This window comes from Enterobacter cloacae complex sp. S2, assembly GCF_015159675.1.
Taxonomy (GTDB): domain Bacteria; phylum Pseudomonadota; class Gammaproteobacteria; order Enterobacterales; family Enterobacteriaceae; genus Enterobacter; species Enterobacter intestinihominis.
This window is the reverse complement of the sequence record NZ_JADDTS010000004.1, coordinates 112322-169029: the sequence shown is the minus strand read 5'-3', so window position 1 is coordinate 169029 and position 56708 is coordinate 112322. Positions and strand designations below refer to the sequence as shown.

General features: G+C 54.5%; 54 protein-coding genes (2 of these 54 running past the window's edge). 36 read left to right on the top strand and 18 right to left on the bottom strand.

Annotated elements, in window-relative coordinates:
- The 12 genes from amiB to rlmB form a co-directional block, all read left to right on the top strand.
- Window positions 1-889, top strand: partial view of an N-acetylmuramoyl-L-alanine amidase AmiB gene (amiB, locus tag IPZ49_RS03745; RefSeq protein WP_022646817.1) — the 3' portion only. The gene continues 452 nt to the left of window position 1, outside the view; only the last 889 of its 1341 coding nucleotides appear in the window; its start codon lies beyond the left edge, outside the window; it ends in the stop codon at window positions 887-889.
- Between the two features lie 9 nt (window positions 890-898).
- Entirely contained in the window at window positions 899-2743 is a 1845-nt protein-coding gene (mutL, locus tag IPZ49_RS03740; protein ID WP_063146655.1) for a DNA mismatch repair endonuclease MutL, read from the top strand.
- Window positions 2736-3686, top strand: a complete 951-nt coding sequence (gene miaA / locus IPZ49_RS03735) for a tRNA (adenosine(37)-N6)-dimethylallyltransferase MiaA (RefSeq protein ID WP_063146654.1) — start codon at window positions 2736-2738, stop codon at window positions 3684-3686. The genes mutL and miaA overlap by 8 nt, the downstream gene beginning before the upstream one ends.
- 85 nt (window positions 3687-3771) lie before the next feature.
- A complete protein-coding gene (gene hfq / locus IPZ49_RS03730; RefSeq protein WP_006810391.1) occupies window positions 3772-4083 on the top strand; it encodes an RNA chaperone Hfq in 312 nt (103 codons plus the stop codon).
- Window positions 4084-4157: 74 nt separating this feature from the next.
- Complete coding sequence (hflX, locus tag IPZ49_RS03725) at window positions 4158-5438, top strand: ribosome rescue GTPase HflX (RefSeq protein ID WP_003855991.1); 1281 nt, start codon at window positions 4158-4160, stop codon at window positions 5436-5438.
- A 56-nt stretch (window positions 5439-5494) separates the two neighbouring features.
- Window positions 5495-6754 (top strand): FtsH protease activity modulator HflK, encoded by a 1260-nt coding sequence (gene hflK / locus IPZ49_RS03720; RefSeq protein ID WP_022646820.1) that lies wholly within the window; start codon window positions 5495-5497, stop codon window positions 6752-6754.
- A 2-nt stretch (window positions 6755-6756) separates the two neighbouring features.
- Window positions 6757-7761 (top strand): protease modulator HflC, encoded by a 1005-nt coding sequence (hflC, locus tag IPZ49_RS03715; protein ID WP_022646821.1) that lies wholly within the window; start codon window positions 6757-6759, stop codon window positions 7759-7761.
- A 71-nt stretch (window positions 7762-7832) separates the two neighbouring features.
- Entirely contained in the window at window positions 7833-8030 is a 198-nt protein-coding gene (locus tag IPZ49_RS03710; RefSeq protein WP_003855996.1) for a DUF2065 domain-containing protein, read from the top strand.
- A 104-nt stretch (window positions 8031-8134) separates the two neighbouring features.
- Window positions 8135-9433 carry an adenylosuccinate synthase gene (locus IPZ49_RS03705; RefSeq protein WP_032621775.1) on the top strand — a complete coding sequence of 433 codons (1299 nt, stop codon included), beginning with the start codon at window positions 8135-8137 and terminating at the stop codon, window positions 9431-9433.
- 192 nt (window positions 9434-9625) lie between these two features.
- Complete coding sequence (gene nsrR / locus IPZ49_RS03700) at window positions 9626-10051, top strand: nitric oxide-sensing transcriptional repressor NsrR (RefSeq protein WP_003855998.1); 426 nt, start codon at window positions 9626-9628, stop codon at window positions 10049-10051.
- Window positions 10052-10089: 38 nt separating this feature from the next.
- Entirely contained in the window at window positions 10090-12531 is a 2442-nt protein-coding gene (gene rnr, locus IPZ49_RS03695) for a ribonuclease R (RefSeq protein WP_063146653.1), read from the top strand.
- 64 nt (window positions 12532-12595) lie between these two features.
- Window positions 12596-13327, top strand: a complete 732-nt coding sequence (gene rlmB / locus IPZ49_RS03690; RefSeq protein WP_003856001.1) for a 23S rRNA (guanosine(2251)-2'-O)-methyltransferase RlmB — start codon at window positions 12596-12598, stop codon at window positions 13325-13327.
- A gap of 91 nt (window positions 13328-13418) precedes the next feature.
- Here the strand turns inward: rlmB and IPZ49_RS03685 are convergent, their stop codons facing one another.
- On the bottom strand, window positions 13419-14693 hold the full coding sequence (locus IPZ49_RS03685; protein ID WP_063146652.1) for an MFS transporter: 1275 nt from the start codon (window positions 14691-14693) through the stop codon (window positions 13419-13421).
- 195 nt (window positions 14694-14888) lie between these two features.
- On the opposite strand from IPZ49_RS03685, the gene IPZ49_RS03680 reads away from it, so the two are divergent.
- Complete coding sequence (locus IPZ49_RS03680; RefSeq protein ID WP_063146651.1) at window positions 14889-16511, top strand: isovaleryl-CoA dehydrogenase; 1623 nt, start codon at window positions 14889-14891, stop codon at window positions 16509-16511.
- On the opposite strand, the gene IPZ49_RS03675 is transcribed toward IPZ49_RS03680, so the two are convergent.
- The 3 genes from IPZ49_RS03675 to bsmA all read right to left on the bottom strand — a co-directional run bounded on the left by IPZ49_RS03675 (window position 16508) and on the right by bsmA (window position 19363).
- Complete coding sequence (locus IPZ49_RS03675; protein ID WP_023299139.1) at window positions 16508-18439, bottom strand: methyl-accepting chemotaxis protein; 1932 nt, start codon at window positions 18437-18439, stop codon at window positions 16508-16510. The genes IPZ49_RS03680 and IPZ49_RS03675 overlap by 4 nt on opposite strands.
- A 170-nt stretch (window positions 18440-18609) precedes the next feature.
- A complete protein-coding gene (gene yjfN, locus IPZ49_RS03670) occupies window positions 18610-18885 on the bottom strand; it encodes a DUF1471 family protease activator YjfN (RefSeq protein ID WP_003856009.1) in 276 nt (91 codons plus the stop codon).
- A 148-nt stretch (window positions 18886-19033) separates the two neighbouring features.
- Window positions 19034-19363, bottom strand: coding sequence for a biofilm peroxide resistance protein BsmA (gene bsmA / locus IPZ49_RS03665; protein WP_003856011.1), 330 nt, complete (start codon window positions 19361-19363; stop codon window positions 19034-19036).
- Window positions 19364-19500: 137 nt separating this feature from the next.
- Between bsmA and yjfP the strand changes: the two genes are divergently transcribed.
- Complete coding sequence (gene yjfP / locus IPZ49_RS03660; protein WP_063146650.1) at window positions 19501-20223, top strand: esterase; 723 nt, start codon at window positions 19501-19503, stop codon at window positions 20221-20223.
- Here the strand turns inward: yjfP and ulaR are convergent.
- Together ulaR and ulaG are read right to left on the bottom strand one after the other, a co-directional pair.
- The gene (gene ulaR / locus IPZ49_RS03655) at window positions 20220-20975 is read right to left on the bottom strand and encodes an HTH-type transcriptional regulator UlaR (protein WP_003856014.1); all 756 of its coding nucleotides are present in this window, start codon (window positions 20973-20975) and stop codon (window positions 20220-20222) included. The genes yjfP and ulaR overlap by 4 nt on opposite strands.
- Window positions 20976-21085: 110 nt before the next feature.
- Window positions 21086-22150 carry an L-ascorbate 6-phosphate lactonase gene (gene ulaG / locus IPZ49_RS03650; protein WP_023299142.1) on the bottom strand — a complete coding sequence of 355 codons (1065 nt, stop codon included), beginning with the start codon at window positions 22148-22150 and terminating at the stop codon, window positions 21086-21088.
- Window positions 22151-22509: 359 nt separating this feature from the next.
- Between ulaG and ulaA the strand changes: the two genes are divergently transcribed.
- Genes ulaA through IPZ49_RS03620 form a run of 6 tightly spaced genes read left to right on the top strand, consistent with a single transcriptional unit; the run spans window position 22510 to window position 26917 of the window.
- A complete protein-coding gene (gene ulaA / locus IPZ49_RS03645) occupies window positions 22510-23910 on the top strand; it encodes a PTS ascorbate transporter subunit IIC (protein ID WP_022646831.1) in 1401 nt (466 codons plus the stop codon).
- Window positions 23911-23922: 12 nt separating this feature from the next.
- Window positions 23923-24228, top strand: coding sequence for a PTS ascorbate transporter subunit IIB (gene ulaB, locus IPZ49_RS03640; RefSeq protein WP_063146649.1), 306 nt, complete (start codon window positions 23923-23925; stop codon window positions 24226-24228).
- 9 nt (window positions 24229-24237) lie between these two features.
- Entirely contained in the window at window positions 24238-24705 is a 468-nt protein-coding gene (ulaC, locus tag IPZ49_RS03635) for a PTS ascorbate transporter subunit IIA (RefSeq protein WP_003856024.1), read from the top strand.
- A gap of 12 nt (window positions 24706-24717) precedes the next feature.
- Window positions 24718-25368 (top strand): 3-keto-L-gulonate-6-phosphate decarboxylase UlaD, encoded by a 651-nt coding sequence (ulaD, locus tag IPZ49_RS03630; RefSeq protein ID WP_022646832.1) that lies wholly within the window; start codon window positions 24718-24720, stop codon window positions 25366-25368.
- Between the two features lie 9 nt (window positions 25369-25377).
- The gene (locus tag IPZ49_RS03625) at window positions 25378-26238 is read left to right on the top strand and encodes an L-ribulose-5-phosphate 3-epimerase (protein ID WP_063146648.1); all 861 of its coding nucleotides are present in this window, start codon (window positions 25378-25380) and stop codon (window positions 26236-26238) included.
- Window positions 26231-26917, top strand: coding sequence for an L-ribulose-5-phosphate 4-epimerase (locus tag IPZ49_RS03620; protein ID WP_045307814.1), 687 nt, complete (start codon window positions 26231-26233; stop codon window positions 26915-26917). Before IPZ49_RS03625 ends, IPZ49_RS03620 begins: the two co-directional genes overlap by 8 nt.
- A gap of 132 nt (window positions 26918-27049) precedes the next feature.
- Here IPZ49_RS03620 and yjfY read toward each other — a convergent pair whose 3' ends face one another.
- On the bottom strand, window positions 27050-27325 hold the full coding sequence (gene yjfY, locus IPZ49_RS03615; RefSeq protein WP_023299144.1) for a DUF1471 family protein YjfY: 276 nt from the start codon (window positions 27323-27325) through the stop codon (window positions 27050-27052).
- Between the two features lie 340 nt (window positions 27326-27665).
- Between yjfY and rpsF the strand changes: the two genes are divergently transcribed.
- From rpsF to IPZ49_RS03590, 5 genes are all read left to right on the top strand, one after another.
- Complete coding sequence (rpsF, locus tag IPZ49_RS03610; protein WP_003856034.1) at window positions 27666-28061, top strand: 30S ribosomal protein S6; 396 nt, start codon at window positions 27666-27668, stop codon at window positions 28059-28061.
- Between the two features lie 6 nt (window positions 28062-28067).
- The gene (gene priB, locus IPZ49_RS03605; protein WP_022646836.1) at window positions 28068-28382 is read left to right on the top strand and encodes a primosomal replication protein N; all 315 of its coding nucleotides are present in this window, start codon (window positions 28068-28070) and stop codon (window positions 28380-28382) included.
- Between the two features lie 4 nt (window positions 28383-28386).
- Window positions 28387-28614 carry a 30S ribosomal protein S18 gene (gene rpsR, locus IPZ49_RS03600; RefSeq protein WP_000135199.1) on the top strand — a complete coding sequence of 76 codons (228 nt, stop codon included), beginning with the start codon at window positions 28387-28389 and terminating at the stop codon, window positions 28612-28614.
- A 41-nt stretch (window positions 28615-28655) separates the two neighbouring features.
- Window positions 28656-29105 (top strand): 50S ribosomal protein L9, encoded by a 450-nt coding sequence (gene rplI / locus IPZ49_RS03595; protein ID WP_006810372.1) that lies wholly within the window; start codon window positions 28656-28658, stop codon window positions 29103-29105.
- A 151-nt stretch (window positions 29106-29256) separates the two neighbouring features.
- Complete coding sequence (locus tag IPZ49_RS03590) at window positions 29257-30186, top strand: DMT family transporter (protein WP_063146647.1); 930 nt, start codon at window positions 29257-29259, stop codon at window positions 30184-30186.
- Window positions 30187-30232: 46 nt separating this feature from the next.
- Here IPZ49_RS03590 and IPZ49_RS03585 read toward each other — a convergent pair whose 3' ends face one another.
- Window positions 30233-30871 (bottom strand): OapA family protein, encoded by a 639-nt coding sequence (locus tag IPZ49_RS03585; RefSeq protein ID WP_032625204.1) that lies wholly within the window; start codon window positions 30869-30871, stop codon window positions 30233-30235.
- 231 nt (window positions 30872-31102) lie between these two features.
- Here IPZ49_RS03585 and fklB point away from each other — a divergent pair, with 231 nt between their 5' ends.
- Window positions 31103-31723: an FKBP-type peptidyl-prolyl cis-trans isomerase gene (gene fklB, locus IPZ49_RS03580; RefSeq protein ID WP_022646839.1), complete on the top strand. Its 621-nt coding sequence runs from the start codon at window positions 31103-31105 to the stop codon at window positions 31721-31723.
- A 314-nt stretch (window positions 31724-32037) separates the two neighbouring features.
- Window positions 32038-33447, top strand: a complete 1410-nt coding sequence (gene cycA / locus IPZ49_RS03575) for a D-serine/D-alanine/glycine transporter (RefSeq protein WP_022646840.1) — start codon at window positions 32038-32040, stop codon at window positions 33445-33447.
- Window positions 33448-33533: 86 nt separating this feature from the next.
- Here cycA and ytfE read toward each other — a convergent pair whose 3' ends face one another.
- Window positions 33534-34196, bottom strand: a complete 663-nt coding sequence (ytfE, locus tag IPZ49_RS03570) for an iron-sulfur cluster repair protein YtfE (RefSeq protein WP_023299148.1) — start codon at window positions 34194-34196, stop codon at window positions 33534-33536.
- Window positions 34197-34442: 246 nt separating this feature from the next.
- On the opposite strand from ytfE, the gene IPZ49_RS03565 reads away from it, so the two are divergent.
- Window positions 34443-36089, top strand: a complete 1647-nt coding sequence (locus IPZ49_RS03565) for a methyl-accepting chemotaxis protein (protein ID WP_023299149.1) — start codon at window positions 34443-34445, stop codon at window positions 36087-36089.
- Window positions 36090-36169: 80 nt separating this feature from the next.
- Here the strand turns inward: IPZ49_RS03565 and IPZ49_RS03560 are convergent, their stop codons facing one another.
- The gene (locus IPZ49_RS03560) at window positions 36170-37135 is read right to left on the bottom strand and encodes a DMT family transporter (protein WP_063146646.1); all 966 of its coding nucleotides are present in this window, start codon (window positions 37133-37135) and stop codon (window positions 36170-36172) included.
- Between the two features lie 309 nt (window positions 37136-37444).
- Here IPZ49_RS03560 and IPZ49_RS03555 point away from each other — a divergent pair, with 309 nt between their 5' ends.
- Window positions 37445-38053 carry a hypothetical protein gene (locus IPZ49_RS03555; protein ID WP_023305305.1) on the top strand — a complete coding sequence of 203 codons (609 nt, stop codon included), beginning with the start codon at window positions 37445-37447 and terminating at the stop codon, window positions 38051-38053.
- A gap of 9 nt (window positions 38054-38062) precedes the next feature.
- On the opposite strand, the gene IPZ49_RS03550 is transcribed toward IPZ49_RS03555, so the two are convergent.
- Complete coding sequence (locus IPZ49_RS03550; RefSeq protein WP_063146645.1) at window positions 38063-41560, bottom strand: ATP-binding protein; 3498 nt, start codon at window positions 41558-41560, stop codon at window positions 38063-38065.
- Window positions 41557-42162, bottom strand: coding sequence for a response regulator transcription factor (locus IPZ49_RS03545; protein WP_023305307.1), 606 nt, complete (start codon window positions 42160-42162; stop codon window positions 41557-41559). Before IPZ49_RS03545 ends, IPZ49_RS03550 begins: the two co-directional genes overlap by 4 nt.
- A gap of 434 nt (window positions 42163-42596) precedes the next feature.
- On the opposite strand from IPZ49_RS03545, the gene IPZ49_RS03540 reads away from it, so the two are divergent.
- Together IPZ49_RS03540 and IPZ49_RS03535 are read left to right on the top strand one after the other, a co-directional pair.
- Complete coding sequence (locus IPZ49_RS03540; RefSeq protein ID WP_023305308.1) at window positions 42597-42773, top strand: hypothetical protein; 177 nt, start codon at window positions 42597-42599, stop codon at window positions 42771-42773.
- A gap of 416 nt (window positions 42774-43189) precedes the next feature.
- Window positions 43190-43549: a DUF4156 domain-containing protein gene (locus IPZ49_RS03535; RefSeq protein WP_074143126.1), complete on the top strand. Its 360-nt coding sequence runs from the start codon at window positions 43190-43192 to the stop codon at window positions 43547-43549.
- 21 nt (window positions 43550-43570) lie between these two features.
- Here the strand turns inward: IPZ49_RS03535 and IPZ49_RS03530 are convergent, their stop codons facing one another.
- Both IPZ49_RS03530 and IPZ49_RS03525 read right to left on the bottom strand, forming a co-directional pair.
- Complete coding sequence (locus tag IPZ49_RS03530) at window positions 43571-44422, bottom strand: AraC family transcriptional regulator (protein ID WP_063146644.1); 852 nt, start codon at window positions 44420-44422, stop codon at window positions 43571-43573.
- Between the two features lie 81 nt (window positions 44423-44503).
- Entirely contained in the window at window positions 44504-45352 is an 849-nt protein-coding gene (locus IPZ49_RS03525) for an SDR family oxidoreductase (protein WP_022646845.1), read from the bottom strand.
- An 84-nt stretch (window positions 45353-45436) separates the two neighbouring features.
- Here IPZ49_RS03525 and IPZ49_RS03520 point away from each other — a divergent pair, with 84 nt between their 5' ends.
- Window positions 45437-45823 carry a helix-turn-helix domain-containing protein gene (locus IPZ49_RS03520; RefSeq protein ID WP_063146643.1) on the top strand — a complete coding sequence of 129 codons (387 nt, stop codon included), beginning with the start codon at window positions 45437-45439 and terminating at the stop codon, window positions 45821-45823.
- A 93-nt stretch (window positions 45824-45916) separates the two neighbouring features.
- On the opposite strand, the gene IPZ49_RS03515 is transcribed toward IPZ49_RS03520, so the two are convergent.
- Window positions 45917-47860 (bottom strand): bifunctional 2',3'-cyclic-nucleotide 2'-phosphodiesterase/3'-nucleotidase, encoded by a 1944-nt coding sequence (locus IPZ49_RS03515; protein ID WP_063146642.1) that lies wholly within the window; start codon window positions 47858-47860, stop codon window positions 45917-45919.
- A 190-nt stretch (window positions 47861-48050) separates the two neighbouring features.
- Between IPZ49_RS03515 and cysQ the strand changes: the two genes are divergently transcribed.
- Window positions 48051-48791: a 3'(2'),5'-bisphosphate nucleotidase CysQ gene (gene cysQ, locus IPZ49_RS03510; RefSeq protein WP_022646848.1), complete on the top strand. Its 741-nt coding sequence runs from the start codon at window positions 48051-48053 to the stop codon at window positions 48789-48791.
- On the opposite strand, the gene IPZ49_RS03505 is transcribed toward cysQ, so the two are convergent.
- Complete coding sequence (locus IPZ49_RS03505; protein WP_045620972.1) at window positions 48785-49342, bottom strand: YtfJ family protein; 558 nt, start codon at window positions 49340-49342, stop codon at window positions 48785-48787. The two genes, cysQ and IPZ49_RS03505, sit on opposite strands and share 7 nt — an antisense overlap.
- 324 nt (window positions 49343-49666) lie before the next feature.
- Here IPZ49_RS03505 and IPZ49_RS03500 point away from each other — a divergent pair, with 324 nt between their 5' ends.
- Window positions 49667-49873: a DUF1107 domain-containing protein gene (locus IPZ49_RS03500; protein ID WP_003856054.1), complete on the top strand. Its 207-nt coding sequence runs from the start codon at window positions 49667-49669 to the stop codon at window positions 49871-49873.
- 76 nt (window positions 49874-49949) lie between these two features.
- On the opposite strand, the gene IPZ49_RS03495 is transcribed toward IPZ49_RS03500, so the two are convergent.
- Together IPZ49_RS03495 and msrA are read right to left on the bottom strand one after the other, a co-directional pair.
- Entirely contained in the window at window positions 49950-51287 is a 1338-nt protein-coding gene (locus tag IPZ49_RS03495; protein WP_022646849.1) for a hemolysin family protein, read from the bottom strand.
- 250 nt (window positions 51288-51537) lie between these two features.
- Window positions 51538-52179, bottom strand: a complete 642-nt coding sequence (msrA, locus tag IPZ49_RS03490) for a peptide-methionine (S)-S-oxide reductase MsrA (protein WP_003856057.1) — start codon at window positions 52177-52179, stop codon at window positions 51538-51540.
- Window positions 52180-52403: 224 nt separating this feature from the next.
- Here msrA and tamA point away from each other — a divergent pair, with 224 nt between their 5' ends.
- Window positions 52404-54137: an autotransporter assembly complex protein TamA gene (gene tamA / locus IPZ49_RS03485; RefSeq protein ID WP_022646850.1), complete on the top strand. Its 1734-nt coding sequence runs from the start codon at window positions 52404-52406 to the stop codon at window positions 54135-54137.
- A protein-coding gene (gene tamB, locus IPZ49_RS03480; RefSeq protein WP_063146641.1) for an autotransporter assembly complex protein TamB crosses the window boundary here: on the top strand, window positions 54134-56708 show its 5' portion. Its footprint extends 1202 nt past the window's final position; the window shows 2575 of its 3777 coding nt (coding positions 1-2575); the start codon lies at window positions 54134-54136; the stop codon falls past the right edge of the window. Before tamA ends, tamB begins: the two co-directional genes overlap by 4 nt.

Genomic DNA, 56708 nt, shown 5'->3' with positions numbered 1-56708 from the left:
GCCGTCTGAGCCAGCCCGTAATCCGTTTAAATCACAAAATGACCGACTTACCGCCGTGACCAGCAGCAACACGGTGACGCGTCCGGCGGTCAGCGCGCGGCGAACACCGGTCAGTGGCGACAAAGTGATTATCGCCATCGACGCCGGACACGGCGGGCAAGATCCTGGCGCGATTGGCCCGGGCGGCACGCGGGAGAAAAACGTCACTATCGCCATTGCCCGTAAGCTGCGTGCGCTTCTGAATGACGATCCGATGTTCAAAGGGGTCATGACCCGCGACGGAGATTACTTTATTTCAGTGATGGGACGCTCGGATGTGGCGCGTAAGCAAAACGCCAACTTCCTGGTGTCGATTCACGCGGATGCTGCGCCGAACCGTAACGCCACCGGCGCGTCGGTATGGGTGCTGTCGAACCGTCGTGCCAACAGTGAAATGGCGAACTGGCTTGAAGAGCACGAGAAGCAGTCTGAACTGTTAGGCGGGGCAGGCGATGTGCTGGCAAACAGCCAGGCCGATCCGTATCTCAGCCAGGCGGTACTGGATTTACAGTTCGGTCATTCTCAGCGCGTCGGGTATGATGTCGCCACTAACGTACTCAACCAGCTGCAAAGCGTCGGATCGCTGCATAAGCGTCGTCCGGAACATGCGAGCCTCGGTGTCCTGCGTTCGCCGGATATTCCGTCGATTCTGGTAGAGACGGGTTTTATCAGTAATCACGGTGAAGAGCGTTTACTGGGAAGCGACAGCTATCAGCAGCAAATTGCTGAAGCGATTTATAACGGTCTGCGTAAATACTTTGACGCGCATCCGCTTCAGTCTGCGCCGCAGGGCGGGGCAGCCCAGACGGCAAGCGCCGCGCTGCCGGGTGAGATGACCGCGACTAATTAAGGAGAGTTCATGCCGATTCAGGTTCTACCGCCGCAGCTCGCGAACCAAATCGCCGCCGGTGAGGTGGTGGAACGCCCTGCATCGGTGGTGAAAGAGCTGGTGGAAAACAGCCTCGATGCAGGGGCGACCCGCATTGATATCGATATTGAACGCGGGGGCGCAAAGCTTATCCGCATTCGTGATAACGGCTGTGGCATCAAAAAGGACGAGCTGGCGCTGGCGCTGGCGCGTCATGCCACCAGTAAAATTGCGTCACTTGACGATCTGGAAGCGATTATCAGCCTGGGTTTTCGCGGCGAAGCGCTGGCCAGTATCAGCTCCGTTTCCCGCTTAACGTTGACTTCCCGCACGGTCGACCAGCAGGAAGCCTGGCAGGCCTACGCCGAAGGGCGCGATATGGACGTCACGGTTAAACCAGCGGCGCACCCGGTAGGCACCACGCTTGAAGTGCTGGATCTTTTCTATAACACGCCCGCCCGGCGCAAGTTTATGCGAACCGAGAAGACCGAATTCGGACATATCGACGAGATCATCCGCCGCATCGCGCTGGCACGCTTTGATGTCACTCTTAACCTCAGTCATAACGGTAAGGTGATGCGTCAGTACCGGGCAGTGGCGGAAGGCGGGCAAAAGGAGCGTCGGCTGGGCGCCATCTGCGGCACGCCGTTCCTGGAAAAAGCGCTGGCCATTGAGTGGCAGCATGGCGATTTGGCCCTGCGCGGCTGGGTTGCCGATCCGAACGCCAGTAGCGCCGCGTTTGCTGAGATTCAGTACTGCTACGTCAACGGTCGCATGATGCGCGACCGCCTGATTAACCACGCCATTCGCCAGGCCTGTGAAGATAAGCTCGGCGCCGATCAACAGCCCGCCTTTGTGCTTTATCTGGAGATCGACCCGCATCAGGTTGACGTTAACGTGCACCCCGCCAAGCACGAGGTGCGTTTCCACCAGTCGCGTCTGGTGCATGATTTTATCTATCAGGGCGTCGTTAGCGTTTTGCAGAAGCAGGCTGAGCCAACGCTGCCGCTGGAAAACGACATTCCTGCACCGCGATCGCTGCCAGAAAATCGCGTGGCGGCCGGACGTAACCATTTCGCTGAACCCGCACCCGCGCGCGAACCAGTGGCTCCGCGTTTTTCGTCAGCGGGAAGCGCACCGCGCCCGACGGGCGCCAACTACCCAAATGCCCAGCCGGGGTATCAAAAGCAGCAAGGTGCGTTATACCGTAAATTGCTGGACACCCCAGCCGTGGAACGGAAAGAACATATTGAGGTATCGCCGTCTTCCCTTGACGGACATAGCCAGAGTTTTGGCCGGGTATTGACGATTGTCGCCCCGGACATGGCACTGCTTGAACGTGAGGGGAAATTGATGCTGCTGGCGTTGCCGGTAGCGGAACGCTGGCTTAAACAGGCGCAACTGACGCCAGGGGAAAACGCCGCCTGCGCTCAGCCGTTACTGATCCCGGTTCGGTTGAAAATAAACCATGAGGAAACAGGGGTTTTGCAGCGTGCCCAGGCGCTTCTTGCCGAAATGGGGATTGAAATCGTACTGGACGCGCAGCATGTGACAATTCGCGCAGTGCCTTTACCCTTACGCCAACAAAATTTACAAAACTTGATTCCTGAACTGATAGGCTACCTGGCGCAACAAACGACGTTTGATGCCGCCGATACCGCGCAGTGGATCGCCCGCCATCTGGCCAGCGAACATTCGCCGTGGAGTATGGCGCAGGCGATTTCCGTTCTGGCAGAGGTGGAACGCCTCTGTCCACAGCTGGTGAAAGCGCCGCCAGGTGGTTTGTTACAACCTGTTGATTTAAAAACGGCGATGACCGCCCTGAAACATGACTGATGTAAGTAAGGCGAGCCTGCCAAAGGCGATTTTTTTAATGGGGCCAACGGCCTCCGGTAAAACGGCGTTAGCCATTGAGTTACGTAAAGTTTTGCCAGTAGAGTTGATTAGCGTTGATTCAGCCCTCATTTACCGAGGAATGGACATCGGCACGGCGAAGCCCAACGCAGACGAACTGCGTGCGGCACCGCACCGTTTACTGGATATTCTCGACCCGGCACAGGCTTACTCCGCAGCAGATTTTCGCCGCGACGCCTTAGCCGAGATGGCCGAGATTACCGCCGCGGGACGCATACCGCTGTTAGTTGGCGGCACGATGCTCTACTTTAAGGCGCTGCTGGAGGGGTTATCGCCTCTGCCATCGGCCGATCCGGAAGTGAGAGCGAAGATTGAGCGGCAGGCGGCAGAGCAGGGGTGGGACGTTTTGCACAGGCAACTGGAAGAGATTGACCCGGTTGCCGCAGCGCGGATCCACCCAAACGATCCGCAAAGGCTTTCCCGGGCACTGGAAGTTTTTTTCATTTCGGGTAAAACTTTAACGGAACTGACGCAAACGTCAGGAGACGCTCTGCCGTATCAGGTGCATCAGTTCGCCATCGCCCCGGCGAGCCGTGAACTGCTCCATCAACGAATTGAGCAGCGTTTTCATCAGATGTTGGCTTCAGATTTTGAAGCAGAAGTGCGGGCGCTTTTTGCCCGTGGAGATTTGCATACGGACATGCCTTCCATTCGTTGTGTGGGATACCGCCAGATGTGGTCGTATCTTGAAGGCGAGATTTCGTACGATGAAATGGTTTATCGAGGTGTTTGCGCCACGAGACAGTTAGCGAAGCGCCAGATCACCTGGTTGCGCGGTTGGGAGGGGGTTCACTGGTTAGACAGTGAAAAACCACAACAGGCGTTAAACGAAGTGATTAAGGTTATTGGTGATATCGCTGACTGAATGTGTACAATTAAGCCGTATCGTGCGCAATTTTTCAGAATCGCAAGGTTCTAAGTACAAAACAAGCATATAAGGAAAAGATAGAATGGCTAAGGGGCAATCTTTACAAGATCCGTTCCTGAACGCATTGCGTCGGGAGCGTGTTCCAGTTTCTATTTATTTGGTGAATGGTATTAAGCTGCAAGGTCAGATTGAGTCTTTCGATCAGTTCGTGATCCTGTTGAAAAACACGGTCAGCCAGATGGTCTATAAGCACGCGATTTCTACTGTTGTTCCGTCCCGTCCGGTATCTCATCACAGCAATAACGCTGGCGGCGGCACTGGCAGTAACTACCATCATGGCAGCAACGCGCAGGGTTCATCTGCTCCTGCGCAGGACAGCGAAGAAACCGAATAAGGTTTTGGGCTGTTTTCCACACGGGGAGCCAGGGATCCTGCGTTCCCCGCTGATCTTTTTAGAGAGGTTTACGCTTGTTTGACCGTTATGACGCCGGTGAGCAGGCGGTGCTGGTACACATCTATTTTTCGCAAGACAAAGATATGGAAGACCTCCAGGAGTTTGAATCTCTGGTCTCTTCCGCCGGTGTCGAAGCAATGCAGGTGATTACCGGTAGCCGTAAAGCGCCGCACCCGAAGTACTTTGTTGGTGAAGGTAAAGCAGTTGAAATTGCGGATGCCGTAAAAGCAACCGGCGCATCAGTCGTGCTGTTTGATCATGCGCTGTCTCCGGCTCAGGAACGTAACCTGGAAGCTCTCTGCGAATGTCGTGTTATCGATCGCACGGGGTTGATCTTAGATATTTTTGCTCAGCGTGCGCGTACCCACGAGGGTAAGTTGCAGGTTGAGCTGGCGCAGTTGCGCCATCTGGCGACGCGTCTGGTGCGTGGCTGGACACACCTTGAAAGACAAAAAGGCGGGATTGGTTTACGTGGCCCGGGTGAAACCCAGCTCGAAACCGACCGTCGTTTGCTGCGTGGCCGTATAACCCAGATCCTTTCTCGTCTGGAGCGTGTCGAGAAACAGCGCGAACAGGGGCGTCGGGCGCGAACCAAAGCCGACATCCCAACGGTGTCGCTGGTGGGCTATACCAACGCCGGTAAATCCACCCTGTTTAACCAGATAACCGAGGCCCAGGTGTATGCCGCAGACCAGCTGTTTGCGACCCTGGACCCTACGCTGCGCCGTATTGACGTCGCAGACGTCGGTGAAACGGTACTGGCGGATACCGTAGGGTTTATCCGCCATCTGCCGCACGATCTGGTGGCGGCGTTTAAAGCGACGTTGCAGGAGACGCGTCAGGCGACCCTGCTGCTGCACGTGATTGATGCGGCTGACGTACGCGTGCAGGAGAACATCGACGCGGTGAATGTGGTGCTCGAAGAGATTGACGCCCACGAAATTCCCACTTTGTTGGTGATGAACAAGATCGATATGCTGGACGATTTCGAACCGCGTATTGACCGAGATGAAGAGAACAAACCAATTCGGGTCTGGCTATCTGCTCAGGCCGGGATTGGTGTGCCACTGCTTTTCCAGGCTTTGACAGAACGTCTTTCCGGTGAGGTAGCTCAGCACACGCTGCGACTGCCGCCACAGGAAGGCAGGCTGCGTAGCCGGTTTTATCAGCTTCAGGCGATAGAAAAAGAGTGGATGGAGGATGACGGCAGCGTGGGGATGCAGGTGCGTATGCCGATCGTTGACTGGCGTCGCCTCTGTAAACAAGAACCTGCGCTGGCGGACTATATCGTCTGATCAGAAAGGGGAAGCCTGAAAAATTCGCCCTTGCATAACAAATATGGAGCATATACATGGCGTGGAATCAGCCCGGTAATAACGGACAAGACCGCGACCCGTGGGGAAGCAGCAATAATCAAGGCGGCAACTCTGGGGGAAATGGCAACAAAGGTGGTCGCGAGCAGGGGCCGCCGGATCTGGATGATATCTTCCGCAAACTGAGCAAAAAGCTTGGTGGCCTTGGCGGAGGAAAAGGTTCTGGCTCGGGTGGCAACTCCACTCAGAGTCCGCGCCCGCCTATGGGTGGCCGCGTAGTAAGCATTGTGGCCGCGGCAGTAGTCATCATCTGGGCAGCCAGCGGGTTCTACACCATTAAAGAAGCAGAGCGCGGCGTGGTAACCCGTTTCGGTAAGTTCAGCCATCTGGTTGAGCCGGGCCTGAACTGGAAACCGACCTTCATTGATAACGTGACCGCAGTGAACGTGGAGTCCGTCCGTGAACTGGCGGCGTCTGGCGTGATGTTGACCTCTGACGAAAACGTGGTGCGCGTTGAGATGAACGTCCAGTACCGCGTGACCGATCCTGAGCGTTATCTGTTTAGCGTGACCAGCGCGGATGACAGCCTGCGTCAGGCGACCGACAGTGCCCTGCGTGGCGTGATCGGTAAATACACCATGGACCGTATCCTGACCGAAGGTCGTACCGTTATTCGTAGCGATACCCAGCGCGAGCTGGAAGAGACCATCCGTCCGTACAACATGGGTATCACCCTGCTGGATGTCAACTTCCAGGCTGCACGTCCGCCGGAAGAGGTGAAAGCGGCGTTTGACGATGCGATTGCCGCGCGTGAAAACGAACAGCAGTACATCCGTGAAGCGGAAGCGTACACCAACGAAGTTCAGCCGCGTGCAAACGGTCAGGCGCAGCGTATTCTGGAAGAAGCGCGCGCGTATAAGACCCAGACCATCCTGGAAGCACAGGGTGAAGTGGCTCGCTTCGCGAAGATCCTGCCGGAATATAAAGCCGCGCCGGAAATTACCCGTGAGCGTCTCTATATCGAGACCATGGAAAAAGTGCTGAGCCATACGCGTAAAGTGCTGGTTAACGACAACAAAGGCGGAAACCTGATGGTCCTGCCGCTGGATCAGATGCTTAAAGGCGGTTCTGCACCGGCAGCAAAAGACAACAGCGGAGCCAACAACCTGCTGCGTCTGCCGCCAGCCTCGTCTGGTAGCTCCAGCGCGAACACAACGCCTTCTTCGAACGATGGTGACATTATGGACCAACGCCGTGCTAACGCGCAGCGTAACGACTACCAGCGTCAGGGGGAATAAGGATGCGTAAGTCAGTTATTGCGATCATCATCATCGCACTGGTCGTGCTCTACACCTCCATCTTTGTGGTGAAAGAGGGCGAACGTGGGATCAAGTTCCAGTTTAGCAGCGTCGTGCGTGACGGCGACAAGCGTCCGGTGATCTACGAGCCGGGTCTGCACTTCAAGGTGCCTTTCATTCAGTCAGTCAAAACGCTCGACGCACGTATCCAGACCATGGATAACCAGGCCGACCGTTTCGTGACTAAAGAGAAGAAAGACCTGATCGTTGATTCCTACATCAAATGGCGTATCAGCGACTTCAGCCGCTACTTCCTGGCAACCGGCGGTGGTGATGTTTCTCAGGCAGAAGTGCTGCTGAAACGTAAGTTCTCTGACCGTCTGCGTTCTGAAATTGGTCGTCTGGATGTAAAAGACATCGTGACCGACTCCCGTGGTCGTCTGACCCTGGAAGTGCGTGATGCGTTGAACTCAGGTACAGCGGGTACCGAAGACGAAGTGGAAACACCGGCAGCGGATGACGCGATTGCCAAAGCGGCTGAACGCGTTCAGGCTGAAACCAACGGTAAAGTACCGGTGATCAACCCGAACAGTATGGCTGCACTGGGTATCGAAGTGGTTGACGTGCGTATCAAGCAGATCAACCTGCCAGCGGAGGTGTCCGAGGCGATCTACAACCGTATGCGCGCCGAGCGTGAAGCGGTAGCCCGTCGTCACCGTTCACAGGGTCAGGAAGAGGCCGAGAAACTGCGTGCCGCAGCGGACTACGAAGTGACCAAGACGCTGGCGGAATCTGAGCGTCAAGGCCGTATCCTGCGTGGTGAAGGCGATGCCGAAGCCGCGAAGCTGTTTGCCGATGCCTTCAGCCAGGATCCCGACTTCTACGCCTTTATCCGTAGCCTGCGTGCTTACGAGAATAGCTTCCAGAGCAACCAGGATGTGATGGTACTCAGCCCGGACAGCGATTTCTTCCGTTATATGAAGACGCCGACTAACGCAACGCGATAAACTCAGGCTCGTTTGAGTATTCAAACCACCGCTCTTCACGGAGCGGTGGTTTTCTTTTATAAGGATGAAAAATGAATTCAACGATCTGGCTCGCACTGGCTTTAGTTTTGGTGCTGGAAGGCCTCGGCCCGATGCTCTATCCACGCGCATGGCGACGGATGATCGCGACCATGAGCCAACTTCCGGACAATATTTTGCGTCGTTTTGGCGGTGGACTTGTGGTTGCCGGTATCGTTATCTACTACATGTTGAGGAAAACGATTGGCTGATCAAAAACTAACCGCAATCGGCATATTTTAGGGTCAAAAAGTGCTGTATATCTGAAAAAGCGATGGTAGAATCCATTTTTAAGCAAACGGTGATTTTGAAAAAAATGGGTAACAACGTCGTCGTACTGGGCACCCAATGGGGTGACGAAGGTAAAGGGAAGATTGTCGATCTTCTGACTGAACGGGCTAAATATGTTGTACGCTACCAGGGCGGTCACAACGCAGGCCATACTCTCGTAATCAACGGTGAAAAAACCGTCCTCCATCTTATTCCATCAGGCATTCTTCGCGAAAACGTCACTAGCATCATCGGTAACGGCGTTGTGCTGTCTCCAGCTGCGCTGATGAAAGAGATGAAAGGTCTGGAAGACCGTGGTATCCCTGTTCGTGAGCGTCTGCTGCTCTCCGAAGCCTGCCCGCTGATCCTGGACTATCATGTGGCGCTGGACGTGGCGCGTGAAAAAGCGCGTGGCGCGAAAGCGATCGGCACTACCGGTCGTGGCATCGGCCCGGCATACGAAGATAAAGTGGCTCGTCGCGGTCTGCGCGTGGGCGACCTCTTCGACAAAGCGACCTTCGCTGAAAAACTGAAAGAAGTGATGGAATATCACAACTTCCAGCTGGTGAATTTCTATAAAGCCGAAGCCGTTGACTACCAGAAAGTGCTGGATGACGTCATGGCGATTGCTGACATTCTTACCGGCATGGTTGTTGATGTGTCCGATCTGCTGGACCAGGCGCGCAAGCGTGGCGATTTCGTCATGTTTGAAGGTGCGCAGGGTACCCTGCTGGACATCGACCACGGTACCTATCCGTATGTAACGTCCTCTAACACCACCGCGGGTGGCGTGGCAACCGGCTCCGGCCTGGGCCCACGTTATGTGGATTACGTTCTGGGCATCATCAAAGCGTACTCCACTCGCGTGGGTGCAGGTCCATTCCCGACCGAGCTGTTTGATGAAACCGGCGAGTTCCTCTGCAAGCAGGGTAACGAGTTTGGCGCAACCACCGGTCGTCGTCGTCGTACCGGCTGGCTGGACGCCGTTGCCGTGCGTCGTGCTGTGCAGATCAACTCCCTGTCTGGCTTCTGCCTGACCAAGCTGGACGTACTGGACGGCCTGAAAGAAGTGAAAATCTGCGTGGGCTACCGTCTGCCAGATGGTCGCGAAGTGACTACCACTCCGCTGGCCGCTGACGACTGGGAAGGCATTGAGCCAATCTACGAAACCATGCCGGGCTGGTCTGAGACCACCTTCGGTGTGAAAGAACGTAGTGGCCTGCCAAAAGCTGCGCTGGACTACATTAAGCGTATTGAAGAACTGACCGAAGTGCCGATCGATATTATTTCTACCGGCCCGGATCGTACTGAAACGATGATCCTGCGCGACCCGTTCGACGCATAATCTTCGTGACTGCTGGCCTGCGGGGAAACCCGTAGGCCGGATAAGCGCAGCGCCATCCGGCGACCGCTCCTGGATCTCCGCTTTTTCGCCCCGTCTGTCAAATAAATTAGCCGCTAACTATCTGGCTGGTTTATCATCATTAATGAATATCTCTGCGGTTTGACCGCGTTTTCCCTTTTTCCTGAGGTTGATGTGCAGTTAACAAGTTTCACCGATTACGGCTTACGCGCGCTGATTTACATGGCGTCGTTACCCGATGGGAAGATGACCAGCATCTCTGAAGTCACAGAGGTGTACGGTGTGTCCCGTAATCATATGGTCAAAATAATCAATCAACTTAGTCGTGCCGGATACGTTGCTGCCGTCCGCGGGAAGAATGGAGGGATCCGTCTCGGTAAACCGGCACAGAGTATCCGTATCGGCGATGTGGTACGTGAACTGGAGCCGCTATCTCTGGTGAACTGTAGCAGTGCGTTTTGCCACATTACGCCCGCTTGCCGCCTGAAACAGGCGCTTTCAAAGGCCGTGCAAAGTTTTCTCAAGGAACTGGATAACTACACGCTGGCCGATTTGGTTGAAGAGAATCAACCGCTTTATAAATTATTGCTGGTGGAATGAAGAAAATTTCCACCGGAGCTGACAACGGAGGAACCGACATGTCACAAGATCCTTTCCAGGAACGCGAAGCCGAAAAATACGCGAATCCTATCCCCAGCCGCGAGTTCATCATTGAACACTTAACAAAACGCGAAAAACCCGCCAATCGTGAAGAACTTGCCGTTGAATTAAACATTGAGGGTGAAGAGCAAATTGAAGCCCTTCGCCGCCGCCTGCGCGCCATGGAGCGCGACGGCCAGCTGGTCTTTACTCGTCGCCAGTGCTATGCGCTGCCAGAACGCCTCGATCTGCTGAAAGGCACCGTTATTGGTCATCGCGATGGCTTCGGCTTCCTGCGCGTGGAAGGCCGTAAAGACGACCTGTACCTCTCATCCGAACAGATGAAGATGTGTATTCACGGCGACCAGATCCTGGCGCAGCCGCTGGGTGCAGATCGTAAAGGCCGCCGCGAAGCGCGCGTGGTCCGCGTGCTGGTGCCGAAAACCAGCCAGATTGTAGGCCGTTACTTTACCGATGCGGGCGTAGGCTTTGTGGTGCCGGACGACAGCCGTCTGAGCTTCGACATTCTCATCCCGCCTGAAGAGGTGATGGGCGCACGCATGGGCTTTGTGGTAGTGGTTGAACTTACCCAGCGCCCGACCCGCCGTACCAAAGCGGTAGGTAAAATCGTCGAAGTGCTGGGCGATAACATGGGCACCGGCATGGCCGTTGATATGGCGCTGCGCACCCATGAAATTCCTTACGTCTGGCCGAAAGCGGTTGAAGACCAGATCGAAAACCTGCGTGAAGAAGTGCCGGAAGAGTCCAAAGCAGGCCGCATGGATCTGCGCGATCTGCCGCTGGTCACCATTGATGGTGAAGACGCCCGCGACTTCGATGATGCCGTGTACTGTGAGAAAAAACGCGGTGGTGGCTGGCGTCTGTGGGTGGCTATCGCGGATGTGAGTTATTACGTACGTCCACACACGCCGCTGGATAACGAAGCGCGCAGCCGCGGTACGTCAGTATACTTCCCGTCGCAGGTTGTACCGATGCTGCCAGAAGTGCTCTCGAACGGCCTGTGTTCCCTCAACCCGCAGGTGGACCGCCTGTGTATGGTCTGCGAAATGACCATCTCCAGCAAGGGACGTCTGACGGGCTATAAGTTCTACGAAGCGGTGATGAGTTCTCATGCGCGCCTGACCTATACCAAGGTCTGGCATATGTTGCAGGGCGATCAGGATCTTCGCGAACAGTACGCGCCGCTGGTCAAACACATCGAAGAGCTGCACAACCTCTACAAAACGCTGGATCAGGCGCGCGAAGAGCGCGGTGGGATTTCGTTTGAGAGTGAAGAGGCGAAATTCATCTTTAACGCTGAGCGTCGTATCGAGCGAATCGAGCAGACTCAGCGTAACGATGCGCACAAGCTGATTGAAGAGTGTATGATCCTGGCGAACATCTCGGCGGCACGTTTCGTTGAGAAAGCCAAAGAGCCTGCGCTGTTCCGTATTCACGACAAGCCAACCACGGAAGCCGTAACCTCGTTCCGTTCCGTGCTGGCCGAACTCGGCCTGGAGCTGCCTGGCGGCAATAAGCCTGAGCCACGCGATTATGCCGAGCTGCTGGAATCCATCAGCGATCGTCCTGACGCGGAAATGCTGCAAACCATGCTGCTGCGTTCCATGAAGCAGGCGATTTACGATCCGGAAAACCGGGGCCACTTTGGTCTGGCGTTACAGTCGTATGCGCACTTTACCTCGCCGATTCGCCGTTATCCGGATCTGTCCCTGCACCGTGCGATCAAGTATCTGCTGGCGCACGAGCAGGGTCACAAAGGCAATACGACCGAAACCGGTGGGTATCACTACTCCATGGAAGAGATGCTGCAACTGGGCCAGCACTGTTCCATGACCGAGCGTCGTGCGGATGAAGCAACGCGCGACGTGGCGGACTGGCTGAAGTGTGACTTTATGCTGGATCAGGTGGGTAACGTCTTTAAAGGTGTGATTGCCAGCGTCACCGGCTTTGGCTTCTTCGTACGTCTGGATGAGCTGTTTATCGACGGTCTGGTGCACGTTTCCAGCCTTGATAACGATTACTACCGCTTCGACCAGGTCGGACAACGTCTGATCGGTGAATCCGGCGGTCAGACCTACCGTCTGGGCGATCGGGTGGAAGTGAAGGTAGAAGCCGTGAATATGGACGACCGTAAAATCGACTTCAGCCTCATCTCCAGCGAACGTGCTCCGCGTAACGTCGGGAAAACCGAGCGTGAGAAAGCGAAAAAAGGCGGCAACGGTAAAGCGGGCGGCAAGCGACGTCAGGCAGGTAAAAGAGTAAACTTTGAGCCAGACAGCGCCTTCCGTGGCGAGAAGCAGCAGAAGCCCAAGGCGGCGAAAAAAGACGCTCGTAAAGCGAAAAAACCGTCGACCAAGACCCAAAAAATAGCGGCCGCAACCAAAGCGAAGCGCGCGGCGAAGAAACAGCAGGCGGAGTAATTTCCCCTCACCCTGACCCTCTCCCCAACGGGGAGAGGGAAAATATTTATTACGAGAACCATCAATGAGTGAAATGATTTACGGCATCCACGCGGTGCAGGCCCTGCTGGAGCGCGCGCCGGAGCGTTTTCAGGAAGTTTTTATTCTGAAAGGGCGTGAAGACAAACGTCTGATGCCGCTGATCCACGCGCTGGAAGCGCAGGGCGTCGTGATCCAGCTGGCGAACCGCCAGTATCTGGATGAGAAAAGCGAAGGTGCTGTACACCAGGGCATTATCGCGCGCGTGAAGCCGGGCCGTCAGTATCAGGAGAACGATCTGCCGGATCTGATCGCTGAGCTGGATAACCCGTTCTTCCTGATCCTCGATGGCGTAACCGACCCGCACAACCTGGGCGCGTGCCTGCGTAGCGCCGATGCAGCAGGCGTGCATGCGGTGATTGTGCCAAGAGATCGTTCCGCGCAGCTTAACGCTACCGCTAAAAAAGTCGCCTGCGGCGCGGCGGAAAACGTCCCGTTGATCCGCGTGACTAACCTGGCGCGCACCATGCGTCTGTTGCAGGAAGAAAATATCTGGATCGTAGGAACAGCCGGTGAAGCGGATCACACCCTGTACCAGAGCAAAATGACTGGCCGTATGGCGCTGGTGATGGGAGCGGAAGGCGAAGGTATGCGTCGTCTGACGCGCGAGCACTGCGATGAGCTGATCAGCATCCCGATGGCGGGCAGCGTATCGTCCCTGAACGTTTCTGTTGCGACGGGTATCTGCCTGTTTGAAGCGGTGCGTCAGCGCGGGTAGCCTGTTGTGCCGGGTGGCGGCTTCGCCTTACCCGGCCTACAAAAGCATGGTACCGTAGGCCCGGTAAGCGCAGCGCCACCGGGCAACAATCTCACTCCTCTAACGACCGCAAATGGTCATCCTTTCTCAGCGTCATCAGCGCGAAAATACTCACCACCGCCGTTGCCATCACGTAGTACGCCGGAATATCCAGATTGCCCGTCTCTTTAATCAGCCCGGTAATGATCAGCCCCGCACAGCCCGAGAAGATCGCATTCGACAGAGAATAGGCCAGCCCCAGCCCGGTATAACGCACGCGCGTCGGGAACATCTCAGACAGCATTGCCGGCCCCGGCCCTGCCAGCATCCCAACCAGACCTCCCGCAATCAACACCACAATCGCTTTGACAGCCAGCGTGCTGGAGTCCGCCTGCAAAATTTTCAGCAGCGGCAGGGCAAGGATCAGCAGGAGCACGGTGGCGATAATCATCACCGTCCGCCGCCCGATCCTGTCGCTCAGTATGCCCGACGGAATGATCGTGAGCGCAAACCCAATGTTAGAAATCACCGCAATCAGCAGCGCCTGGTTAAAACCGGTGTGCAGCGCAGATTGCAGATAGGTCGGCATAATCACCAGATAGGTATAACCCGCCGCAGACCAGACCATCACGCGACCAATGCCCATCAGAATGGTTTTGAACGTGGCGGCGGTGCTGGCCTGAGTAACAACCGGTTTTTCCCGTTGCTGCACAAAGCTCGGTGTCTCTTCCATGCTTACCCGCAGCCATAGCGCGACCGCACCCATCAGCAACGCCAGGAAGAACGGAATGCGCCAGCCCCAGTCGTGCAAGGCTTCAGGGGAGAGAAGGGCAGAGAGCAACGCGACAATGCCTGCGCCTGCTAACAGCCCGAGCGCCACGGTGAAGGACTGCCATGCCCCGTAAAGACCGCGCTTGCCGCGCGGGGCGAACTCCGTCATCAACGAGACCGCGCCGCCATACTCACCGCCCGCGAACAGTCCTTGCAGAATACGCAGGAGTGTAACGATCAGCGGCGCGGCAATCCCGATACTGGCGTATACCGGCACAATACCGATGGCAGCGGTGGCGAGCGTCATCAATACCAGCACAATAATCAGCGTCGGTTTACGGCCAATCCTGTCGCCAATGCGGCCAAAGACCACCGCACCCAGCGGGCGGAAGAAGAAAGCGATGGCGAATGAGGCCCAGGTGAGGATCAGGCTGGTGAGCTCCGCTTCCCCCTCAAGCTGGAAGAAGTTTCTGGCAATCACCGTTGCCAGAAAACCATAGACCGCAAATTCATACCACTCGATGAAATTACCGATGGAGCCTGCAATTAATGCACGCTTGTGCGCATCCTGTTGCATAACGATCCTCACAAAAACGGGGTAAGAATAAATTATTCAGCATTAGTGAAGTAATGAAATAGTTTATTCTTATGTTCTGTGAGCTATTTCACGAATGATATCAACATGATCGTCATCGTGTGACCCCCCTCCCATGCAGCGTGCATGCCCTCTGTCCATACTTATCTTTATTGCCAATGAAAGGAGGGAGACAGCATGCACTGGCAGACACATACCGTTTTTAATCAACCTGCACCGCTATCGAACAGCAACCTTTTTCTCTCTGATTGCGCCCTGCGCGATGCGGTAGCGCGCGAAGGGGCTGAGTGGGATGTGGATCTTCTTGCCAGCATCGGCCAGCAGTTGGGTACGGCAGAGTCGCTGGAGCTGGGCAGACTGGCGAACGTTAATCCGCCGGAGCTGCTGCGTTATGACGCCACGGGAGCGAGGCTGGATGACGTCCGCTTTCATCCGGCATGGCATCTTCTGATGCAGGGGCTTTGCGCCAACCGGGTGCACAACCTGGCGTGGGAGGAGGAGGCGCGGAAAGGATCGTTCGTCGCCAGGGCCGCGCGTTTCGTACTTCATGCTCAGGTGGAGGCGGGAACGCTTTGCCCGGTGACCATGACCTTTGCGGCTACGCCGCTGTTGCAACAGTCGCTGCCCAAACCGTTTCATGAGTGGTTAACGCCGCTAATGAGCGATCGCTACGACCCCCATCTCGCGCCGGGGGCGCAAAAGCGCGGCCTGCTGATCGGCATGGGGATGACGGAAAAGCAGGGCGGTTCGGACGTACTCAGTAATACCACCAAAGCAGAGAAATGCAGTGATGGCAGTTACCGACTGGTGGGGCACAAATGGTTTTTCTCCGTGCCGCAGAGCGATGCGCATCTGGTGCTGGCGCAGGCGAAGGGCGGGTTGTCCTGCTTTTTTGTCCCGCGTTTCTTACCCGACGGGCAACGTAATGCCGTGCGCCTTGAGCGTCTGAAGGACAAGCTCGGCAACCGCTCAAATGCCAGCAGTGAGGCTGAATTTCTTGATGCTTCCGGCTGGCTGCTGGGCGAAGAGGGGGAAGGCGTCCGGCAAATTCTGAAGATGGGCGGGCTGACGCGCTTTGACTGCGCGCTGGGCAGCCACGGACTGATGCGCCGTGCGCTCTCTGTGGCGCTTTATCATGCCCATCAGCGGCAGACCTTCGGCAAAAATCTGATCGACCAGCCGTTAATGCGCGACGTGCTAAGCCGTATGGCGCTGGTGCTGGAGGGACACACGGCACTGCTGTTCCGACTCGCCCGGGCGTGGGACAACCGCAACGACCCGCAGGAAGCCGCATGGGCGCGGCTTTTCACTCCGGCGGCAAAATACAGCGTCTGCAAAGCGGGTATACCGTTTGTGGCAGAGGCAATGGAGGTGCTGGGCGGTGCAGGCTATTGCGAAGAGAGTGAGCTTCCGCGGTTGTACCGTGAAATGCCCGTCAACAGCATCTGGGAAGGCTCTGGCAATATTATGTGCCTGGATGTACTGCGCGTGCTGGCGAAGCAGCCGGGCATTCTCGACCTGCTCGCCGATGATTTCGCGCAGGTCAAAGGTCAGGACAGGCACTTCGATCGCAGCTGGCGTCAGCTACAGCAGAAGCTGCGGAAACCGCAGGAAGCGCAGGGCAGGGAGATCGCGCAGCAGCTCTTTTTACTCGGGGCCGGAAGTCAAATGCTGCGGCACGCATCGCCGCCCGTGGCGCAGGCGTGGTGCCGCATGATGCTGGATACCCGGGGCGGCACGCTGATGAGCGAGCAGGTGCAAAACGACCTGCTGCTGCGCGCCACGGGCCGGGTCGGTTAAGCCTTCAGCTGGAACAGGCTCACCAGCCGGGTGAGATGTGAACCCTTCTCGCGCAGCGTCTGTGCTGTCTGCTCGCTGCGTGAGATGCGATCGGCATTGATGTGCGATGCCTCACCGATGTGCGTCATCGCCAGATTCACCTGGCCAATTCCCGCCGACTGCTCGCGGGAGGCGTGGTTGATCTCGGTGACAAGCTGGCTGATGTTATCGATATGAACAATGATGGCATCCATCGCCAGACGCGTCTGCTCAGACAGCGCATGGCCTTCGCTCACCTTGTTCAGCGTATCCCCAATCAGCTGTTCAATCTCTTTTACCGCGTTGGCGCTGCGTGCGGCCAGGGCGCGTACCTCTTGCGCCACCACTGCGAAACCTTTCCCGTGCTCGCCCGCCCGCGCCGCCTCAACCGCCGCATTGAGCGCCAGGATATTGGTCTGGAAAGCGATGGACTCAATCACGCGGGTGATGTCTTCAATGCGTTTCGATGCATCGCGAATATCATCCATGGTGGAGACTGCGTGGGTCACCGTCTCTCCACCCTGATGCACCGCGCGCGAGGTTTCACCCACCAGCTGCTGCGTTTGCTCCATGTTGGCGGCATTTTGCTGCACGGTGGCGGCTAATTGCTCCATGCTGGCGGAGGTCTCCTCAACGCTGCTGGCCTGCTTGTTGATCTGTTCAGATATCTCGCCGGTGTCTGAAGCCAGCGCGTTAGTCCCCAGATGGATCTCGCTTGCGGCCTCGCGGACCTGCAACACAATTTTTTGCAGGCCTTCCCCGATCCCGTTGATGGCGTCAATCAGCTGGCCGACTTCATCCTGGCGGGTAACCGGCAGGCTGGCGCGCAGATCGCCTGCGGCATACTGCCGGGCAAGCGCGATCACCTCGCGCAGTGGGCGGGTTAGCATCCGGCGAATGAGGATAACGAACAGGCCCGCGAAGAGAGCGGATAGCACCACGCCCGCCATCAGGAAGCGATCGCGCAGTGTGGTGACGCTTGAAAGCAGTACGGCTTTATCCACTTCACCCACGATGGTCCAGTTCCAGCCCGGCAGCGGCGTGTAGGCAACTTTGAGCGTACGGCCATCCGCGCTCACGCGTTCCAGTGTGCCGGCTTTATCACTCAGAAGCTGCTGCTGTGTCGCCGTGTCCCAGTTAGGCAGTTTGCCCTCTTCGCTGGCATGGAACAGATACTGTCCGCGCGTTTTGCCGCTACTGCGATCCAGTACAAAGAAGTGACCGCTCTCGCCCAGACGACGGTTAAGGATTTTCTCGCGCATGACGTTCCACGAATGGGTGATGTCCACGCCGACAAAGATAATCCCGATAACCTGGCCTTCCGCATTCTTAACAGGCTGGTACTGCGTGATATAGCGCTTGCCGAACAGCAGCGCGAGGCCACGATAGACCTCCCCTTTAGTGACGGCGGCAAATGCCGGGCTGGTGGTATCAAGAACGGTTCCGATCGCGCGGTCACCATTCTCTTTGCGCAGCGACGTCGCCACGCGGACAAAATCGTTACCGCTGCGGACAAACAGCGTCGAGATGGCTCCCGTTCGGCTCAGGAAGTCATCAGAAAGCGTATTGTTTTCATGCAGCTCCGTTTCGCCGCCTTTCAGCAAAGGAACGGTAAGCCCATTTATGGTCCGGCTCTGGCTGCTGTCGCTGTTTAATGGCTGTGGCAAAAAGGTGGTGAACAGACGGGTATAGCTTTCAACCTCTTCGCTCAGGCTGGTGTTGAACATCTCTACCATATCCACCATGCCGGTGGACTGGTTATGCAGGTCTTCAACCGCAAGATCTTCAAGCTGCTGGCTGGCGTTGTGGCTCAACAGGAAAGTGAACAGCAAAAAAAGCGTAGCGACACTTACACCTGTTAGCAGCGATAGCTTCGTGCCCAGTCCTGCCCGGCGGAAAAAGGTGATCATATATTGCTCATTATTGAAAAGTGATGGCTGTTCAACGGCAGAGCGGAGAGAACGTTTATCTGTTTAATGTAACTGAATGTTACATGTTTGTTTTTGTTGAGTTTCGGGAGAGATAAAAAATTTGCAAAAGTGAAAAGCCACTAAAATTAAGTGGCTTTTATCGGAGGGGATTATGCATAAAGAATGGCCTGCACGCGCCAGTGATTAACATGGTGATCTTCCTGCATCTGGACGATGCGATACCAGGATGCGCCCTGTTCATCCGCCTTCAGGGCGACGACACGTTCAACGTCTTGCGGACTCCCCGTGATATTATTGACGGAGATCTGACCAATCTCATTCAGGCCCGTGACGCAATCCGCGCTGGCAAATTCAGCCGACTGCGCCGTGGTGCTCAGCAGGCCCGCTGAAAGCAATAGCGTCGTTAAAGCAAGGGTTCGTTTCATCGTCAGCTCCTTTTCACGTGTCTCCGGTATCCGCCGGGCAATCCTTCGCGAACAAACTCATTTCCATTGTTGCTGGCATGGAGTTTATTGTGGACAGGAAAATGTCTACGGACGCAAAGCAGTGTAAAGGTCGTTCAAATGATGATGCTCACTTACGGTACAAAATGCCTTGCGCATACCACTGTCCCGTAATAATGGTTTCATCAATCATCGTGATGACGTAATAATCTGCTTTTGCGGCAACGGCCTGTGCTTCAATTGCGTCTTCTGCATCATCCGGTGAACCGCGAACCATCGCGGATACGGTTCCCAGGCGTTGTAATCCTTCCGTCTGATTACGACGAATCTCCTGAGGATGATCGGTAACCGGCGGTGCCGGCTCTGGCGTACCCTGCAATACGGAACATCCGCTGAGCAGTGAGACCAGCAATAAAGCGGTAAGCCTGCGCATAAACCTGTCTCTTTTCCTGATAGCCATAGTGTAGTGGTCTGCGAATTTAGTTTTGGGGGAATGTTCCCGAAGTGTTATCTGGGACGTAGATTTCGAATGAAAATATCGTGAAACCGTAATCCAGCTCTCAACATTATGAATCATTCATCAGCACAGGATCGACAATGATTGAAATTGAAACTCGCCTGCTAAGTGAGCATGAAATCATCCATGCTTTTCCGGCTGGTAAAGGTGAACAGCCGCTGCCGACGGTAGTTTTCTATCATGGTTTTCTCTCCTCAAAGCTGGTCTACAGCTATTTTTCCGTCGCGCTGGCGCAGGCCGGTTTCCGGGTGGTCATGCCTGATGCGCCGAATCATGGGGCACGCTTTACGGGCGATGAACAGGCGCGGCTGGGGCTGTTCTGGCAAACGCTGCACGGCAATCTGACCGAGTTCGCCGGGCTGCGTGACGCGCTTTTACAGGCCGGGCTGGTGGAGGGGAAACGGCTGGCGGTCGCAGGCGCATCAATGGGCGGAATGACGGCGCTGGGGCTCATGGCCAGGCATCCGGAGGTGACGTCCGTGGCTTGCCTGATGGGATCGGGCTACTTTATGTCACTGGCAAAGACGCTGTTCCCGCCGCAGGCACCTCAGGAGATTGAGGCCCTGTTGTCTGAATGGGACGTCAGCCATGCGCTTTCGCAGCTGGCCGATCGTCCCCTGCTGCTGTGGCATGGGGATGCCGACGATGTCGTACCGCCCGGTGAAACGTTCCGTCTGCAACAGGCGCTACAGCGTGAAGGGCTGGACAGCAATCTGACCTGCCTGTGGGGTGCCGGTGTCCGGCACCGTATTACTCCGGCTGCGCTGGAAGCCACCGTGGAGTTTTTCCGTCAGCACCTTTAAACGCGCAGCACCGTGACACCCTGATCCTCGAGCTTGCTGAGGATCTCGGGGTTGGCGTTTTTGCCGGTGATCACCATGCTGATTTGCTCGGCGCGGCTGAAAAGCATGCCGGCGCGTTCACCGACCTTGCTGCTGTCGACCAGCACCACCAGTTTACCCACCACGTTGAGCATGTTCTGCTCTGCCATTGCGGTGAGCATATCGGTTTTATACAGGCCATCCGCCGTCAGGCCTTTGCCGCTGGTAAACATCCAGTGCCCGGCGTAGAGGCTGTTTTCACTGTCCTGCGGGCTCAGGGTTATGGACTGGCTCTTGTTATACTGACCGCCCATGATCACCACGCTTTCATGTTCCTGGTCAATGAGATAGTTGGCCAGCGGCAGATAGTTGGTAATGATTTGCACCGGCTTGCCGCACATCTCACGGCCCAGTAAAAACGCTGTCGAACCGCAGTTGATCACCACGCTCTCACCGGGATTCACCAGCTGTGATGCCGCTCTGGCAATCCGCACCTTTTCATCGTGATTCTGCGCTTGGTGAATATTCATCGGCGTCCAGCGTGGACGCTGCTGGCTGATGGCCTCTGCGCCGTTGCGGACTTTTTTCAGCTTGCCGCTTTCATCCAGCTTGTTAATGTCCCGCCGCGCGGTAGCAGGGGAGATCCCTAAACGTTCGATCACTTTCTCGACGGTGATAAACCCTGTTTGCGCCAGGAGTTCCAGTAAAATTTGATGCCGTTGCGCTTCCGTCATGAGCTATTCCGAAAAGAATTGATTTGAAAAGATGATATTTGAAATAGCATGAAATTACTAAATTAAATATGACATCGCCAGACACTGTGTCTGGCGATTGGGCTGCACAATCAGAGGAAGGACTTGAACGGCAGGTCTGGCTCAATGGTGAAGCAATCATCAAAACCACGCGGGTAGTGGTACTCGAGATTGTCTTTATCCAGCGGCCAGGTGAACTTGCCGCCAACCTGCCAGATGAACGGCTTGAAACCATATTTGAGTCGGTCTTTTTTCATCTCCCACAGGACGCGGATCTCTTGCGGATCGGCCTGGAAGTTTGACCAGATATCGTGGTGGAAGGGGATCACCACTTTGGTGTTCAGCGCTTCGGCCATGCGCAGCATGTCCGCGCTGGTCATTTTGTCGGTAATCCCTCGCGGGTTTTCACCGTAAGAGCCAAGCGCCACGTCAATCTGGTGCTCGTTACCGTGCTTCGCGTAGTAGTTGGAGTAGTGAGAGTCACCGCTGTGATACAGGGAACCGCCAGGCGTTTTGAACAGGTAGTTCACTGCGCGCTCGTCCATCCCGTCAGGCAGTACGCCTGCGGCTTTCTGGTCGGCAGGCAGGGTGATCAGCGCGGTGCGATCAAAGGCATCCAGCGCGTGAATTTCAACGTCTTTGATTTTCACCACGTCGCCCGGCTTCATCACAATGCAGCGCTCTTTTGGCACGCCCCAGCCAATCCACAAATCCACGCAGGTCTGCGGCCCGATAAAGGGTACGTCGTCCGCGCAGTTTTGCATTACCGCTGCCGCCACGTTCACGTCGATATGATCGTTGTGATCGTGGGTAGAGAGAACGGCGTCGATCTGGCGAATGGCGAAAGGATCAAGCACAAAAGGCGTGGTGCGCAGGTTCGGCTGGAGCTTTTCAACGCCGGCCATACGCTGCATCTGGTGGCCTTTTTTCATCAGTGGATTGCCGTGGCTCTGTTTGCCGGTGCCGCACCAGAAATCGACACAAATGTTGGCGCCGCCTTCTGATTTCAGCCAGATCCCGGTGCATCCAAGCCACCACATCGCAAATGTGCCAGGAGCAACCTGTTCCTGCTCGATCTCTTCGTTCAGCCAGCTACCCCACTCCGGAAAGGTACTCAAAATCCATGATTCACGGGTGATGGTTTTCACTTTACTCATCGTTTGACTCCTGGTTTTAATCAAAAGTAATCATACTGTGACTTGTTGTGATTAATGCTGGCACTGTTTGAATCGATTTTCAATGGCTGATTTGCGGAAAATTTCCCTCACCACATCACAGAAAATACACCTCGTCGTTGTTAAGATAACCGCTACATATAATTAATATATTGAAAATTAAGAATTTATTTATCTTTCTGGATCGGTAGTGAAAATCATTACTAACTCCATGGAAATAAATTGCGTGATCCGTCACAAATAATCAAATGCAATCTTGTGGTGATTATTTGTGATTAATAGAGTGATGACACCAACCACACAGGGATTGCCCCTCGTGTTCTCATTTTCTGGAGAGAGTTATGGAGATCCTCTACAACGTCTTTACCGTTTTCTTTAATCAGGTAATGACCAACGCCCCGCTGTTGCTGGGTATCGTGACGTGCCTGGGGTACATCCTGCTGCGCAAAAGCGTCAGCGTGATTATCAAAGGCACCATCAAAACCATCATTGGTTTTATGCTGTTGCAGGCGGGGTCTGGCATTCTGACCAGCACGTTTAAGCCGGTCGTTGCCAAAATGTCTGAGGTATATGGCATTAACGGCGCCATCTCTGACACTTACGCGTCCATGATGGCCACCATCGATCGCATGGGGGATGCGTACAGCTGGGTTGGGTATGCGGTACTGCTCGCGCTGGCGCTGAACATCATTTACGTGCTCCTGCGCCGCATCACCGGTATTCGCACCATCATGCTCACCGGGCACATCATGTTCCAGCAGGCGGGGCTGATTGCCGTTTCTCTCTATATCTTCGGCTACCCAATGTGGACCACGGTCATCTGCACGGCAGTGCTGGTCTCGCTTTACTGGGGCATCACCTCCAACATGATGTATAAGCCAACGCAGGACGTTACTGACGGCTGCGGCTTCTCCATCGGTCACCAACAGCAGTTCGCCTCCTGGATTGCGTACAAAGTTGCACCGTACCTGGGTAAAAAAGAGGAGAGTGTTGAAGACCTCAAATTGCCTGGCTGGTTGAATATCTTCCACGACAACATCGTCTCCACGGCGATTGTGATGACCCTTTTCTTCGGTGCCATCCTGCTCTCCTTTGGCATTGACGTGGTGCAGGCGATGGCGGGTAAAACTCACTGGACGGTCTATATCCTGCAAACCGGTTTCTCCTTTGCCGTGGCCATTTTCATCATCACTCAGGGCGTGCGTATGTTCGTCGCCGAGCTGTCGGAAGCGTTCAACGGTATCTCTCAGCGCCTGATCCCTGGCGCGGTGCTGGCGATTGACTGTGCGGCTATCTATAGCTTTGCGCCAAACGCCGTCGTCTGGGGCTTTATGTGGGGCACCATCGGCCAGCTGATTGCGGTCGGCATCCTGGTGGGCTGTGGCTCCTCAATCCTGATTATTCCTGGCTTTATCCCGATGTTCTTCTCCAACGCCACTATCGGCGTGTTTGCTAACCACTTCGGCGGATGGCGCGCCGCGCTCAAGATCTGCCTGGTGATGGGCATGGTTGAAATCTTCGGGTGCGTGTGGGCGGTCAAGCTCACCGGCATGAGCGCCTGGATGGGCATGGCGGACTGGTCAATTCTGGCGCCGCCGATGATGCAGGGCTTTGCGTCCGTCGGGCTGGTCTTTATGGCCGTCATCATCCTGATTGCACTGACTTATATGTTCTTCGCTGGCCGTTCGCTGCGAGCTGAAGAAGATGCGGAAAAACAAACAGCAGAAGTTTCTGCTCACTAAGGAGTTTCGATTATGACCGTACGTATCCTGGCTGTGTGTGGCAATGGGCAAGGAAGCTCCATGATCATGAAAATGAAAGTGGACCAGTTTTTAACCCAGTCAAACATTGACCACACGGTGAACAGCTGCGCAGTGGGTGAATACAAAAGTGAACTGAACGGCGCGGACATCATCATCGCTTCAACGCACATTGCCGGCGAGATTAGCGTGTCGGGCAACAAATACGTGGTAGGCGTGCGCAACATGCTGTCGCCTGCAGATTTTGGGCCAAAACTGCTGGAAGTGCTCAAAGAGCACTTCCCACAAGACGTGAAGTAAGGATGCCACATGAAACTACGTGATTCGCTGGCTGAGAATAACTCCATCCTTTTACAGGCCGAAGCCAGTACCTGGCAGGAAGCGGTGAAGCTGAGCGTGGACCTGCTGGTTAAGGCGGACGTTGTCGAGCCGCGTTATTACCAGGCCATCCTGGATGGCGTGGCGCAGCACGGCCCCTATTTTGTGATTGCCCCGGGGCTGGCAATGCCGCATGGCCGCCCGGAAGAGGGTGTCAAGAAAACCGGTTTTGCGCTGGTGACGCTGAAAACCCCGCTGGTGTTCAACCACGAAGATAACGACCCGGTCGACATTCTGATCACCATGGCAGCTGTCGATGCCAACACCCACCAGGAGGTGGGCATCATGCAGATCGTTAACCTGTTTGATGACGAAGCTAATTTTGACCGTTTACGTGCCTGCCGTACCGCGCAGGACGTGCTGGATTTAATTGATAACGCCACTGCGGCGGCCGTTTAAGAGGAATTGAAAATGTCATTACCAATGTTGCAGGTCGCGCTGGATAACCAGACGCTGTCTCACGCTTACGAAACCACCCGTCTGATTGCGGAAGAGGTGGACATCATCGAAGTCGGCACCATTCTGTGCGTGGGCGAAGGCGTTCGTGCGGTTCGTGACCTGAAGGCGCTCTATCCGCATAAAATCGTGCTGGCGGATGCCAAAATTGCCGATGCGGGCAAAATTCTCTCTCGCATGTGCTTTGAAGCCAACGCCGACTGGGTCACCGTGATCTGCTGTGCAGATATCAACACTGCGAAAGGCGCGCTGGACGTGGCGAAAGAGTTCAACGGCGACGTGCAGATTGAACTGACCGGCTTCTGGACCTGGGAGCAGGCACAGGAGTGGCGCGAAGCGGGTATCCAGCAGGTGGTTTATCACCGCAGCCGTGATGCGCAGGCCGCAGGTGTGGCGTGGGGCGAAGCCGATATCAACGCGATCAAACGCCTGGCCGATATGGGCTTCAAAGTGACCGTGACCGGTGGTCTGGCGCTGGAAGATCTGCCGCTGTTCAAGGGTATTCCAATCCACGTCTTTATTGCCGGTCGTAGCATTCGCGATGCGGAATCTCCGGTGGAAGCTGCGCGTCAGTTTAAACGCTCAATCGCTCAGCTTTGGGGTTAAGGAGCGGGTATGTTGTCAAAACAGGTCCCGCTTGGCATCTATGAAAAGGCACTCCCTGCGGGGGAGTGCTGGCTGGAGCGGTTACAGCTGGCGAAGCAGCTGGGTTTCGATTTTGTCGAAATGTCGGTGGATGAGACGGACGAGCGTCTTTCTCGCCTGGACTGGCGCCGCGACCAGCGTCTGGCGCTGGTGAGCGCCATTGCCGAAACCGGCGTGCGCGTGCCGTCCATGTGCCTGAGCGCTCACCGTCGTTTTCCGCTTGGCAACGAAGATGATGCCGTACGCGCCGAAGGGCTGGAGATCATGCGTAAAGCCATTCGCTTTGCACAGGATGTTGGCATCCGCGTGATCCAACTGGCGGGTTACGATGTTTACTATCAGGAAGCCAACGATGAGACGCGCCGTCGTTTCCGTGACGGCCTGAAAGAGAGCGTTGAGATGGCAAGCCGTGCGCAGGTGACGCTGGCGATGGAGATCATGGATTATCCATTGATGAACTCCATCAGCAAGGCGCTGGGCTACGCGCACTATCTGAACAATCCGTGGTTCCAGCTTTATCCGGATATCGGCAACCTGTCGGCATGGGATAACGATGTACAGATGGAGCTTCAGGCGGGCATCGGGCATATCGTGGCGGTGCACGTAAAAGATACCCGTCCCGGCGTGTTTAAAAACGTACCGTTCGGCACCGGGGTGGTGGATTTCGAACGGTGCTTCCAGACGCTCAAACAGACAGGTTATTGCGGTCCTTACCTGATTGAGATGTGGAGCGAAACCGCGGACGACCCGGCGGCAGAAGTGGCGAAAGCCCGGGACTGGGTGCGCGAGCGCATGGCGCGGGCAGGCTTACTGGAGGCGGAACATGCTTAAGCTGAAACAGCAGGTCTTTGAGGCCAATATGGATCTCCCGCGCTATGGACTGGTGACGTTTACCTGGGGCAACGTAAGCGCCATCGATCGCGATCAGGGGCTGGTGGTGATTAAGCCGAGCGGCGTGGCCTATGACGCCATGAAAGTGGACGATATGGTGGTGGTTGACCTGGAAGGACACGTTGTTGAAGGCAAATGGCGTCCTTCTTCAGATACGGCAACCCATCTGGCGCTGTACCAGCGTTACCCGTCCCTGGGTGGTGTTGTGCATACCCATTCCACGCACGCCACCGCCTGGGCACAGGCCGGGCTGGCGATCCCTGCTTTGGGTACGACGCACGCGGACTACTTCTTCGGCGATATTCCCTGCACGCGGGCGTTAACGCAGGCTGAGGTCGAAGGCGAGTACGAACTTAACACCGGCAGGGTCATTATCGAAACGCTGGGTGAGACGGAACCACTGCATACGCCGGGTATTGTGGTGTACCAGCATGGTCCATTCTCCTGGGGTAAAGATGCGCATGACGCCGTGCATAACGCGGTGGTGATGGAAGAGGTGGCTCGAATGGCGTGGATTGCGCGCGGCATTAACCCACAGCTTCAGGGCATTGATGATTATCTGATGAACAAGCATTTCATGCGTAAGCACGGCCCGAATGCTTATTACGGGCAGAAGTGAATAAGTGCTCTGGAATACCGAAACAGTTGTAACCGGTGGTATTCCGGAGCCATTCATAAAAAAAGCCCCCGGCAGGGGGCAATCATATATAGCTATGATTTTCGTTGGCTTTCCTGGTGCGGCGATAAAGCGTTACTGGTAAATATCTGCACTGGCGCGCATATTGCCGTTGCTGCCGGGCTCACGTGTCAGTATGACGTGATAGTATTTTGCGCCCTGCGCATCGGTTTCTTCATTAAGCGCCTGATCTGCTTCACTTTCAGTGGCGAAGTTATGATTGATGTAAATAACGCCTAAGCTCTGCACATCATCCATGTTTCTGGCCTGTCGGCTGTCTATCTTGATGGCTGCCATCGCGTTTGCACTGAGCAAAAGCGCAGCCAAAATGGCGAATGCGATTCTTTTCATGATATGCGCTCCACGACTGCGTGCTGTGATATGGGGTAATGCTCTCCTTCTCTGCTTAAGGCTTCTGATTAAAGTGTAATCGCTACTCGGGTTGCGATGGGTGACCATTTCTGATGGTGTTGTTCAAAAAAACAGCGTTTCTGATAAGTGAGATTTTAAATCACCCACTTAGAACAGCTTTACCCTTTGTGCGAATTATTTGTGCAATCACCTTGTGTTTAGCGGGGCGCGCAAGTATTATGACGCGTCAATTTTTCAGCCGACCTTTAACACGTTCCTTGCCTCCCCGGGCCTCGGCTGACCCAGACAGGAGGCTGAATAATCCGTAAGGAGCAATTCGATGCGTCATTACGAAATCGTTTTTATGGTCCATCCTGACCAGAGCGAACAGGTTCCGGGTATGATCGAGCGTTACTCTGCTGCCATCACTGGTGCAGAAGGCACGATCCACCGTCTGGAAGACTGGGGCCGCCGTCAGCTGGCTTACCCAATCAACAAACTGCACAAAGCTCACTACGTTCTGATGAACGTTGAAGCGCCGCAGGAAGTGATTGATGAGCTGGAAACTACCTTCCGCTTCAACGATGCCGTTATCCGCAGCATGGTTATGCGTACCAAACACGCAGTGACCGAAGCATCTCCGATGGTTAAAGCGAAAGACGAGCGCCGTGAGCGTCGCGATGATTTCGCAAACGAAACCGCAGATGATTCTGATGCTGGGGATTCTGAAGAGTAATTTCTGATGACCAACCGTCTGGTGTTGTCCGGCACCGTGTGCAGGACCCCCCTTCGAAAGGTCAGCCCATCAGGAATTCCGCATTGCCAGTTCGTGCTTGAGCATCGTTCTGTGCAAGAGGAAGCCGGGTTTCACCGGCAGGCGTGGTGCCAAATGCCCGTTATCATTAGCGGACACGAAAACCAGGCCATTACTCACAGTTTAACGGTCGGTAGTGCAGTAATCGTTCAGGGGTTCATCTCTTGCCACAAGGCAAAGAACGGCCTGAGCAAAATGGTTCTGCATGCCGAGCAGATTGATTTGATAGATACTGGAGACTAGCCAAATGGCACGTTATTTCCGTCGTCGCAAGTTCTGCCGTTTCACCGCGGAAGGCGTTCAAGAGATCGACTATAAAGATATCGCAACGCTGAAAAACTACATCACCGAAAGCGGTAAGATTGTCCCAAGCCGTATCACCGGTACTCGTGCAAAATATCAGCGTCAGCTGGCTCGCGCTATCAAACGCGCTCGCTACCTGTCTCTGCTGCCGTACACTGATCGTCATCAGTAATCGGGCACGGTCCATTAATACGACTTTAAGAGGATAAGGTAATGCAAGTTATTCTGCTTGATAAAGTAGCAAACCTGGGCAGCCTGGGTGATCAGGTAAACGTTAAAGCGGGTTACGCTCGTAACTTCCTGGTACCACAGGGTAAAGCTGTTCCAGCTACTAAGAAAAACGTAGAGTTTTTCGAAGCACGTCGTGCTGAACTGGAAGCCAAACTGGCTGACGTTCTGGCGGCTGCTAACGCTCGCGCTGAAGCAATCAACGCACTGGGCACCGTTACCATCGCGTCTAAAGCTGGCGATGAAGGTAAACTGTTCGGTTCCATCGGTACCCGCGATATCGCTGATGCAGTCACTGCAGCAGGCGTTAAAGTGGCTAAGAGCGAAGTTCGCATGCCGAACGGCGTTCTGCGTACCACTGGTGAGCACGAAGTTGACTTCCAGGTTCACAGCGAAGTGTTCGCTAAACTGGTTGTTAACGTAGTAGCTGAGTAATTTTTACTCTGCTCACGTCGAAGCGCCGGCCTTGTGCCGGCGTTTTGCATTTTAGCGTGACCCTACGTCATGTTTTGCGATTGTAAGGTCGCTATTCCTGATGCATTCTCTGATAATAAATTGAAACGCAATTTTATTTATGAGATTTGTCATGGATACCGCTCTGCCCACGCCCGTCTTTGCCCGTCGAAATGTGGCCTATGCCTGCGCCACGCTCTGCTGTCTGCTTTGGGGAAGCTCATACCCGGCCATTAAAAGTGGCTACGAACTCTTCCAGATCGCGACCGATGATATTCCGTCCAAAGTCGTCTTTGCCGGATACCGTTTTCTGTTTGCCGGTGCGTTGCTGCTGCTCTTTGCCCTGGCCCAGCGTAAACCGATTGCCAGGCTCACACCCACGCAGTTTGGCCAGCTCACGATCCTCGGGCTGACCCAGACCACCATCCAGTACACCTTCTTTTATATCGGCCTTGCTTACACCACCGGGGTGAACGGTTCGATCATGAATGCCACCGGGACCTTCTTCAGCGTGCTGCTGGCGCACTTTATCTACCACAACGACAAACTCAGCTATAACAAAACGCTGGGCTGTGTTCTGGGCTTTACCGGCGTGATGCTGGTGAACTTCCACGGCGGGTTAAGTGATTTCCAGTTTGTCTGGCAAGGTGACGGATTTGTGGTGCTGGCGGCCTTTATTCTCTCTGCGGCCACGCTTTACGGGAAACGCATTTCCCAGACCGTTGACCCGACGGTGATGACGGGATGGCAGCTGGCGATAGGCGGGGCGGCACTGGTTGCGGGAGGCTATGCCACGGGCGGGGCGCTGGAGGTGCACAGCATGAAGGCCGTCGCCGTGCTGGGGTATCTGACGCTGCTCTCATCCGTGGCGTTCGCCCTGTGGAGCGCGCTGCTGAAAGTGAACCGCGTGAGTATGATTGCCCCGTTCAACTTTGTCATACCTGTAGCAGGAACAGTGCTCTCCGCCATATTCCTCGGCGAAGACATTCTGGACATCAAATACGCGATTGCGCTGGTGCTGGTCTGCTCGGGGATCTGGTGGGTGAATAAACGTCGTGTCTGAGAACAAAAGTGCCGGGGGGCGGCTTCGCCTTACCCGGCCTGGGCTATTAACGTGCTCTGATAAAACTGCCGTCCGGCTGGCGGGTAAACAGTACCTGCTGCCCGTTTCCGGTATCGATCGTTAACCCGGTCACCACCCCACTGGCATTCTGGCGGATCTGCACCATCTGACCATTTTGCAGGTTGCTGAGCGGCTTGCCAGCCCCCTCGACTTGCGCCATGGCATACACATCCGTTGCCGGCAGATTGTGGTCGCGGAACAGCTGAGCAAGGGTTTTCCCTGGCTCTACGCGATACGAACGCCACTGCTGCTCAATGCCGGTGGGCTGTTGCGCCTGTGGCTCTGAAGGGGCGGCGGCCTGCTCCTGATCTTCCTGAACAGGTTCAGGTTCAACCGGCGCAACCTGGCCCGGATCGTTAGACGGTGTGACCAGTTGCGTCTGCATCGGCTGTGAATCAGGCTGCGGCTGGCTTTGCGACTGGATATCCAGCTCAGCATTGCGGCTTACCGGCCCGGTATCAACGTTGTCACTGCCGGAAGGAAGCAGGAAACCGATGACCATCAGCAACGCGCCGATGATAATGCCTCTGCGGTGCAAAGGCGGCAGCGGGTCCATGATGCGAAAGTTATCCGGCGCATGCCAGATTTTCGCCAGGGTAGGTTTCAGTTCAAATCGCCCGGGCATGGCTCTCCTCCTGCTCCGCGTCTTTTTATCCTGTCCTGAGAAGTGTAGTTTGCTAACTGCCTGATGGGCGTAACAAAGCCAGCTTTCGTGACATATATTAGGGAAAATCCTGACGGCTACTATTGTTTCCGTTTCGTCGCAGTTTGTCACCTTTACTTAAGACAAAGTTTTACCCATAAGGGCATGGCTGATATGCTGCCCGCTACTTTAAATGTGATGGAAGGAAAACCCATGACCACCCCGACTTTTGACACTATCGAAGCGCAGGCAAGCTACGGCATCGGCTTGCAGGTAGGACAGCAGCTGAGCGAATCCGGCCTGGAAGGTCTGTTACCGGAAGCGCTGGTGGCGGGTATCGCTGACGCGCTGGAAGGCAAGCAGCCCGCTGTGCCGGTTGACGTTGTGCACCGTGCGCTGCGTGAAATCCACGAACGTGCTGACACTGTACGTCGCGCGCGTTTCGAAGAGATGGCGGCAGAAGGCGTGAAATATCTGGAAGAGAACCGTGAGCGTGAAGGCGTGAACAGCACCGAGTCCGGCTTGCAGTTCCGCGTAATCAATCAGGGTGATGGCGCAATCCCGGCGCGTACCGACCACGTTCGCGTACACTACACCGGTAAGCTGATCGACGGCACCGTGTTCGACAGCTCCGTCGCGCGTGGCGAACCGGCTGAATTCCCGGTCAACGGCGTGATTGCAGGCTGGATCGAAGCCCTGACCCTGATGCCAGTAGGTTCAAAATGGGAACTGACTATCCCGCACAACCTGGCATACGGCGAGCGTGGCGCTGGCGCGTCCATTCCGCCATTCAGCACCCTGGTGTTTGAAGTCGAGCTGCTGGAAATCCTGTAATCGGTTTTTCTTATTTTCCTCTCTCCGATCGGGGAGAGGAAAATAGCGATAAAACCTGGAGTTACGACGGAATCAACATTTTGTATTGCAAACGAAACTGTTACGTGTATTTTTGTGAGCTGTTTCGCGCTGTATGAGTGATATGACACTCACTTTCAACATATTATTAACATAATATTCAAATCATAGTATTCATCCCGCCGATTCTTACCTACTATCGATAAGCCCTTACAAAGGGAACGTCATTTTTTTGGCGTATTTAAAGGCCAGAAGAGCCTTAACAACACAGACAGGCATAAACAGGAAAATATCACATGGTAGATCAGGTCAAAGTCGCCGCCGCAGAAGAGGCGACGTCTGAACAGTCGCTACGGCGAAATCTCACGAACCGTCACATTCAGCTTATTGCCATTGGCGGCGCCATCGGCACAGGGCTATTTATGGGCTCGGGCAAAACCATCAGTCTTGCAGGCCCGTCGATCATCTTCGTTTATATGATCATCGGTTTTATGCTCTTTTTCGTGATGCGTGCAATGGGTGAATTGCTGCTCTCGAACCTCGAATACAAATCCTTCAGCGACTTCGCTTCAGACCTGCTCGGCCCGTGGGCGGGCTATTTTACCGGCTGGACCTACTGGTTCTGCTGGGTGGTTACCGGCATGGCGGATGTTGTCGCTATTACGGCCTACGCCCAATTCTGGTTCCCCGGCCTGTCGGACTGGGTGGCCTCGCTGGCGGTGATTGTCCTGCTGCTGAGCCTCAACCTCGCGACCGTTAAAATGTTCGGTGAGATGGAGTTCTGGTTCGCGATGATCAAAATCGTCGCCATCATCGCGCTGATTGTCGTCGGGCTGGTAATGGTGCTGACGCACTTCCAGTCGCCAACTGGCGTTCAGGCCTCGTTTGCCCATCTGTGGAATGATGGCGGCTGGTTCCCGAAAGGCATCAGCGGCTTCTTCGCCGGTTTCCAGATTGCGGTGTTCGCGTTTGTCGGGATTGAGCTGGTGGGAACCACGGCGGCGGAAACTAAAGATCCGGAGAAATCCCTGCCGCGCGCGATCAACTCCATTCCGCTGCGTATCATCATGTTCTACGTGTTCGCGCTGATCATCATTATGTCCGTGACGCCATGGAGCTCGGTAGTGCCAACCAAGAGCCCGTTCGTCGAGCTGTTCGTGCTGGTGGGGCTGCCCGCTGCCGCGAGCCTGATTAACTTCGTGGTGCTGACCTCTGCGGCCTCTTCCGCGAACAGCGGCGTCTTCTCCACCAGCCGTATGCTGTTTGGTCTGGCGCAGGAGGGCGTTGCCCCGAGCGCGTTCGCCAAACTGTCTAAACGTGCGGTACCGGCGAAAGGGCTGACCTTCTCCTGCATCTGTCTGCTGGGCGGTGTGGTGATGCTCTACGTTAACCCGAGCGTAATCGGCGCGTTCACCATGATCACCACGGTGTCGGCGATCCTGTTTATGTTCGTCTGGACCATCATCCTCTGCTCATACCTGGTGTACCGCAAACAGCGTCCACATCTGCATGAGAAGTCGATCTACAAGATGCCACTGGGCAAGCTGATGTGCTGGGTGTGCATGGCGTTCTTCGTCTTCGTGCTGGTGCTACTGACGCTGGAAGAAGATACCCGTCAGGCGCTCATCGTCACGCCGCTGTGGTTTATTGCGCTGGGGCTGGGCTGGCTGTTTATCGGTAAGAAACGGATGGCTGGCATGCGTTAAGCATGTTGCCGGGTGGCGCTGACGCTTACCCGGCCTACGTTCGAGGACGTTGTAGGCCCGGTAAGCGCTAGCGCCACCGGGCTTTTTTATTTACCCGATAATGCACGCGGGAACAGAACATTATTCTCAAGACTGATGTGTTCCATCAGATCGTCGATCATCTCGTTGATGCCGTTGTACATCGCTTTCCAGGTGGTGCACGCCTCTGGCGGCGGTGTGACATTGTGGGTGGTGTGTTTGATCACTTCCAGCAGTTCGCCGGCGTCATCATGTTCGCTTTCCATCACGCTGATGGGCCCCATTGCCTGGCTGCCCATGCCCTGTTTGATCATCGGGAAGAGGATCTGCTCCTCTTTCATCATGTGGCTGGATAGTTCTTCGTGCAGCATGGTCAGGTATTTTGCCAGGCCGCGCGGTACGGAAGGTTTATCGGCGTGAACGCGCTCAACTTTGGTGGCCTGTAAAATCAGCTCCGGCAGCTGTTCGCGGTGACGGTCGTGGTAACGCACAATGATATGGTCGATGATTTCAGCCAGCGGCGCGGTGCGCCAGTCTTTGTCGACAGGCTGTTCTGCCAGCTTAGCCAGCTCCGCTTCGATAGCTTCTACATCCAGCTCTTTACGCGACGCTGCGCGCGCCAGCGTTTGCTTACCGCCGCAGCAGTAATCCATATCGTATTTACGGAACAGCGCTGAAGCGCGAGGGATGGAGAGCGCCAGCTCGCCTAAGGGTTGGTCGCGGAAGGCCATAGCAGTTACCTCATCATCAGGAATATAAGATGCATTTTAAATGCATCTTTATGTGGATACTATAACCCTTTAGAGGCAAGGGTAAAAATGAGAAGGGGATCACAAAAAAAAGCGTGCTTTTAACTTGCTGATTGAATGCAGAAAAGGGCTTTCGAAAGTTTTTAAAGGTGGAGAAACAGTAAACAACCTGCCGCGCGTGCCGATAGATACAGGTCAGACAATACCTGTATATAAAAAAGGCAACGCATGTTTAAACGTATAAAAGTCATTACTCTTTTGATTTCGGTGCTGCTTGTGCTCGGCATCATGCAACTGATCTCCGCCGGCATTTTCATTAATGCGCTCAATAACGACAAAGAGAACTTCACCGTTTCTCAGCTTTCCAGCCAGAACGTCGCGGAGTTTACCGACGCCTGGATCAGCCTGAATCAGGCGCGTGTCACCCTTAACCGCGGCATGCTGCGTCTGCAAAGCAGCATGGCGTCGCAGATTAATGGCGGGCAGCTGAACGAGCTGGTCAATACCGCGAAAAACCTGCTGGCTGATGCCCAGACACATTACGATAAATATTACGCGCTGCCGGAAACGCCGGGTATGGACGAGCACCTGGCCGACAGGCTGGAAGAGCACTACCGCATCTACTCCGCCACGCTGACGCAAATGAACGTTCTGCTGGGGCAAGGCAATCTGGAAGATATGTTCAAACAAAATGCCGAACAGAAGCAGACCGCGATGCAAAAGGTCTATCGCGAGTGGCGGGAGGCGCAGGCCGCGCTCACCGACAAAGGCATCAAGGACAATGAAAGCGACTACAAACGCATTCTGTGGATCCTCTCTGCGGTGATGCTGCTGGTGATCGCGGTGATTATTTCCAGCTGGATTGCGATGCGCCGCGTGCTGCTGCTGCCGCTGGAAGAGGTGATCAGCCATATCCGCGCCATTGCGGCAGGGGATTTAACCCAGCCGATTCAGGCTGAGGGTAAAAATGAAATGGCGATCCTGGCGCGCAACGTTCAGGAGATGCAGACTGCGCTGGCCAACACGGTGGGCGTAGTGCGTGAAGGCGCAGATACCATCTACACCGGCGCGGGTGAAATCTCGGCGGGCAGCAACGATCTCTCTTCCCGCACAGAGCAGCAGGCCGCTTCTCTGGAAGAGACGGCAGCCAGCATGGAACAGCTGACCGCCACCGTGAAGCAAAACGCCGATAACGCGCGTCAGGCTTCTCGTCTGGCGCTGGACGCCTCCTCCACCGCGAAGAAGGGCGGAAATGTGGTAGAAGGCGTGGTGCGCACCATGGACGAAATCGCCACCAGTTCCAGCAAAATTGCGCAAATTACCAACGTAATCGATGGCATTGCTTTCCAGACCAATATTCTGGCGCTGAACGCGGCGGTAGAAGCGGCGCGTGCGGGCGAGCAGGGGCGTGGCTTCGCGGTTGTCGCGGGTGAGGTGCGTACCCTTGCCCAGCGCAGCGCTCAGGCGGCGAAAGAGATCAAAGCCCTGATCGATGATTCCGGCGAGCGCGTTAACGCGGGCTCTCAGCTGGTAAATGAAGCGGGCGCGACGATGGCAGAGATCGTCAATGCAGTTACGCGCGTGACTGACATCATGGGTGAGATTGCGTCGGCCTCCGACGAACAGAGCCGCGGTATCGACCAGGTGGGCCAGGCGGTGGCGGAGATGGATCGCGTTACCCAGCAGAACGCCTCGCTGGTGGAGGAGTCTGCGGCGGCGGCGGCGGCGCTGGAAGATCAGGCCGCGCGCCTGAACGACGCGGTGGCGGTGTTTAAGATCACCCGTAACCAGGCGGTGAAAGCCGCGCCGGTAAAGACCTATGCACCTAAAGCGCAGCCCGTAGCGGCGTCTGAAGCGAACTGGGAAACGTTCTGATACTGTGCCGGGTGGCGCTGACGCTTACCCGGCCTACGGTTTTGTAGGCCCTGCAAGCTAAGCGCCGCTGGTCGAAAAGCTCACCCCTCCGACGCCGGAACGACCATCGGTTTTTCCGGCTTCGCTCTCACCGCAATCACCACCCCAACGACCAGCAGCGCGATCCCGCAGGCCGTTAGCAGCGGCGGCACGCTCTGGCGCATCAGGAAGGTATAGAGCAGCCCGGCCAGCGTTTCAAAGACAATCAGCGGCCCCAGTATCACCGTCGGCAGCTTCTGGCTGGCAATGTTCCAGCACAGTGCGCCAACCCACGAACAGAGCACGGCAATGGCGACCATTAACCCGACGAATACCCACGGGCGCGGTCCGAAGGGCAGGGCGAAATCCGGATGCTGGCTACCCAGCCAGATACATGCACCCACATAGCCCAGCAACGAGACAGGAAGCGTGACCAGCGCCTGCGCCGTCGCCCACATCATCGGATGCTTATCCGGGTTTTCCCGCAGCCAGCGTGCGTTGCGCAGGGCATACCAGGCCCAGCAGACAACCGAAATAACCGCCAGAAAGATCCCAGAACCGTAACGCCACAAGCTGAAGTTTTCGAGGCCGTGGCGTAGCTCGGCAATATTCACGCACACCAGCCCCACGGCGATGCATACTAGCGCGGGCACCATTTTTGACCACGCCAGTTTGCCGTCACGCTGGCTATAAAGCAGGTTTGCGAAAACCGGAATGACCACCGGCAGCGTGCCGATAATCATGGTCGACACCGGCGCACCGGTACGCTGAATGGCGCTCGCCAGGCAGACGTAGTAGATAAGATTACCCATCATGGTCAGCCACAGCGCGGTGAGCCTGTCCTGGCGACTCAGCTGGCGCAGACGCGCACGCCCCAGCCATGCCAGCGGCACGGCAATAAGCCCCAGCGCCAGATAGCGTCCGGTCGACTGCAATATTGCCGGATACTCCGGCACAATCAGCGGGCCGACGAAAATCAGCCCCCACATCAACCCTGCAAGCAGGGCATACAACACGCCACTAATCATCTTTTCGTCCACAGTAATACATGTTGTAGCCAGTGTAGGAGGCACAGATGCACGCGTATTGTATGAGGTTGCGCATTAGCGCTCAGGGAACGTAAAGACATGGGGCCAAAGCGTCAGCCGCCAGGATACTTTTTCCGTGGTTTCAGTTTAATCCTACAAGACATACCTATAAGACCTACAGGCTTCGAAGGACGGTGTCATTACTATAGTCGACGGATTTTTACGACCACGGCATAACGTCGGTTTTCATATCCTGCAATCAACGACGTGGGACGATGAGAACGATCGGCCTATTTTACAGGAAAGAAGATGCAGGAAGTCATATGGTCCGAACAGGTGATGCTGACAGGGCGTTCCCGTATTTCTATCAGCGGAGCCAATAATGTATTTTGTTCCGCGCTGGTGGTGCTTTTCAGGAATATTATTTCGCCAGACATTATTACCATGCCAGAGATCCAGGTGCAGGTCTTTGTCGGAATGACGCTGCCACAGGTGTTCGTATGGCGGATGAAGGAGGATGCGGCAATGGAAGGGAAGATCCCTCGTATTGTTTTCTGTACTGACTCTTGCTTCCGAATGCTGTCAGGGACCAGCGGATATGAACGAACACTGTTCATTACTCCAGATACCAGCATTTATGCGGTGGCTGAAATAATCAGACGCTGGATTGCCGGTTACGCCTCGCACGCTTCGGACAACGTTCTGCCTCTGCTCACTCGATGTGATAACCGAACCATGCAAATGCTGGAAAAAGATATCCCACTTCCTCTTGAGGCCAGACGGCTCTTTCGCTCGGTAAAAACGCTTTATTGTCAGCGCGCTTTACTGTCGGACCGGATCGGGACGCACAGCCGTCAGGAATTATATCTAAAAGCGCGTCTGATACTCAGTCAAAGCCAAACATTAGCGCTTGGTTAGGCTCAAGGTTCATGACGAGAGATCGCTTACCGCATCTTCAAGACGTAGCGCAAGCTGAAGGCAGAGGCTGATGGTTTTCCTGTCTGCGGCTTCTTCCAGTTCAGTACATAAGTCAGCCAGCGAATCGTTCTTCAGAAGATAAAAACCGCCTTTCATCAGGTGAGCAAGTTCGGCGATCTGCAAGAAATCTTCCGCGCTGATAGCGTCGTGCAAATCGCTGATGGTGACGTCGAGATGCGCTAAGCAGGAGTTAAATACATGCTGGTCGACCCGATCTTCCGCTTTTGCGCATGCGTTTGTGGCGGGCTGGATAGCGCTGGCAAATTTGCTTAATGCGAGGGATAGGGTTTTGAGCGAAACGGGTTTAAAGAGGCATTCCGTCATCCCGGCCTGAAGACAGGCTCCTCTTTGTTCATCGCGGGCATCAGCCGTCAGGCCGATAATTACAGTATCGCTGTTTTCCTTACGGATTAATTTTGTCAGCTCAATTCCTGAGATATACGGCATATTACAGTCAGTGATAATAATCTCGGCACCGGTGCTTCTCCACTGAGCATATGCGTCACGAGGATCGCTACATTCGATCACGACGTAGCCAAGGTATGACAGCTGCTTATTTAACAGCATGAGATTTGGGTAAAAATCATCAACGACAAGAACGGTGGCTGAGCTGTTTTGACGCTGGATATCTATAACCTCTGCCGCAGCACGCTTGCTCTTCTGTTGGCTTACGCCCACTTTTAACGTAATGTCGACTCTGGTTCCCACGCCCGGTTGACTATGAAGTTGTATGCCTCCACCCAAAGCTTCACAAAGCCGGCGAGAGATGAGGAGTCCAAGCCCGGAGCCTGACTGATGAGAATAGCCGTTAATATCAGCCTGGGAAAAAGGTCGGAATAATGTCTGTTGCCCTTCAGGCGATATACCGCAGCCCGTATCCGTTATGGCAATTTGCAGCAGGGCGACGTCTGTGACTTGAGAATTAACGCATTCTACTGCGACACGCACTTCGCCTTCATTCGTGAATTTGATGGCATTACTGATGATATTGCTGACAACCTGTCTGAACCGAAGCTCATCTGTTGTCACAATGATGTCGTCGAGCTTTGCTGGATATAGGAGTACAAGCTCGATACCGTTGTTGAACGCGCCAGGCCTGAATAAGGAGATAATCTGTTCAATGGTTTTTCTGAGCTCCATTTCTGTATAATGAATAACCAGTTTTTCAGATTCAATCATGGAAATATCAAGGATATTACCAATAAGTTCCTGTAGTACGTTTGACGAAGAATAGGCGACGTCGAATGCGGTACTGTCTATGATTCCATCGTGGAGTTTTTTTGTTCCAAGCTCCAGCATACCGATAATGGCATTCAGAGGCGTTCTAATTTCATGGCTCATGGTGGCAAGAAAAGTGGATTTTGCTACATTCGCCCTTTCAGATTCCTTCCTGGCTGCTCTTAGGCTCTCTTCCATTTCGATTCTCGACGTGATGTCAATCCAGCCGCCAATAACGCCATTTACGCGGCCTTCGGCATCCAGGAATGGCACCATCCAGTGATATATCACGGCATCAGGGCGCCCATCGCTGAATGTAATTGCCCGGTCTTTCGATATTGATACCTTATCCCGTAACACGCTGAAGAAATCCTGGCGGTATGTTTCAAGAGACGAAAGATGTGAGGCCGTTGTATTTTCAAACTCAGCCTGACTAAAAGCGTATTCCTGTTCGATATGGAAATCTTTTAAAGCTTCCGTATAGGCCTCATTAAACGATATGAGCTCTGCATCTTTATTACGAACATACAGGGGATTCGGCGTGCCGTTGATAAGCGCGTTTGTCAAAGCCAGCTGATCGTCCAGTTTTCTCTGGGTCCGCTGTGCATGTCGAACGTGCTTTCGAAGGACAAGCGCCCAGCCGGTGGAAATCATGCCCAGCAGGAGAAGGACTATTACCGTGTAGAGAATGGCGGTTTTGTTTGCTTCGATGAAACTTGTTTTTGAGGGCGCGGCGGTCCATTTCGTGGTGATATCGTCGAGTTCAGATCCGGCGAGGTTCTTTAATGATTTATTGATTATTTCATACAAAATTTCATTGTGCGCGGAAATGCCCAGGGAAAGTTTGGCAAAATTTCCATCAACTATATCGTCTATGGCCAGGGAATATTGATGCGTGTGTGTGTAATAATTAGCGGAGACAAAATTATCAAGTACGGCATCGACTTTGTTACTGCTTAATAAATTATAGGCAGCTGCCGTCGAAGATACAGGCACAACGGTATACGAAGTGAGATCATAACCCTCGAGATGATTAACATCCATAAAAGTCGCGATCCGGCGAGCGCGCGTAGGCAATTTTTTTAGGCTCTCACCGTGACGAGTAACGAAAACAAGAGGAAATTGAATGAAGCTTCGGGTAAACCGATATCGCGTATCGGTGTTGTATACGGAGCTGGCAAAGCCAACGATCTCATCAGGATTAATGTTCTTTGATGACGGGTTTTCTGGCAAAAATGCAAACGTAACGTTAAGCATTTTGCCAATCAGACTAAAGACATCAGGGTTGATGCCAGTAAACGTCCCGTTAGCATATTCTGAAAAAGGTGGCGCGGTTGTTGGCAGCTGAACATAAAACTGCTTCTTACCTTGTAACCACCGGGCTTCCTTTTCGGTGAGATATTGTGGTGAGCCCGGCGTGATAAAATCACTGGATTTATCCCAGCCCCTTATGAATTCTGACAGATCTGACTGGGATATCTTTTGTAGCCCGGATTCTATGATTTGTCTGGTTTTTATATCAGAGTTACGTATTGCGAAGTATACTTTTCCTTCTGCCTGGTTAATGGTATTAAGCTGGCGACTGACGTGAAGAGTATTGAAAACGCTATTGTTATAAAAATAACCAGCACTTATTGCATCACCCACATAGATATCGTTTTTATGGAGGGCGACAGAGGCAAGCGCATTCAGTACGGAATCGTAGCGGTTTATTTTTGCTTCAGGATAGCGCTCTTTTATAAACTCATCAGAAATAAACCGATCAACGGTGGCAATCGTCTCGTAATCTTTTGTATCGAGTTTATTTTCCGCGGGTGCGATTTCAACTATTTTATTCGTTGAAATAGCCGGGAGATAAGAATACCTGGATTTTTTCGTTTCAGTTACCGGGCCAGTGGTCGTGATCGCATCAATAGACCCTTCTGCCAGCGCGTCAAAAGCAGCGACAGCGTTATCGAAAAGGGTGACAGAGAAATGGATATCCGAATTATTACGGATTGTCCGCAGTATGTCGGCATTGATCCCATCAAGGTATTCGCCATTAATAACGATATCGAAAGGCGGATAATCGGGTCTGTAAACACCCACCTTCAGAGATTGCTTATAAAAACGCTGGATGATTGTATCGGGGTAAAGTTCCAGAGACAGAGATTTGTCGCTCAGTGGTTCCGCACAGGCGTACAATGGCAATAAAATAAGCAGCAGCTTAAAGTGAACCCATCGCTTCATTCAATCTTTTCTCTTTTAGCAATCTCGATCAAATCAACCAGTGTCGTAACGCCCATTTTTGTCATTATCCGGGTTTTATAGGTACTGATTGTTTTGCTGCTCAGGCACATGCTGTCTGCTATTTCAATATTTTTCATTCCAGCAATGATTTTACGCAGTACCTCTAGTTCGCGGTTTGTCAGTGAGGATGATTTTCTTGATGTAAAATTGTTGGCATAGCTTATATTTGGAAAAAATGTAAAACCAGAATTGATGGCTTTGATCGCCGCTGAAACATCTTCCATACCCTCATTCTTTGTCAAAAATCCAGACACGCCGGACATCATGCATCTGCTGGCATAGAGTTCCGCTGACTGTGAGGTGAACACCAGGATTTTTGTATTAATCTCTGCTTTTCGCACCGCCGCGATAACCGACATCCCATCCATGTTAGGAATACCAATATCCAGTATGACGATATTGTATTTCCCTTTTTTTATCTGGTTTATAGCCTGCGCACCGTTATCACATTCATCCACATGAGTGAAGCCTATCTTTTCTAATGTCATTTTCAATGCCATGCGGACTGAAGGATGATCGTCTACAACAAGTGCGGTTTTCATACTAACCCTTAATATAATCGGCAAGCGATGCATTATTCTGATGTTAACGCATTAGCCTGGTTCATTCCACTGGTGCGGCGACAAACTGGCTGTAGGTTGAACCCGTGCAGTCAGTTCATTTCAAATCAGGCTTCACCAAAACAACCTGAATGCGTAAAATGTATATAACGTGTTGAATAATAGGTTGTTAAATCGTTCTGTTTACTTGCTACTTAACGCTCAGTATAGCCATTTTTACTACAGAACGAGGTGTCCCTTTTCGCTTTCACGTGTAAGGTTTTTCCTCTTTTTATCGTCACTGACTGATTTCCGTAACACGCAACTCTCCACGCAGGATTGTGGGACTTTTCCTACGTACATTGTCGCCAACGCTGATGTTATCCATTCGGCTGGTAAAATAAAATACAGTCAGTTCGATGTTGACAGGAAAACAAATGAAATTACATTTTTTAAAAAATGCGCTACTGCTGCTTTCAATAACGCTTTTTACCGGCTGTACGGCTAATTCATGGATTGATGCGGTTGGAAGTGTGTTAGAGGAGAAAGATAAATATGAGAAAGACTCGCGATCCAAAAGAATTAAGGCTGCCAATAAGGCAGCAGGCTACTAGATTATTTCAGGCGTGGTAAGCGTTTTTGATGGTTTTTCATTTTTTATCTGCACCATATTAATAGCCACAGCGAGCTGGCGATTATGTTTGTCTTACGATCGAACGTTAATATAATAATTGTGATAAAACTATTTTTAGTCTGCTTAATGGCGGTGTTTGCACTAATGGTTGTAAACCCAAGCGCGATCTTTGGAAACAGGAGTAATGAAGAAATCAATGAAAGCGAAGACCATTATCGTGCTCAGGATTTAGCCCGGCAAAAACCGGTTTTATTTGTGACCGGCTTTAGATGAGGAATTATAATTCTTGAGTTGAATGTAACATTACTCTATTATTGATACGCTATTTGAGTGATCGCGCGCGTATAACAAAAATGCCTGATAACTCATTTTATTTCAAAGGGATAAAATAAAGACATGAAAAAAAGAGCGATAGTATTATTCAGTATGGCGTTAACCGCATGCTCAGCAAATAACTTGAACCAGGGCGCTGAACGGGTACGTATTACTAATACTGAACCAACCGGCAATTGTACATTCCTGGGGGAAGTGACGGGCAGCCAGGGAAACTTCTTCACGGGTGGATGGACGTCAAACTCTAATCTTGAGACTGGCGCACGTAATGATTTAAATAACCAGGCTTACAGTATGGGGGGTAACGTTGTCGTTATTCTTACGCAGCGAGCAGGGCAGACCGGGAGCGCCTACTTCGGCTCAGGTTCCAGCCAACAAACTAACGTCACGCTAAGCGGTACAGTGTATCGCTGCAATAACTGATAAATAATCTAAGCACAGTATTTAACGTGCAATAAAGCCCTGAGCCGTTAAGCGCGGCGAAACCTGCTTCTGGTAACGCACGGGCGTAATGCCGTAGCGGCGGGTAAAGGCGCGGGTCAGGTGAGACTGATCGGTCAGCCCCGTTGCGGCGGCCACCTCGGCGGCAGGCATGCCGTGGGTGAGGAATGCTTTGGCGCGCCACAGCCGGATGGCCATCAGCATCTGGTGTGGGGTGACGTGAAAATGGGCCTTAAACTGGCGCTGGAAATGATACGGGCTGAGCGACACGACGCTCGCCAGTTCGTCCAGGGTGAGCGCGCGCATATAGTTGTCGTGCAGATAGTCGCGAACGCGCTCGAAGCGGTGCGCGCCCTCCCGGGCTACCGGCGCGTGACGGGCCAGCGGCTGGAACGTCTCAATCAGATCCAGCAGCAACCCTTTTTGTGCCAGCGCATCGTTCGTATGCCAAAGGCCGTAAATCAGCTGGCCAATTTGCTGCGAGCGCAGCGGGTCGTGGCGGGTCACGTCGCTAAACCACCACTGGCGAAGGCCGGTGACTTCTTCCAGCAGGTCGGGTTCGATATAGACCATCCGGTAGCGCCAGCCGCCTTCGGTGGCGGATTCGCCCGTGTGGATCTCGTCCGGGTTCATGGTCACGACCGATTTTTCAGCGGCTAAGTGTTGGGTACCGCGATAGCGGAAGCGTTCGGCGCCGGTTTCAATGGTGCCGATACCGAAGGCTTCATGCGTGTGAGGCTCAAAGGCGTAGTCAGCAATATGCGCGTGATATAGCTCCAGACCCGGCAACTGCGCCAGATGGCGAAAGCGCGCGCTGTCTCTCTCATCAGTAAACTGTTCCGGTACGCCTTGCACGGTGAGCCTCCTTGTGGGTCATCGCTTCATTATCCGAGATGACCCGAAGGGATGCCACAAAAAATAACCAATTCTTAACAATTACAGAATGGCTTTGATGCTCTCCGCCAGCGGCGTGGTCGGACGGCCAATCAGTTTGCTCAGGGTACGGCTGTCGTCAAACAGGCCGCCTTTGGACGCACCGGTATCGGAATCCGCCAGCATCTCCGCCAGCCCGGCAGGCAGACCAACGCCTTTCAGTGCAGCGGCATAATCGGCTTCGCTGAGGTTCTGATACGTTACCGGCTTACCGCTCTGCTTGCTCAGCTCCGCAGCCAGTTCGCTCAGCGTCCAGGCATTGTCACCTGCCAGTTCATACACCTTGCCGGCGTGACCCTCTTCAGAAATCACTTTTGCCGCAGCCGCCGCGTAATCCGCACGGGTCGCAGAGGCAATTTTGCCTTCGCCTGCGGCACCTATAAATACGCCGTGTTCCAGCGCTGGCGGCGCGCTTGCCAGGTAGTTTTCGGTGTACCAGCCGTTGCGCAGCAGGGCGTAAGGCACGCCTGAAGCCGCCAGTGCATTTTCGGTTTCGACGTGCTCAACGTGCAGACCCAGCGGGGAGGTATCCGCATGCAGCAGGCTGGTGTAGGCGATAAGTTTCACCCCGGCGGCTTTGGCGGCGTTAATCACGTTCTGATGCTGTGCGGCGCGCTGGCCCACTTCGCTGGAGGAGATAAGCAGCAGCTTATCCACGCCGTTCAGGGCGGTGGTGAACGCGGCCTGGTCGGTATAGTCCGCCTGACGTACCACAATTCCCCGCTGGCTTAAGGCGTCGGCTTTTGCCGGGTTACGCACAATAGCCACGATCTGGCTGGCCGGAACGGTTTTCAGCAGTTCTTCAATAACGTGTTGGCCAAGCTGGCCGGTTGCGCCGGTAATCGCGATCATGATGAATCTCCTTCGTGTTTGTCTGGTGTTGTGGCACACTATCACCATAACTAACTTTTAGTAAGTACGCACAAAAAGGTAAGTATGAAAACACCGATACCGACGCTCAGCGAGCAAATGCGCGATGGCAATCTCTTCGCAGAACAGTGCCCGTCACGGGAAGTGCTCAAACATGTTACCAGCCGCTGGGGCGTGCTGATCCTGGTGGCATTACGTCAGGGGACGCATCGTTTTAGCGATCTGCGCCGCAAGCTGGGCGGTGTGAGCGAGAAGATGCTGGCCCAATCGCTTCAGGCGCTGGAGCAGGACGGGTTTGTCGATCGCGTTTCTTATCCGGTTGTGCCGCCGCACGTGGAATATAGCCTGACGCCGATGGGGCTGGAGGTGAGCGAGAAGGTGGCCGCGCTGGCTGACTGGATTGAGGTGAATACGCCGAAGGTGATAGCGAATCGGGACGATCGTGCGGCATGAAATGCCGGGTGGCGGCTTCGCCTTACCCGGCCTACCCGCAATCCTCGATCCCGTAGGCCGGGCAAGCGCAAGCGCCACCCGGCACAATCATCGCTACCTGCTCAAATCCACCTGATAAATCGCGAACCCAATATCATCCGTCGCGACCTGTTTCATCGGATACTGCGCCTTATCCTTGATAAACGCGGCTGCTTTATCGGACGGTGATGTCTCAAAGCGAATATCCAGCGTCGTGTCGCTGTGGATCGGCGCCAGACGCCAGTTGTTATCCACCGCCGGATGAATTTCACCCGCTTTTTTCGACTCCGCGCTAATCCACGCCGCCAGCACCGAACGGTTCTCATCCGGCGAGGCAAAGGCGATGTGGCTGTCACCCGTACCGGCAAACTTACCGCCATAGGCGCGGTAGTTGTTGGTCACCATCAGGAAAGAGGCATTCGGATCAATCGCTTTGCCGTTGAAGGTCAGGTGTTTGATGCGTTCTGCCTGCGGATTAATGGCCTGACATTCGCCGTCATATTTCGCGGGCTGGGTTACATCAATCTGATATTCCACGCCGTCGATCACGTCGAAGTTGTAGGTGCGGAAACCGTCCCAGTTTATCAGCGACTGCGGTTTGCTGCTGTGCGGATCGATCTGGTTGAACTGTCCGGCAGAGCACTCCAGCCACTCCTTCACCTCTTTCCCGGTGGCTTTCACCACCACGAGGGTGTTGGGATAGAGGTAGAGATCGGCGGCATTACGGAAGGTCAGCTGGCCTTTTTCCACCTCAACGTAGCTGGCCGGATCGTTATTACGCCCGCCCACTTTGAATGGCGCCGCGGCAGACAGAACCGGCAGATTGGCCAGATCCGGATCGCCCTGAATATAGTGCTCGGCATAGGCTTTCTGCGCCATGTTGACTACCTGCACGGTCGGGTCATCCTGTACCAGCGCGAGGAAGCTGTACATGTTATCAGCCGATTTACCGATCGGCTTGCTGACAAATTCACGCGTTGCGTCGTGGTCATGCTTCAGGACGTCGACCAGCTTTTTATCTTCTTCGGCCAGGGATTTTTTTGCAGCGGCATCATAAATCGGACGCGCTTCCGCTTTCGACTGCGTGACTTTCCAGCTCCCGCTGTCGTTATTCAGCACCAGATCTACCACGCCAAGGTGGTCGCCCCACATGCCCGGCATCACCGATGGCACACCGTTGAGCGTCCCTTTTTCGATGTCCGCGCCTTTGATACTGGCGAAATCTTTGCCCGGGAAGACGGCGTGGGCGTGACCAAACAGGATCGCATCCACGCCCGGTACCTGGCTGAGGTAATACACGGAGTTCTCAGCCATCGCCTGATACGGGTCGGCCGAGAGGCCAGAGTGGGCCACAACGACCACCACATCTGCGCCTTTCGCCCGCATCTCCGGCACGTATTTGCGCGCCGTTTCGGTAATGTCGTTGACGGTTACTTTCCCGTCGAGGTTGGCTTTATCCCACGTCATGATCTGCGGCGGCACAAAGCCGATATAGCCGATTTTCAGCGTCTGTTTTTTACCGTCCTGGTCGACAACCTCGGTCTCTTTAATCAGGTAAGGGGTAAAGAGCGGCTTTTTCGTCTTAACGTCGATGATATTGGCATTAACGTACGGGAATTTTGCCCCTGCCAGCGCATCGTGCAGGTATTTCAGGCCGTAGTTAAATTCGTGGTTGCCCAGGTTGCCGACGGCATAGTCCAGCGTATTCATTGCCTTATAAACAGGATGGATCTCGCCTTTCTTCAGCCCCTTCGCCGCCATGTAGTCGCTGAGCGGGCTGCCCTGAATTAAGTCCCCGTTATCGACCAGCACGCTGTTTTTCACTTCACTGCGGGCGGCGTTGATCAAACTTGCCGTACGTACCAGTCCGAATTTTTCGACAGGCGTATCTTTGTAGTAATCGAAGTCCATCATGTTGCCGTGCAGATCGGTGGTTTCCAGAATGCGGAGATCCACCGTCGCTGCCTGAACGCTTGCCGCAATCAGCGTTGCCAGGAGCGTTGCGCTAAACTTAATCATCTGAGGAGTCCTTTTTTCGATCCAAGCCACAAAAGAGTATGTATGTAGTATTTGTTGCTTACAGAAGTGTGAATGCTGCCAGAAAAAAGAACGCTGAAACCAGAATTGCTTCACAGATAGCGGAATTGTTCACATTACGATATAACTAAAACAATAAGTTATGCCCACTGCGTTAACGAAGAGGTGGAGAATGTTAGATCAAATTTGTCAGCTCGCACGGGATGCGGGTGATGCCATTATGCAGGTGTACGACGGTGCGAAACCGATGGATGTTGTCAGCAAAGCGGACGACTCCCCGGTGACGGCGGCGGATATCGCGGCGCATACGGTGATCCTGAAAGGTTTGCAGACCCTGACGCCGGATATTCCGGTCCTTTCTGAAGAAGCGCCCCAGGGCTGGGACGAACGTCAGCACTGGCAGCGTTACTGGCTGGTGGACCCGCTGGACGGCACGAAAGAGTTCATCAAGCGTAACGGTGAATTTACCGTGAATATCGCCCTGATTGAAAAAGGAAAGGCGGTGCTTGGCGTGGTTTATGCCCCGGTGATGAAGGTGATGTACAGCGCGGCGGAAGGTAAAGCCTGGAAGGAAGAGTGCGGCGTGCGTAAGCAGATCCAGGTGCGAGATGCCCGTCCTCCGCTGGTGGTGATCAGCCGCTCGCACAGCGACAGCGAGCTGGAGGAGTACCTGCAACAGCTGGGCGAACACCAGACGACGTCGATTGGCTCGTCGCTGAAGTTCTGTCTGGTGGCGGAAGGGCAGGCGCAGTTGTACCCCCGTTTCGGGCCGACGAACGTCTGGGATACGGCGGCAGGGCATGCGGTGGCTGCGGCCGCAGGCGCGCATGTGCATGACTGGCAGGGTAAGCCACTGGACTACACCCCGCGCGAGTCGTTCCTCAACCCTGGCTTCAGGGTGTCACTTTACTGAGCCAGTAGCTTATGCAGCAGGGCTACTACCTGCTGCACCTCATCCTGCGTCAGCGCGCCGTCTTTAACCCACTGTACGCGACCGTTTTTGTCCAGCACAACAATCGCTGAACTCTCTTCTTCCAGCTGCCACGCCTTACGCGTCACGCCGTTGCTGTCGACAATAAACTGCGACCAGGGATAGAGCTTCTTATTGCTCTCAAGGCTTGAGCGCACAAACATCCCGGAGCCGGGAATCGCGTCGTCGGTATTCACGATGGTGGTGGTCTGGTAGCGATCGTGCGGGAGTTTTGCGGCCTTGATCGCTTCCACGAGGGTGGCGTTTTTCTCTTTAGCGGATGTACGTCCGGCAATATGCTGTACAACTCTCACTTTGCCCGCAAGCTGCGCGCTATTCCAGGCTTTATAGCTAAACTTATCATTGTCGAGAATCAATTCTCCCCGGTCAGCAATGCCGACCGGCGGGACACGTTGTCCTTTTTCAATGTTGTGTGCGGAAGCCATCAGCGGCAGCAACAGGCAAGCTGCTGCCAGGAGGTTACGTAGGGTCATGGTGTTTCCTTATTGTGAGCAGGTGATCCGACCACTTGGTCATGCGCTTTTAATCATAAGTGCGATCAATGGGCTTTTCCCGCAATCCCGATGCCAGTTTGCGGGCGAACGCACATATCCACGCAAAAACGACGGCATATACTGCTCTGTATCACGCTTTGCAAAGATTATTCTGAATAATTGTAATCAAACGGTAAATAAACTTATGCACACTGGGTAAGTACGAGGTTCTGGTCTATAGTCATTGGGCATCAAAATTTGCGCTCAGGACAGTCGGGCCGATTGTGGCACCGCAAGGGCGTATGATTCGCAGGAGATACAAGAATGAAAATTTTCCAACGCTACAACCCGCTTCAGGTGGCGAAGTACGTGAAGATCCTGTTCCGTGGACGGTTGTATATCAAGGATGTTGGCGCTTTTGAGTTCGATAAGGGCAAAATCCTTATCCCGAAAGTGAAGGACAAACAGCACTTGTCTGTGATGTCCGAAGTCAACCGTCAGGTTATGCGTCTGCAAACTGAGATGGCTTAACCAACGTGCTATGCAGTAGTAGTTAAAAAGACGGCTCCCGATGGGAGCCGTTGATGTTTGTGGGACATACAAAGGGTTACGCTGACACCTTATCTTCCGCGTCTGGCAGCTTCGGTACCAGCACGGTCGGTTTACTATCAATGCGCGTTACCAGCAGCTGGTCGATGCGGTAGTTATCAATATCCACCACTTCAAACTTGAAGCCAGAGAATTTCACCGAGTCGGTACGTTTCGGGATCTTACGCAGCATAAACATCATAAAGCCGCCGATGGTCTCGTAGTTTCCGGACTGCGGGAACTCGTCGATGTCGAGCACGCGCATGACGTCTTCAATCGGCGTACCACCATCGATCAGCCATGAGTTCTCATCACGCTGCACAATTTGCTCTTCCAGCCCCTGGCCGACCAGGTCGCCCATCAGCGTCGTCATGACGTCGTTGAGGGTGATAATGCCCACCACCAGCGCATATTCGTTCATGATCACCGCGAAGTCTTCACCGGCGGTTTTGAAACTTTCCAGCGCTTCGGAGAGCGTTAGGGTGTCCGGCACAATCAGGGTGTTGCGGATCTGCACGCCGCTGTTCAGCGCCAGGCTCTGGTTTGCTAGCACGCGGTTCAGCAGGTCTTTGGAGTCCACATAGCCGATGATATGGTCGATATCTTCGTTACAGACCAGGAACTTGGAGTGCGGATGCTGCGCCACTTTAGTCTTCAGGCTCTGCTCGTCTTCATGCAGATCGAACCAGATGATGTTCTCACGGCCGGTCATGGAGGACGGCACGGTACGGGATTCCAGTTCGAAAACGTTCTCGATCAGCTCGTGCTCCTGCTTGCGCAGCACGCCTGCCAGCGCCCCGGCTTCCACCACCGCATAAATATCGTCGGAGGTGATGTCGTCTTTACGCACCATCGGCAGCTTGAAGATGCGGAAAATGACGTTCGCCAGGCCGTTGAAGAACCACACCAGCGGACGGAAGACATACAGGCAGAAGCGCATCGGGTTGATGATACGCAAAGCCACAGCTTCTGGCGCAATCATACCGATGCGTTTCGGGGTCAGGTCCGCGAATAGAATGAACAAACCGGTGACCAGCGAGAAGGAGAGGATGAAGCTCAACTGCTCGGCCAGCTCTGCGGACATGTACTTTACAAACAGGCTATAAAACGCCGGAGAAAATGCTGCATCACCCACGATACCGCCAAGAATGGCGACCGCGTTCAGGCCAATCTGCACCACGGTAAAGAACATGCCTGGGTTTTCCTGCATTTTCAGAATGCGTGATGCGTTGATGTTGCCCTCGTCGGCAAGCAGCTTCAGTTTGATTTTACGGGAGGCAGCCAGCGAGATCTCCGATATCGAGAAAAATGCACTGACGGCAATAAGACAAAGTATTACTAAAATACTGTTTAACATAGTTTATCCGGCTTCTCGCCAGATCCTCAGAAGGGGAGTTGATACCATTCGTGTGAAGACACATTGAACTCAGCTCGTAGCGTTGAGCCGATTATTTCAGCGGTAGTATAGCGTAAAGGCGTGTAAATCTGCCAGAGGTCACGTTTTCGGCAAAAAGTGGCCGGATGAAAAGGCAGTGAGTGGTTAAGTAATGAACTGACACTTTTGCTTACAGGCGCGCCACGCGGCTCGCGTGGCGCTGATGCAGTAATCAGTCCTGCTGTGGAGGCAGACAGACGCCGATGCCGCCAATGCCGCAGTAGCCGTACGGGTTTTTATGCAGATACTGCTGGTGGTCGTCTTCGGCATAGTAGAACGGTTTCGCAGTAGCGATTTCCGTCGTGACCTGACGTTTATCACCGGCTGCCTGCATCGCTTCCTGGAAACGCGTCAGGCTGGCGTGGGCCGCAGCCTCCTGCTCAGGGGTGAGCGGATAGATGGCCGAGCGGTATTGGGTGCCGTGATCGTTACCCTGACGCATGCCCTGCGCCGGGTCATGGTTTTCCCAGAACACCTGGAGCAGCTGTTCATAGCTGATGACGCTCGGGTCATACACCACACGTACCGCTTCAGCATGACCGGTCTCACCGGAACAGACTTCGCGGTAGGTTGGGTTAGGCGTATATCCTCCGGTGTAGCCCGCAGCGGTGCTGTACACGCCCGGCAGTTGCCAGAACAGGCGTTCTACGCCCCAGAAGCAGCCCATGGCAAACAGGGCGATCTCCATTCCATCAGGAACGTTTGTCATTGAATGGTTGTTTACGGCGTGTAATGTCGCCACTGGCATAGGGGTGTTGCGTCCCGGTAACGCATCGGCTTGTGATACCAGATGCTTTTTATCAAATAAACTCACGGTGGGGCCTCCGGGGTAGCGTTGTTTCGGTTAAGGTTGTCACGAAGCGTTTAATTGAACACAATAAATGCGATGAATGAGTCTAGATTTAATCATAAGAAATATTTGGGTGTTAGGCCCTTTTTCAACCCGTAATTTGGGTTTTTGGCTTTCAGGCCGTATTTTGCCGCGGAGCGGCACTGCATTTGCTTCCAGGGTGGAAACAGGGATATTCAGGAGAAAACGTGACAAAGATCCGCCAGTTATGTTTAGTCAGTTTAATGCTGACAAGCGGGATTGCCAGCGCGGCGAATGTCCGTTTGCAGGTTGAGGGGTTATCCGGGGCGCTGGAAAAAAACGTGCGTGCGCAGCTTTCCACCATCCAGAGCGATGAAGTCACGCCGGATCGGCGTTTTCGCGCGCGCGTGGATGACGCCATTCGCGAAGGCTTAAAGGCGTTGGGGTACTACGAACCCACCATTGATTTCGATTTACGCCCGCCGCCGGCTAAAGGACGTCAGGTATTGATTGCCCGCGTCTCGCCGGGAGAACCCGTCCTGATTGGCGGCACGAACGTGGTGCTGCGCGGCGGTGCACGCACGGATCGTGACTACCTGGATCTGCTCAGCAACCGCCCGAAAGTGGGCACCGTGCTTAATCACGGGGATTACGATCGCTTTAAAAAATCCTTAACCAGCGTTTCGCTGCGCAAAGGCTACTTTGACAGCCAGTTCAACAAAAGCCAGCTGGGCGTTGCGCTTGAACGACGTCAGGCATTCTGGGATATCGATTACGACAGCGGCGAGCGCTATCGGTTTGGCGATGTAACCTTTGAAGGATCGCAAATCCGTGATGAGTATCTGCAAAACCTGGTGCCGTTCAAAAAGGGCGACTACTACCAGTCTAGCGACCTGGGCGAGCTGAACCGTCGTTTATCTGCCACCGGCTGGTTTAACTCCGTGGTGGTGGCACCGCAATTTGATAAATCCCGTAAAACGAAAGTGTTACCGCTGCATGGCGTGGTCTCACCGCGCACCGAGAACACCATTGAGACCGGTGTCGGCTACTCCACGGACGTCGGCCCGCGCGTGAAAGCCTCGTGGAAAAAACCGTGGATGAACTCCTACGGTCACAGCCTGACCACCAGCCTCAGCCTGTCTGCGCCTGAACAGCAGCTGGACTTCAGCTATAAAATGCCGCTGCTGAAAAATCCGCTTGAGCAATACTACCTCGTGCAGGGCGGCTTTAAACGTACCGATTTGAACGATACCGAGCAGGATTCGACGACGCTTGCGGTATCACGCTTCTGGGATCTCTCCAGCGGCTGGCAGCGCGCCATTAACCTGCGCTGGAGCCTTGACCACTTTACTCAGGCAAACGTCACCAACACCACCATGCTGCTTTATCCGGGCGTGATGATCAGCCGTACCCGCTCGCGCGGTGGCCTGATGCCGACCTGGGGCGATTCACAGCGCTACTCCATCGATTATTCCAACTCCGCCTGGGGCTCAGACGTGGATTTCTCCGTCGTGCAGGCGCAAAACGTCTGGATCCGTACCCTCTACGACAAGCACCGCTTTGTGGTTCGCGGCAACCTGGGCTGGATCGAAACCGGTGACTTCGAACGCGTTCCGCCAGATCTGCGTTTCTTCGCCGGGGGCGACCGCAGCATTCGCGGCTATAAGTACAAATCGATCTCACCTGAAAACGAGAAAGGCCAATTGACCGGGGCCTCTAAACTGGCGACCGGCTCGCTGGAGTATCAGTACAACGTCAGCGGCAAATGGTGGGGCGCCATGTTTGTCGACAGCGGCGAGGCGGTGAACGACATCCGCCGCAGCGATTTCAAAACCGGCGCGGGTGTGGGCGTGCGCTGGCAGTCACCGGTCGGGCCGATCAAGCTCGATTTCGCCGTTCCGGTGGGCGACAAAGAAGAACACGGTTTACAGTTTTACATCGGTCTGGGGCCTGAATTATGAGTTTATGGAAGAAGATAAGCCTCGGAGTGCTGATTTTTATCGTATTACTGCTCGGCACGGTGGCATTTCTGGTGGGTACCACCACGGGCCTGCATCTGCTGTTTAACGCCGCGAACCGCTGGGTGCCAGGGCTGGAAATCGGCCAGGTGACGGGCGGCTGGCGCGATCTGCGCCTGAAGAATATTCGTTATGAACAGCCCGGCGTGGCGGTGAACGCGGGCGAGTTTCATCTGGCGGTCAAGCTCGGCTGCCTGCGGGATAGCCAGCTGTGCGTAAACGATCTGTCGCTAAAAGATGTGAATGTGGCGATAGACTCCAAAAAAATGCCGAAGTCTGAGCCTGTCGAAGAAGAGGACAGCGGCCCGCTGAATCTCTCCACGCCGTACCCGATTGCGCTCTACCGGGTCGCGCTGGATAACGTCAATATCAAAATCGACGACACGACGGTATCCGTGATGGATTTCACCTCCGGTCTGCGCTGGCAGGAGAAAAACCTCACCCTGACCCCAACCTCCCTGCAAGGGCTGCTGATTGCGCTGCCGAAGGTGGCCGACGTGGCGCAGGAAGAGATCGTCGAGCCGAAGATCCAGAACCCGCAGCCGGAAGAAAAACCGCTGGGTGAAACGCTGAAAGATCTCTTCTCGAAACCGGTTCTGCCGGAGATGACCGACGTGCATCTGCCGCTGAACCTCAATATCGAAGAGTTTAAAGGCGAGCAGTTGCGTCTGACCGGCGATACCGATCTGACGGTCTTCAACATGCTGCTTAAAGTCAGCAGTATCGAGGGCAACATGAAGCTCGACGCGCTGGATATCGATACCAACCAGGGGTCGGTAAACGCCTCAGGCAATGCGCTGCTGCGCGATAACTGGCCGGTAGATATTACCCTTAACAGCGCCCTGAACATCGATCCGCTGAAAGGCGAGAAGGTGAAGGTGAAAGTCGGCGGCGCGCTGCGCGAGAAGCTGGAGTTCGGCGTGAACCTCTCCGGCCCTGTGGATATGGTACTGCGCGGGCAAACCCAGCTGGCAGAGGCCGGTCTACCGCTCAACCTTGAGATTGTCAGCAAGCAGCTTTACTGGCCGTTCACCGGTGAAAAGCAGTTCCAGGCCGACGATCTAAAGCTGAAGCTGAGTGGCAAAATGACCGACTACACGCTGTCGTTCCGCACGGCAGTGAAGGGGCAGGGGGTACCGCCCGCCGATATTACTCTGGATGCGAAGGGTAACGAGTTGCAGGTTAACCTCGACAAGCTGACCGTGGCGGCGCTGGAAGGGAAAACCGAGCTGACCGCGCTGCTCGACTGGCAGCAGGCGATCAGCTGGCGCGGCGAGCTGAAGCTGACCGGGATCAACACCGCTAAAGAAGTCCCGGACTGGCCGTCAAAACTGAATGGTCTGATCAAAACCCGCGGTAGCCTGTACGGTGGCACCTGGCAGATGGACGTGCCGGAACTCAAGCTCACCGGTAATGTGAAGCAGAACAAAGTCAACGTAGAGGGCTCGCTTAAGGGCAACAGCTATCTCCAGTGGGTGATCCCGGGCCTGCACGTGGCGCTGGGCCGCAACACGGCAGATATCAAAGGCGAGCTGGGGGTGAAAGATCTCGATCTGGATGCCACCATCGACGCGCCAAATCTCGATAACGCCCTGCCGGGTCTTGGCGGGACGGCGAAGGGGTTAGTGAAGGTTCGCGGTACAGTGGAGGCGCCGCAGCTGCTGGCGGACATCACCGCCAATAACCTGCGCTGGCAGGAACTTTCCATTGCCCGCGTGCGCGTCGAAGGGGACGTGAAATCCACCGATCAGATCGGCGGAAACCTGGACCTGCGCGTGGAGCGTATCTCCCAGCCGGACGTGAACATCAGTCTGGTCACGCTGGCGGCAAAAGGTAACGAAAAGCAGCACGATCTCCAGCTGCGCGTGCAGGGCGAGCCGGTCTCCGGGCAGATGCACCTGACGGGCAGTTTTGACCGCCAGGCAACGCGCTGGAAGGGCGTGCTGGATAACACCCGCTTCAGCACGCCGGTCGGCCCGCTGGTGCTGTCCCGATCCATCGCGCTGGACTACCGCAATGCGGAGCAAAAGATCAGCATTGGGCCACACTGCTGGACCAACCCGAATGCTGAGCTGTGCGTGCCGCAGACCATTGATGCGGGCGCGGAAGGACGCGCGCAGATCAACCTCAACCGTTTTGACCTGGCGATGCTGAAACCGTTTATGCCGGAAACCACCCAGGCCAGCGGGGTCTTCAGCGGTAAAGCGGACGTCGCGTGGGACACCACTAAAGAGGGACTGCCGCAGGGCAGCGTTACCCTCTCCGGGCGTAACGTGAAGGTGACGCAGGAGGTCAATGACGCGCCGCTGCCGGTGGCGTTCGACACCCTGAATGTGAACGCTGACCTGCGTAACAATCGTGCGGAACTGGGATGGCTTATTCGTCTGACCAACAACGGTCAGCTTGACGGACAGGTGCAAATTACCGATCCGCAAGGGCGGCGCAATCTCGGCGGCAACGTCAATATTCGCAACTTCAACCTGGCGATGGTGAATCCGATTTTCTCGCGGGGAG

Bases quoted from the DNA above. Each gene is read 5' to 3' on its own strand.
- mutL (WP_063146655.1), top strand. From the start codon at position 899: ATGCCGATTCAGGTTCTACCGCCGCAGCTCGCGAACCAAATCGCCGCC.
- miaA (WP_063146654.1), top strand. From the start codon at position 2,736: ATGACTGATGTAAGTAAGGCGAGCCTGCCAAAGGCGATTTTTTTAATG.
- hfq (WP_006810391.1), top strand. From the start codon at position 3,772: ATGGCTAAGGGGCAATCTTTACAAGATCCGTTCCTGAACGCATTGCGT.
- hflK (WP_022646820.1), top strand. From the start codon at position 5,495: ATGGCGTGGAATCAGCCCGGTAATAACGGACAAGACCGCGACCCGTGG.
- hflC (WP_022646821.1), top strand. From the start codon at position 6,757: ATGCGTAAGTCAGTTATTGCGATCATCATCATCGCACTGGTCGTGCTC.
- IPZ49_RS03710 (WP_003855996.1), top strand. From the start codon at position 7,833: ATGAATTCAACGATCTGGCTCGCACTGGCTTTAGTTTTGGTGCTGGAA.
- IPZ49_RS03705 (WP_032621775.1), top strand. From the start codon at position 8,135: ATGGGTAACAACGTCGTCGTACTGGGCACCCAATGGGGTGACGAAGGT.
- rnr (WP_063146653.1), top strand. From the start codon at position 10,090: ATGTCACAAGATCCTTTCCAGGAACGCGAAGCCGAAAAATACGCGAAT.
- rlmB (WP_003856001.1), top strand. From the start codon at position 12,596: ATGAGTGAAATGATTTACGGCATCCACGCGGTGCAGGCCCTGCTGGAG.
- IPZ49_RS03685 (WP_063146652.1), bottom strand. From the start codon at position 14,693: ATGCAACAGGATGCGCACAAGCGTGCATTAATTGCAGGCTCCATCGGT.
- IPZ49_RS03680 (WP_063146651.1), top strand. From the start codon at position 14,889: ATGCACTGGCAGACACATACCGTTTTTAATCAACCTGCACCGCTATCG.
- IPZ49_RS03675 (WP_023299139.1), bottom strand. From the start codon at position 18,439: ATGATCACCTTTTTCCGCCGGGCAGGACTGGGCACGAAGCTATCGCTG.
- yjfN (WP_003856009.1), bottom strand. From the start codon at position 18,885: ATGAAACGAACCCTTGCTTTAACGACGCTATTGCTTTCAGCGGGCCTG.
- bsmA (WP_003856011.1), bottom strand. From the start codon at position 19,363: ATGGCTATCAGGAAAAGAGACAGGTTTATGCGCAGGCTTACCGCTTTA.
- yjfP (WP_063146650.1), top strand. From the start codon at position 19,501: ATGATTGAAATTGAAACTCGCCTGCTAAGTGAGCATGAAATCATCCAT.
- ulaR (WP_003856014.1), bottom strand. From the start codon at position 20,975: ATGACGGAAGCGCAACGGCATCAAATTTTACTGGAACTCCTGGCGCAA.
- ulaG (WP_023299142.1), bottom strand. From the start codon at position 22,150: ATGAGTAAAGTGAAAACCATCACCCGTGAATCATGGATTTTGAGTACC.
- ulaA (WP_022646831.1), top strand. From the start codon at position 22,510: ATGGAGATCCTCTACAACGTCTTTACCGTTTTCTTTAATCAGGTAATG.
- ulaB (WP_063146649.1), top strand. From the start codon at position 23,923: ATGACCGTACGTATCCTGGCTGTGTGTGGCAATGGGCAAGGAAGCTCC.
- ulaC (WP_003856024.1), top strand. From the start codon at position 24,238: ATGAAACTACGTGATTCGCTGGCTGAGAATAACTCCATCCTTTTACAG.
- ulaD (WP_022646832.1), top strand. From the start codon at position 24,718: ATGTCATTACCAATGTTGCAGGTCGCGCTGGATAACCAGACGCTGTCT.
- IPZ49_RS03625 (WP_063146648.1), top strand. From the start codon at position 25,378: ATGTTGTCAAAACAGGTCCCGCTTGGCATCTATGAAAAGGCACTCCCT.
- IPZ49_RS03620 (WP_045307814.1), top strand. From the start codon at position 26,231: ATGCTTAAGCTGAAACAGCAGGTCTTTGAGGCCAATATGGATCTCCCG.
- yjfY (WP_023299144.1), bottom strand. From the start codon at position 27,325: ATGAAAAGAATCGCATTCGCCATTTTGGCTGCGCTTTTGCTCAGTGCA.
- rpsF (WP_003856034.1), top strand. From the start codon at position 27,666: ATGCGTCATTACGAAATCGTTTTTATGGTCCATCCTGACCAGAGCGAA.
- priB (WP_022646836.1), top strand. From the start codon at position 28,068: ATGACCAACCGTCTGGTGTTGTCCGGCACCGTGTGCAGGACCCCCCTT.
- rpsR (WP_000135199.1), top strand. From the start codon at position 28,387: ATGGCACGTTATTTCCGTCGTCGCAAGTTCTGCCGTTTCACCGCGGAA.
- rplI (WP_006810372.1), top strand. From the start codon at position 28,656: ATGCAAGTTATTCTGCTTGATAAAGTAGCAAACCTGGGCAGCCTGGGT.
- IPZ49_RS03590 (WP_063146647.1), top strand. From the start codon at position 29,257: ATGGATACCGCTCTGCCCACGCCCGTCTTTGCCCGTCGAAATGTGGCC.
- IPZ49_RS03585 (WP_032625204.1), bottom strand. From the start codon at position 30,871: ATGCCCGGGCGATTTGAACTGAAACCTACCCTGGCGAAAATCTGGCAT.
- fklB (WP_022646839.1), top strand. From the start codon at position 31,103: ATGACCACCCCGACTTTTGACACTATCGAAGCGCAGGCAAGCTACGGC.
- cycA (WP_022646840.1), top strand. From the start codon at position 32,038: ATGGTAGATCAGGTCAAAGTCGCCGCCGCAGAAGAGGCGACGTCTGAA.
- ytfE (WP_023299148.1), bottom strand. From the start codon at position 34,196: ATGGCCTTCCGCGACCAACCCTTAGGCGAGCTGGCGCTCTCCATCCCT.
- IPZ49_RS03565 (WP_023299149.1), top strand. From the start codon at position 34,443: ATGTTTAAACGTATAAAAGTCATTACTCTTTTGATTTCGGTGCTGCTT.
- IPZ49_RS03560 (WP_063146646.1), bottom strand. From the start codon at position 37,135: ATGATTAGTGGCGTGTTGTATGCCCTGCTTGCAGGGTTGATGTGGGGG.
- IPZ49_RS03555 (WP_023305305.1), top strand. From the start codon at position 37,445: ATGCAGGAAGTCATATGGTCCGAACAGGTGATGCTGACAGGGCGTTCC.
- IPZ49_RS03550 (WP_063146645.1), bottom strand. From the start codon at position 41,560: ATGAAGCGATGGGTTCACTTTAAGCTGCTGCTTATTTTATTGCCATTG.
- IPZ49_RS03545 (WP_023305307.1), bottom strand. From the start codon at position 42,162: ATGAAAACCGCACTTGTTGTAGACGATCATCCTTCAGTCCGCATGGCA.
- IPZ49_RS03540 (WP_023305308.1), top strand. From the start codon at position 42,597: ATGAAATTACATTTTTTAAAAAATGCGCTACTGCTGCTTTCAATAACG.
- IPZ49_RS03535 (WP_074143126.1), top strand. From the start codon at position 43,190: ATGAAAAAAAGAGCGATAGTATTATTCAGTATGGCGTTAACCGCATGC.
- IPZ49_RS03525 (WP_022646845.1), bottom strand. From the start codon at position 45,352: ATGATCGCGATTACCGGCGCAACCGGCCAGCTTGGCCAACACGTTATT.
- IPZ49_RS03520 (WP_063146643.1), top strand. From the start codon at position 45,437: ATGAAAACACCGATACCGACGCTCAGCGAGCAAATGCGCGATGGCAAT.
- IPZ49_RS03515 (WP_063146642.1), bottom strand. From the start codon at position 47,860: ATGATTAAGTTTAGCGCAACGCTCCTGGCAACGCTGATTGCGGCAAGC.
- cysQ (WP_022646848.1), top strand. From the start codon at position 48,051: ATGTTAGATCAAATTTGTCAGCTCGCACGGGATGCGGGTGATGCCATT.
- IPZ49_RS03505 (WP_045620972.1), bottom strand. From the start codon at position 49,342: ATGACCCTACGTAACCTCCTGGCAGCAGCTTGCCTGTTGCTGCCGCTG.
- IPZ49_RS03500 (WP_003856054.1), top strand. From the start codon at position 49,667: ATGAAAATTTTCCAACGCTACAACCCGCTTCAGGTGGCGAAGTACGTG.
- IPZ49_RS03495 (WP_022646849.1), bottom strand. From the start codon at position 51,287: ATGTTAAACAGTATTTTAGTAATACTTTGTCTTATTGCCGTCAGTGCA.